Annotated in this window: 47 protein-coding genes (2 of these 47 running past the window's edge); 30 read left to right on the top strand and 17 right to left on the bottom strand. The window is 72.7% G+C overall.

Annotation, left to right across the window (positions count from 1 at the left end):
* Positions 1–1371, top strand: the 3' portion of a protein-coding gene (locus ACQ9ZG_RS12810) for an MMPL family transporter (RefSeq protein WP_109914442.1). 870 nt of this gene lie to the left of the window's left edge; the window shows 1371 of its 2241 coding nt (coding positions 871–2241); the start codon falls outside the window, past its left edge; its stop codon occupies positions 1369–1371.
* Between the two features lie 317 nt (positions 1372–1688).
* Here the strand turns inward: ACQ9ZG_RS12810 and ACQ9ZG_RS12805 are convergent, their stop codons facing one another.
* The gene (locus tag ACQ9ZG_RS12805) at positions 1689–2138 is read right to left on the bottom strand and encodes an SsgA family sporulation/cell division regulator (RefSeq protein WP_109914441.1); all 450 of its coding nucleotides are present in this window, start codon (positions 2136–2138) and stop codon (positions 1689–1691) included.
* A 253-nt stretch (positions 2139–2391) separates the two neighbouring features.
* Here ACQ9ZG_RS12805 and ACQ9ZG_RS12800 point away from each other — a divergent pair, with 253 nt between their 5' ends.
* The 6 genes from ACQ9ZG_RS12800 (at position 2392) to ACQ9ZG_RS12775 (ending at position 7810) form a co-directional block, all read left to right on the top strand.
* Positions 2392–3459: an energy-coupling factor ABC transporter permease gene (locus tag ACQ9ZG_RS12800; RefSeq protein WP_109914440.1), complete on the top strand. Its 1068-nt coding sequence runs from the start codon at positions 2392–2394 to the stop codon at positions 3457–3459.
* A gap of 184 nt (positions 3460–3643) precedes the next feature.
* On the top strand, positions 3644–4408 hold the full coding sequence (cbiQ, locus tag ACQ9ZG_RS12795) for a cobalt ECF transporter T component CbiQ (RefSeq protein WP_109917537.1): 765 nt from the start codon (positions 3644–3646) through the stop codon (positions 4406–4408).
* A complete protein-coding gene (locus ACQ9ZG_RS12790; RefSeq protein ID WP_109917536.1) occupies positions 4396–5184 on the top strand; it encodes an energy-coupling factor ABC transporter ATP-binding protein in 789 nt (262 codons plus the stop codon). The genes cbiQ and ACQ9ZG_RS12790 overlap by 13 nt, the downstream gene beginning before the upstream one ends.
* A 136-nt stretch (positions 5185–5320) precedes the next feature.
* A complete protein-coding gene (locus tag ACQ9ZG_RS12785; protein ID WP_084997135.1) occupies positions 5321–6487 on the top strand; it encodes a serine hydrolase domain-containing protein in 1167 nt (388 codons plus the stop codon).
* Positions 6484–7272: an SDR family NAD(P)-dependent oxidoreductase gene (locus tag ACQ9ZG_RS12780; RefSeq protein WP_109914889.1), complete on the top strand. Its 789-nt coding sequence runs from the start codon at positions 6484–6486 to the stop codon at positions 7270–7272. The genes ACQ9ZG_RS12785 and ACQ9ZG_RS12780 overlap by 4 nt, the downstream gene beginning before the upstream one ends.
* 64 nt (positions 7273–7336) lie before the next feature.
* The gene (locus ACQ9ZG_RS12775; protein ID WP_109914888.1) at positions 7337–7810 is read left to right on the top strand and encodes a GNAT family N-acetyltransferase; all 474 of its coding nucleotides are present in this window, start codon (positions 7337–7339) and stop codon (positions 7808–7810) included.
* A 125-nt stretch (positions 7811–7935) separates the two neighbouring features.
* On the opposite strand, the gene ACQ9ZG_RS12770 is transcribed toward ACQ9ZG_RS12775, so the two are convergent.
* The gene (locus tag ACQ9ZG_RS12770) at positions 7936–9102 is read right to left on the bottom strand and encodes a hypothetical protein (protein ID WP_109914887.1); all 1167 of its coding nucleotides are present in this window, start codon (positions 9100–9102) and stop codon (positions 7936–7938) included.
* A 337-nt stretch (positions 9103–9439) separates the two neighbouring features.
* Positions 9440–9877: an ATP-binding protein gene (locus ACQ9ZG_RS12765; RefSeq protein ID WP_109914886.1), complete on the bottom strand. Its 438-nt coding sequence runs from the start codon at positions 9875–9877 to the stop codon at positions 9440–9442.
* 166 nt (positions 9878–10043) lie between these two features.
* Between ACQ9ZG_RS12765 and ACQ9ZG_RS12760 the strand changes: the two genes are divergently transcribed.
* The 5 genes from ACQ9ZG_RS12760 to ACQ9ZG_RS12740 all read left to right on the top strand — a co-directional run bounded on the left by ACQ9ZG_RS12760 (position 10044) and on the right by ACQ9ZG_RS12740 (position 14673).
* Positions 10044–10922 carry a helix-turn-helix domain-containing protein gene (locus ACQ9ZG_RS12760; protein ID WP_109914885.1) on the top strand — a complete coding sequence of 293 codons (879 nt, stop codon included), beginning with the start codon at positions 10044–10046 and terminating at the stop codon, positions 10920–10922.
* Complete coding sequence (locus ACQ9ZG_RS12755) at positions 10922–11128, top strand: DUF397 domain-containing protein (protein ID WP_109914884.1); 207 nt, start codon at positions 10922–10924, stop codon at positions 11126–11128. Before ACQ9ZG_RS12760 ends, ACQ9ZG_RS12755 begins: the two co-directional genes overlap by 1 nt.
* A gap of 16 nt (positions 11129–11144) precedes the next feature.
* Complete coding sequence (locus tag ACQ9ZG_RS12750) at positions 11145–11360, top strand: DUF397 domain-containing protein (protein ID WP_109914883.1); 216 nt, start codon at positions 11145–11147, stop codon at positions 11358–11360.
* Positions 11361–11673: 313 nt separating this feature from the next.
* Positions 11674–12756 carry a PucR family transcriptional regulator gene (locus tag ACQ9ZG_RS12745; RefSeq protein WP_109914882.1) on the top strand — a complete coding sequence of 361 codons (1083 nt, stop codon included), beginning with the start codon at positions 11674–11676 and terminating at the stop codon, positions 12754–12756.
* 369 nt (positions 12757–13125) lie between these two features.
* The gene (locus ACQ9ZG_RS12740) at positions 13126–14673 is read left to right on the top strand and encodes an alanine/glycine:cation symporter family protein (protein ID WP_109914881.1); all 1548 of its coding nucleotides are present in this window, start codon (positions 13126–13128) and stop codon (positions 14671–14673) included.
* A 189-nt stretch (positions 14674–14862) separates the two neighbouring features.
* Here ACQ9ZG_RS12740 and ACQ9ZG_RS12735 read toward each other — a convergent pair whose 3' ends face one another.
* Both ACQ9ZG_RS12735 and ACQ9ZG_RS12730 read right to left on the bottom strand, forming a co-directional pair.
* Positions 14863–15714, bottom strand: coding sequence for an EamA family transporter (locus tag ACQ9ZG_RS12735; RefSeq protein WP_499280510.1), 852 nt, complete (start codon positions 15712–15714; stop codon positions 14863–14865).
* Positions 15711–16268, bottom strand: a complete 558-nt coding sequence (locus ACQ9ZG_RS12730) for a YbaK/EbsC family protein (RefSeq protein ID WP_109916829.1) — start codon at positions 16266–16268, stop codon at positions 15711–15713. The genes ACQ9ZG_RS12735 and ACQ9ZG_RS12730 overlap by 4 nt, the downstream gene beginning before the upstream one ends.
* A 254-nt stretch (positions 16269–16522) precedes the next feature.
* Between ACQ9ZG_RS12730 and ACQ9ZG_RS12725 the strand changes: the two genes are divergently transcribed.
* Together ACQ9ZG_RS12725 and ACQ9ZG_RS12720 are read left to right on the top strand one after the other, a co-directional pair.
* Complete coding sequence (locus ACQ9ZG_RS12725; protein WP_499280509.1) at positions 16523–20884, top strand: DNRLRE domain-containing protein; 4362 nt, start codon at positions 16523–16525, stop codon at positions 20882–20884.
* Positions 20881–21333, top strand: a complete 453-nt coding sequence (locus ACQ9ZG_RS12720; RefSeq protein ID WP_136015436.1) for a hypothetical protein — start codon at positions 20881–20883, stop codon at positions 21331–21333. Before ACQ9ZG_RS12725 ends, ACQ9ZG_RS12720 begins: the two co-directional genes overlap by 4 nt.
* A gap of 247 nt (positions 21334–21580) precedes the next feature.
* Here ACQ9ZG_RS12720 and ACQ9ZG_RS12715 read toward each other — a convergent pair whose 3' ends face one another.
* The gene (locus ACQ9ZG_RS12715) at positions 21581–23224 is read right to left on the bottom strand and encodes a penicillin-binding transpeptidase domain-containing protein (protein ID WP_499280506.1); all 1644 of its coding nucleotides are present in this window, start codon (positions 23222–23224) and stop codon (positions 21581–21583) included.
* 304 nt (positions 23225–23528) lie between these two features.
* Here ACQ9ZG_RS12715 and ACQ9ZG_RS12710 point away from each other — a divergent pair, with 304 nt between their 5' ends.
* The 3 genes from ACQ9ZG_RS12710 (at position 23529) to ACQ9ZG_RS12700 (ending at position 25007) form a co-directional block, all read left to right on the top strand.
* Positions 23529–24167, top strand: coding sequence for a hypothetical protein (locus ACQ9ZG_RS12710; RefSeq protein WP_258312175.1), 639 nt, complete (start codon positions 23529–23531; stop codon positions 24165–24167).
* A 314-nt stretch (positions 24168–24481) separates the two neighbouring features.
* Entirely contained in the window at positions 24482–24637 is a 156-nt protein-coding gene (locus tag ACQ9ZG_RS12705) for a DUF6131 family protein (protein WP_018492738.1), read from the top strand.
* A gap of 166 nt (positions 24638–24803) precedes the next feature.
* Positions 24804–25007, top strand: coding sequence for a hypothetical protein (locus ACQ9ZG_RS12700; protein ID WP_258312176.1), 204 nt, complete (start codon positions 24804–24806; stop codon positions 25005–25007).
* A gap of 39 nt (positions 25008–25046) precedes the next feature.
* Here the strand turns inward: ACQ9ZG_RS12700 and ACQ9ZG_RS12695 are convergent, their stop codons facing one another.
* Positions 25047–26816: a dolichyl-phosphate-mannose--protein mannosyltransferase gene (locus ACQ9ZG_RS12695; protein ID WP_109915553.1), complete on the bottom strand. Its 1770-nt coding sequence runs from the start codon at positions 26814–26816 to the stop codon at positions 25047–25049.
* A 53-nt stretch (positions 26817–26869) separates the two neighbouring features.
* On the opposite strand from ACQ9ZG_RS12695, the gene rsmI reads away from it, so the two are divergent.
* Positions 26870–27808 carry a 16S rRNA (cytidine(1402)-2'-O)-methyltransferase gene (rsmI, locus tag ACQ9ZG_RS12690; RefSeq protein ID WP_219995612.1) on the top strand — a complete coding sequence of 313 codons (939 nt, stop codon included), beginning with the start codon at positions 26870–26872 and terminating at the stop codon, positions 27806–27808.
* A gap of 47 nt (positions 27809–27855) precedes the next feature.
* Here the strand turns inward: rsmI and ACQ9ZG_RS12685 are convergent, their stop codons facing one another.
* Genes ACQ9ZG_RS12685 through ACQ9ZG_RS12665 form a run of 5 tightly spaced genes read right to left on the bottom strand, consistent with a single transcriptional unit; the run spans position 27856 to position 31789 of the window.
* On the bottom strand, positions 27856–28914 hold the full coding sequence (locus ACQ9ZG_RS12685) for a serine hydrolase domain-containing protein (protein ID WP_386698117.1): 1059 nt from the start codon (positions 28912–28914) through the stop codon (positions 27856–27858).
* Positions 28911–29855 carry a DUF6895 family protein gene (locus ACQ9ZG_RS12680; protein ID WP_028417542.1) on the bottom strand — a complete coding sequence of 315 codons (945 nt, stop codon included), beginning with the start codon at positions 29853–29855 and terminating at the stop codon, positions 28911–28913. The genes ACQ9ZG_RS12685 and ACQ9ZG_RS12680 overlap by 4 nt, the downstream gene beginning before the upstream one ends.
* Positions 29852–30901 carry a DUF6895 family protein gene (locus ACQ9ZG_RS12675; RefSeq protein ID WP_499280500.1) on the bottom strand — a complete coding sequence of 350 codons (1050 nt, stop codon included), beginning with the start codon at positions 30899–30901 and terminating at the stop codon, positions 29852–29854. The genes ACQ9ZG_RS12680 and ACQ9ZG_RS12675 overlap by 4 nt, the downstream gene beginning before the upstream one ends.
* Complete coding sequence (locus ACQ9ZG_RS12670; RefSeq protein WP_028417544.1) at positions 30898–31602, bottom strand: hypothetical protein; 705 nt, start codon at positions 31600–31602, stop codon at positions 30898–30900. Before ACQ9ZG_RS12670 ends, ACQ9ZG_RS12675 begins: the two co-directional genes overlap by 4 nt.
* 10 nt (positions 31603–31612) lie before the next feature.
* Complete coding sequence (locus ACQ9ZG_RS12665) at positions 31613–31789, bottom strand: hypothetical protein (protein WP_018492746.1); 177 nt, start codon at positions 31787–31789, stop codon at positions 31613–31615.
* 476 nt (positions 31790–32265) lie between these two features.
* Here ACQ9ZG_RS12665 and ACQ9ZG_RS12660 point away from each other — a divergent pair, with 476 nt between their 5' ends.
* From ACQ9ZG_RS12660 to ACQ9ZG_RS12640, 5 genes are all read left to right on the top strand, one after another.
* Positions 32266–32634 (top strand): hypothetical protein, encoded by a 369-nt coding sequence (locus ACQ9ZG_RS12660; RefSeq protein WP_109914171.1) that lies wholly within the window; start codon positions 32266–32268, stop codon positions 32632–32634.
* Positions 32635–32865: 231 nt separating this feature from the next.
* Positions 32866–33732, top strand: a complete 867-nt coding sequence (locus ACQ9ZG_RS12655) for a TatD family hydrolase (RefSeq protein ID WP_499280498.1) — start codon at positions 32866–32868, stop codon at positions 33730–33732.
* 559 nt (positions 33733–34291) lie between these two features.
* Positions 34292–35461 (top strand): resuscitation-promoting factor, encoded by a 1170-nt coding sequence (locus ACQ9ZG_RS12650; protein WP_499281596.1) that lies wholly within the window; start codon positions 34292–34294, stop codon positions 35459–35461.
* Positions 35458–36333, top strand: a complete 876-nt coding sequence (gene rsmA / locus ACQ9ZG_RS12645; protein WP_109914188.1) for a 16S rRNA (adenine(1518)-N(6)/adenine(1519)-N(6))-dimethyltransferase RsmA — start codon at positions 35458–35460, stop codon at positions 36331–36333. Before ACQ9ZG_RS12650 ends, rsmA begins: the two co-directional genes overlap by 4 nt.
* A complete protein-coding gene (locus ACQ9ZG_RS12640; protein ID WP_499280497.1) occupies positions 36330–37244 on the top strand; it encodes a 4-(cytidine 5'-diphospho)-2-C-methyl-D-erythritol kinase in 915 nt (304 codons plus the stop codon). Before rsmA ends, ACQ9ZG_RS12640 begins: the two co-directional genes overlap by 4 nt.
* 22 nt (positions 37245–37266) lie before the next feature.
* On the opposite strand, the gene ACQ9ZG_RS12635 is transcribed toward ACQ9ZG_RS12640, so the two are convergent.
* Complete coding sequence (locus tag ACQ9ZG_RS12635) at positions 37267–37767, bottom strand: DinB family protein (RefSeq protein ID WP_499280496.1); 501 nt, start codon at positions 37765–37767, stop codon at positions 37267–37269.
* 39 nt (positions 37768–37806) lie between these two features.
* The gene (locus tag ACQ9ZG_RS12630; protein ID WP_499280495.1) at positions 37807–38511 is read right to left on the bottom strand and encodes a class I SAM-dependent methyltransferase; all 705 of its coding nucleotides are present in this window, start codon (positions 38509–38511) and stop codon (positions 37807–37809) included.
* A gap of 508 nt (positions 38512–39019) precedes the next feature.
* Between ACQ9ZG_RS12630 and ACQ9ZG_RS12625 the strand changes: the two genes are divergently transcribed.
* Positions 39020–39631, top strand: a complete 612-nt coding sequence (locus ACQ9ZG_RS12625) for a helix-turn-helix domain-containing protein (RefSeq protein ID WP_499281595.1) — start codon at positions 39020–39022, stop codon at positions 39629–39631.
* A 108-nt stretch (positions 39632–39739) separates the two neighbouring features.
* Here the strand turns inward: ACQ9ZG_RS12625 and ACQ9ZG_RS12620 are convergent, their stop codons facing one another.
* Positions 39740–40495 carry a hypothetical protein gene (locus ACQ9ZG_RS12620; protein ID WP_109917572.1) on the bottom strand — a complete coding sequence of 252 codons (756 nt, stop codon included), beginning with the start codon at positions 40493–40495 and terminating at the stop codon, positions 39740–39742.
* Between the two features lie 310 nt (positions 40496–40805).
* Between ACQ9ZG_RS12620 and ACQ9ZG_RS12615 the strand changes: the two genes are divergently transcribed.
* The 6 genes from ACQ9ZG_RS12615 to ACQ9ZG_RS12590 all read left to right on the top strand — a co-directional run bounded on the left by ACQ9ZG_RS12615 (position 40806) and on the right by ACQ9ZG_RS12590 (position 55315).
* Positions 40806–41204, top strand: coding sequence for a hypothetical protein (locus ACQ9ZG_RS12615; protein WP_109917573.1), 399 nt, complete (start codon positions 40806–40808; stop codon positions 41202–41204).
* A 311-nt stretch (positions 41205–41515) separates the two neighbouring features.
* Positions 41516–47764 carry a DNRLRE domain-containing protein gene (locus ACQ9ZG_RS12610; RefSeq protein WP_499281594.1) on the top strand — a complete coding sequence of 2083 codons (6249 nt, stop codon included), beginning with the start codon at positions 41516–41518 and terminating at the stop codon, positions 47762–47764.
* Positions 47765–47911: 147 nt separating this feature from the next.
* Positions 47912–49729, top strand: coding sequence for an ABC-F family ATP-binding cassette domain-containing protein (locus ACQ9ZG_RS12605; protein WP_109915012.1), 1818 nt, complete (start codon positions 47912–47914; stop codon positions 49727–49729).
* A 342-nt stretch (positions 49730–50071) separates the two neighbouring features.
* Positions 50072–52072, top strand: a complete 2001-nt coding sequence (locus ACQ9ZG_RS12600) for an outer membrane protein assembly factor BamB family protein (protein ID WP_499280494.1) — start codon at positions 50072–50074, stop codon at positions 52070–52072.
* A gap of 61 nt (positions 52073–52133) precedes the next feature.
* On the top strand, positions 52134–54152 hold the full coding sequence (locus ACQ9ZG_RS12595; RefSeq protein WP_499280492.1) for an outer membrane protein assembly factor BamB family protein: 2019 nt from the start codon (positions 52134–52136) through the stop codon (positions 54150–54152).
* A gap of 410 nt (positions 54153–54562) precedes the next feature.
* On the top strand, positions 54563–55315 hold the full coding sequence (locus tag ACQ9ZG_RS12590) for a helix-turn-helix transcriptional regulator (RefSeq protein ID WP_386698091.1): 753 nt from the start codon (positions 54563–54565) through the stop codon (positions 55313–55315).
* Here ACQ9ZG_RS12590 and ACQ9ZG_RS12585 read toward each other — a convergent pair.
* Entirely contained in the window at positions 55249–55563 is a 315-nt protein-coding gene (locus tag ACQ9ZG_RS12585; RefSeq protein WP_028417560.1) for a hypothetical protein, read from the bottom strand. The genes ACQ9ZG_RS12590 and ACQ9ZG_RS12585 overlap by 67 nt on opposite strands.
* Before the next feature lie 27 nt (positions 55564–55590).
* A protein-coding gene (locus ACQ9ZG_RS12580; protein ID WP_028417561.1) for a sodium:solute symporter family protein crosses the window boundary here: on the bottom strand, positions 55591–56862 show its 3' portion. It continues 399 nt past the right edge of the window; 1272 of the gene's 1671 nt are visible here — the last part of the coding sequence; its start codon lies beyond the right edge, outside the window; it ends in the stop codon at positions 55591–55593.

Here is a 56862-nt window from a genome sequence, read left to right as displayed (position 1 = left end):
GCCGGCCTGGCCGTCGTCAACATCCCGATGCTGACCAAGATGGGTCTCGCCGCCGCCGGTACGGTCTCCATCGCCGTCCTCATCGCGCTCACCCTCGTCCCGGCGGCCCTCGGCTTCGCGGGCAAGCGGATCATGGGCCGCAAGGCGCGCAAGGCCGCCGAGGCGGAGAACAGCCCCGAGGCCAAGCCGAACATGGGCACCCGCTGGGCGCGTTTCGTGCTCCGCAAGCCGGTCTGGGTGATGCTCGTCGGCGTCCTCGGCCTCGGTGTCGTCGCCATCCCGGCGACCTCGCTGGAGATGGGCCTGCCCGACGACGGCGCCCAGCCGAAGTCGACCACGCAGCGCCAGGCGTACGACACGCTCTCCGACGGCTTCGGCCCCGGGTTCAACGGCCCGCTGCTGGTCGTGGTGGACGGCAGCAACAGCTCCGACCCCAAGGCCGCGGCCGACCAGGTCGCCAAGAAGATCGAGTCCCTCGGCGTCGCGGCCGTCGTCCCGCCCGCCTTCAACAAGGCCGGTGACGCCGCGACGATCACGGTCATCCCCAAGGACCGGCCGTCCTCGCACGCCACCGAGGAGGTCGTCCACGACATCCGGGACGCGGGCAAGGACATCAAGGCGGACACCGGGGCCGAGGTCCTGGTCACCGGCGCCACCGCGATGAACATCGACTTCTCGCAGAAGATGAACGACGCGCTGCTGCCCTACCTGGCGCTCGTCGTCGGCCTCGCGTTCCTGCTGCTGATGCTGGTCTTCCGCTCGATCCTGGTCCCGCTGAAGGCGGCCCTCGGCTTCCTGCTCTCGGTCGTCGCGGCCCTCGGCGCGGTCGTCGCGGTCTTCCAGTGGGGCTGGCTCGGCTCGCTCTTCGGTGTCGAGCAGACCGGTCCGATCATGAGCATGATGCCGATCTTCATGATCGGTGTGGTCTTCGGTCTCGCGATGGACTACGAGGTCTTCCTCGTCACCCGGATGCGTGAGGCGTACGTCCACGGCGAGAGCCCCGGCCAGGCCATCGTGACCGGCTTCAAGCACGGCGCACGGGTGGTCACGGCGGCAGCGGTGATCATGATCGCGGTCTTCTCGGGCTTCATCGGCTCCAGCGAGCAGATGGTCAAGATGATCGGCTTCTCGCTCGCGGTCGCGGTCCTCTTCGACGCCTTCGTGGTGCGTATGGCGATCGTGCCGGCCGTCCTGGCCCTGCTGGGCCGGAAGGCCTGGTGGCTGCCGCGCTGGCTGGACCGGGCGCTGCCCAACGTGGACGTGGAGGGCGAGAAGCTGCAGAAGCAGCTGACGGAGGAGCCCGCCGCGTCCGGCTCGGACTCCGACGGCGGGGACGGCCACGGCGGCGAGCGCGAGCTCGTACGCGTCTGATCCCCGGGGCCCTTCACCGGCCCTTCGGACCCCGGGGCCGCGTCTGAGCGGAGCGCGGCCCCGGCAGCGCCGGTTACCTGTGGGGACGGGGGACCGGGGCAGCGGAAAGGCCCCCGTGCGATGAGCACGGGGGCCTTCTCCGTGTGGGGGTGCGCCGGTTTCCTGCTGGTGCTGGTGCCGGCGTCGGTGACGTGTACGCGGGCCGCCTGCGCGCCGGAACGGTGGGCGCCGGATTCCCGCGCGGTGGATTCGGGCGGTGCCGGTGACGTGTACGCCGGACGCCGGACCCCTGCGCGGTGGACTCGGGTGCGTCGGTCTCAACCGCGGGCCGGCTGGGCGCCCTTGGGGTCCGGCTGGGCCTCCTTCGGCCCCGGGCGGGTGCGGGAGGGCCGTTTCTCCGGGCCCCCGCCGGACGACTGCGCGGCGGCTCCCGTCGCCGGGGCCTGGGCGCGAGTGCGGGCCAGGAAGCGGATCAGCGTCCTGATCTCGAACTGGAACACCTCCACCCCGTCCGTCGAGTGCAGTTCCACGATCAGCTGGGTCCGGCCGCAGGGCCAGACGCGGACCGCCCCGCGCTCGATCGGGGTGCGCAGCCCGCGCTCCAGCAGATCGCGGCCGAACGCCCAGTCGGTGCCGTCGGGCAGACCGATGTGGACGGTGCGGGGGTCGTCGGCCGCGTCGTAGCGCAGATCGACGGGGACCGGACGGGTCAGAGGGCCATCGGTGATGAGCCGGGCGCGTGCATGTTCTTCGATCACAGGGGACATGGGCCGGCTCCTCCTATATGTATCGCTCTGCCCTCTAATGTCCCATATTTCACGAATGTGGCACGGTGAGCGTGCGCTCACGTGACGGAGAGTGGCACCCCGGCGGCTGAACGGGATCCTGCTGCCGGGCCTCCGCTCTTGCACAGGGTTCGCAAGAGGGCACTATTATTGATGGGTTCATGACCCCGCCCGCGGAGCCTCGTCCACGCGGACGCGGACACCGTGCGGAACCGCAGGAAGCGGAGCCTCTGTCATGCATGTACCCGATGGATTCATCGATGCACCTGTCTCCGTCGCCGCCGGGGTGTTCGCCGCGGGCGCGGTGGCCGTCAGCCTCCGGGGGGCCCGCCGTGAACTGGACGAGCGCACCGCCCCGCTCGCCGGGCTGGTGGCCGCCTTCATCTTCGCCGTACAGATGCTGAACTTCCCGGTGGCCGCCGGTACCAGCGGCCATCTGATGGGAGGGGCCCTGGCCGCGATCCTGGTCGGGCCCTATACGGCCGTGCTCTGCCTCTCCGTGGTGCTGCTGATGCAGGGCATCTTCTTCGCGGACGGCGGACTCACCGCGCTCGGCGTGAACATCACCGTCATGGGCGTGGTCACCGTCGTGGTGGCGTACGGGGTGTTCCGCCTGCTCACGGGCCTGCTGCCGCGCACGCGCCGGTCCGCGACGGCCTCGGCGTTCGTCGCCGCGCTCGTCTCCGTACCGGCGTCGGCCGCCGCGTTCACGCTGCTCTACTGGATCGGCGGCACCACCGACATCCCGATCGGCAAGGTGTTCACGGCCATGGTCGGCGTGCACGTCCTGATCGGCATCGGGGAGGCGGTGATCACCGCGCTGACGGTGGGCGCGGTCCTCGCCGTCCGCCCCGACCTCGTCCACGGCGTCCGGGGCGCCCGCACCGCCCCCCTCAAGCTCCGGGTCGACGGCGAACTCGTCGACGCCCCGGCCCCCACCCGCGAGCCCGAGCCCGCCACCGCGCACCGCTCCAACCGCGGCTTCCTCATCACCGGCCTGGTCTCGGCCCTCCTCCTCGCCGGCTTCGTCTCCTTCTACGCCTCCGCCAGCCCCGACGGCCTGGAGCGGGTCGCCGCCGACCAGGGCATCGACGAGAAGGCGGAGGAACACGGCGCGGCCGACTCCCCGCTCGCCGACTACGGGGTGGGCGACATCGCGAACGCCCGGCTCTCCGGCGGCCTCGCCGGGGTGATCGGCGTCAGCGCCACGGTGGTCGTGGGCACGGGCGTCTTCTGGGTGGTGCGCCGCCGCCGGGAGGACGAGCGGGGCGGCCCCGCCCGCTCCGACCACGAGAACGTCTGAGGGCCGGGGGCCGGGGCCCGGCGAGGAAGCCGAGCGGCCCGGCCCAGGGGGCGTACGGCCCGACACGGGCGAGCGAGAGGCCCGACTCGGAAGGCCAGCGGCCCGGCCCGGAAGGCGAGCGGCCCGGCCCGGATGAACGAGCCGCCCGACAGCCCGGAACAGTCCGACAGGAAGGGGGCCGGCCATGGCGGCGACGGGCCACGCCCACAAGCTCTACCGGCACGGGGACAGCCCGGTCCACCGGCTGCCCCCGCACTGTAAACTGGCCGCCGTCTTCGGCTTCGTCCTCGTCGTCGTCTCCACCCCGCGCGCGGCGATGTGGGCCTTCGGCCTGTACGCGGCCCTCCTCGCCGCCGTCGCGGCGGTGGCGAGGATCCCGCCCGGCTTCCTCCTGAAGCGTCTGGTCATCGAGGTGCCGTTCGTGGCGTTCGCGCTGCTCATGCCGTTCGTCGTGCCCGGCGAGCAGACGATGGTCCTCGGCGTCTCCGTCAGCGTCCCCGGCCTCTGGGGCGCCTGGAACGTGCTGGCCAAGGCCACCCTGGGCGTCGCCGCCTCGGTCCTCCTCGCCTCCACCACCGAACTGCGCGAGGTCCTGCTCGGCCTCCAGCGGCTGAGGCTGCCGCCGCTGCTGGTCCAGATCGCGTCCTTCATGATCCGGTACGGGGACGTCATCACCGGCGAGATGCGGCGCATGTCCATCGCCCGCCGCTCCCGGGGGTTCGAGGCGCGCGGCGTGCGGCACTGGGGCGTCCTGGCCACCTCGATGGGCGCCCTGTTCATCCGCTCGTACGAACGCGGTGAGCGGGTCCACCTCGCGATGGTGAGCCGGGGGTACGCCGGCACGATGCCGGTGATCGACGAGGTGACGGCGGACCGGACCCAATGGGCGTACGCGGCGACGCTCCCCGCTCTCGCGCTCGTGATCTGTCTGCTGGGATGGACCCTGTGACCTCTTCCTCCGGGCCCCAGGCCCCCGCCCCCTCGCTCGACGTCAGCGGCCTCGCCTACGCCTACCCCGACGGCCACCAGGCCCTCTTCGGCGTCGACCTGACCGTGGGACGCGGCGAACGCGTCGCGGTCCTCGGCCCCAACGGCGCGGGCAAGACCACGCTCGTCCTGCACCTCAACGGCATCCTGGAGGCGGGCTCCGGCACGGTCCGCGTCGCCGGACTCCCGGTGGCGAAGCGGAACCTGGCGGAGATCCGGCGCCGGGTGGGCATCGTCTTCCAGGACCCGGACGACCAGCTCTTCATGCCCACGGTCCGCGAGGACGTCGCCTTCGGCCCGGCCGCCTCCGGGCTGCGCGGCCCCGAACTGGAGGAGCGGGTGGTGCGCGCGCTGGAACAGGTCGGGATGGCGGAGTACGCGGCCCGCCCGCCGCACCACCTCTCCTTCGGCCAGCGCCGCCGCGTCGCCGTGGCGACCGTCCTCGCGATGGAGCCGGAGATCCTCGTCCTGGACGAACCGTCCTCCAACCTGGACCCGGCCTCCCGCCGCGAACTGGCCGACATCCTCCGCTCGTTGGACGTCACCGTGCTGATGGTCACGCACGACCTGCCGTACGCGCTGGAGCTGTGCCCGCGCGCGGTGATCCTCAGCGAGGGGGTGATCGCCGCCGACGGCCGGACGCAGGACCTGCTCTGCGACGAGGAGTTGATGCGCGCGCACCGGCTGGAGCTGCCGTTCGGCTTCGACCCGAGGTCGGTGACGGTTCCGACGCCGTAAACAGCTCGTGACAGTGCGGTGGTGACGGCGACCCGCTCCCCGGGCACCCCGCCGGGCCGTGCACCATGGGGTGATGAGCGGGAGCGCGGGAGCGAGCACGGCGGGTCCGGGAGCGGACATGGGCGGGGACGCGGACGTGGACGTACGGGGCACGGTGGCGCCCGGATTCGAACCGGTCGCGGAGGCCTTCGTCCGCAACTTCGAGCAGCGAGGCGAGCGCGGCGCGGCCGTGGCCGTCTACCGCGACGGGCGCAAGGTCGTGGACCTGTGGGCCGGTACGAGGGACGTGGACGGCACCGAGCCCTGGGCGGTCGACACGGTCCAGATCGTGCGGTCGGCGGGCAAGGGCATCGCCGCCGCCGTCCCCCTCCTGCTCCACCAGCGCGGGCAGGTCGACCTGGACGCCCCGGTCTCCACGTACTGGCCGGAGTTCAAGGCGAACGGCAAGGAACGCGTCCTGGTCCGCGACCTCCTGGCCCACCGGGCGGGCGTCCCCGCCCTGGACCGCCCGCTCACCCCCGCCGAGGCCGCCGACGGGGTCTGTGGACCGGCCGCCGTCGCCGCGCAGCGCCCGCAGTGGGAGCCGGGCACGGACCACGGCTACCACGCCCAGACCTACAGCTGGCTCATCGGCGAACTGGTCCGCCGTGCCACCGGCCGCACCATCGGCCGCTGGATCGCGGAGGAGATCGCGCGCCCGCTGGGCCTGGACTTCTGGTTCGGGCTGCCCGCCGAGGAGGCCCACCGCATCGGCCGCATCGGCCCGGTGGAGCCCCCGGCGCCGGGGGCGGCCTCCGGGGCCCTGCGCGTCCGCCCCAAGCGCTCGGTGGTCGACGCCTACCGCGACCCCGAGTCGCTCACCCGCCGGGCGTTCGGCGCGATCGACCCGCTGCCCGACGAGAACGACGCCGCCTACCGTACGGCGGAACTCCCCGCCTCCAACGGGATCGCGACCGCCCGGGGCCTGGCCCACTGCTACGCGGCGATGATCGGCCCGGTCGACGGCCACCGCCGCCTGTTCGCCCCCGCGACCCTCACGCTGGCCCGCACCGAGGAGTCGGCGGGCCCCGACCGGGTCCTGGTCGTCAGCACCCGGTTCGGCCTCGGCTACATGCTGCACGGCCCGGCGGCCCCGCTGCTGGGCCCCGGCTCGTTCGGCCACCCCGGGCGCGGCGGCTCCCTCGGCTTCGCGGACCCCGAATCCGGCATCGCGTTCGGCTACGTGACCAACGGCCTCCAGAAGGGAGTCACCGCCGACCCCCGTGCCCAGGCATTGGTCAGGGCAGTACGGTCGGCGCTATGACACGACCTCGCTTCGACGGCTACAGCATCCTGATCACCGGCGCCGGCCAGGGTATCGGCGCCGCAACGGCCCACCGCCTGGCGGCGGAAGGCGCCAGAGTCCTCGTCACCGACCTCGACGCGGAGCGTGCCTCCGGCGCGGCGGCGGCGATACGCGAGGCGGGCGGCACCGCCGCGTCCCTGCCCTGCGACGTGGGCGACCGGGCGGCGGTGGAGGCGGCGGTGGCGTACGCCGTCGAGACCTTCGGCGGGCTCGACGTCCTGGTCAACAACGCGTACGCGGCGAGCGAGGACGCCGGACTCTTCGAGGACGAGACGGACGAGGCGTGGGACCGCGACCTGGACATCACCCTCTCCGGCCCCTTCCGCTGCGCCCGCGCCGCCCTGCCCCACCTGGTGGCCTCGGGCCGGGGCGCGATCGTCACCATCGGCTCGGTCAACGGCGAGCAGGACTTCGGCGGTCACGCGTACAGCGCGGCCAAGGCGGGCCTGGCGAGCCTGACCCGTACGCTGGCGGGCCACGCGGGCCCGCGCGGCGTACGGGTCAACCTGGTGGCGCCCGGCACGATCCGCACGGCGGCCTGGTCGGGCCGCGACGCGGAACTCGAACGCGCGGCGGCCCTCTACCCTCTGGGCCGGGTCGGCACCCCCGAGGACATCGCGTCGGCGGTCGCCTTCCTCGCCTCCTCCGACGCCTCGTGGATCACGGGGACGACGCTGCGGGTGGACGGCGGCATCCTGGCGGTGAACACGGGCTTCCGGCGGGCGATGGCGTCCGGGGATTGATTCTCTGGGGCGTCCCGGGAGTAATCCCCTGGCGGGCCGTCACGCCCGCCCCTACCCTCCCCCCATGATCATCACGTACGGCCACACGGACCGCTCGGGCCGCCCGGTCACCCTCCACGAGGTGGACGCGGCCAACTGGCGGGCGGTCGCGGACTGCGCCCCGCACGACGACCAGCGCGCCTGGGTCCCGGCCCTGGCCGCCCGCTACCTCGTCCTGACGGCCCGCGAGGACACCTGGCACTCCCGGGCGGTCCTCGCGGGCGACGAGGTGACCGGCCACATCATGTGGGCCCGGGACGAGGACGGTTCGTACTGGATCGGCGGCATGCTCATCGACGCCGCCCACCAGGGCCGGGGCATCGGCTCCGCCGCCGTACGCACCCTGACCACCTGGCTCACGACCCTGGAGGACTGCCGGGCGGTCCGCCTCTCCTACGCCCCCGCCAACCGGGCCGCCGCCCACCTGTACACCGCACTCGGCTTCCGCCCGACGGGGGCGGAGGAGGACGGGGAGGTGGTGGCGGAGTGGGCGGGGTGAGCGCCCCGGGGTGTGCGGACAGTTCGTGACGCCGGGCGTCCTTCGTAGGGGAGGCTGAGGCACCGGGCCTGCCGGGCTACCGCAGACCGCACCGCCCCGTGCTCGCGGAAAGGTGGCCTGTCCCCTCAGGCGGCGGGCTGTTCGCAGGCGGTCCGGCAGTCGCGGCAGAGGCTGGGGGTGCGCGAGCGGAAGGCGCGTTCGCAGCCTTCGCAGGTCTGCAGGGGGATGACGACGGTACGGGGCCGGGCCGGGGCCAGTTCCTCGGTGCCGGGGAGGGGCGGCGGCAGGAGCACGGTCAGCCGGTGCCTGACGAACTTGGCCGGGTACTTCACCGGCTGCGGGAGGTCGGTGGTGAGGGCCCGGCGGACGGTGTCGGGGTGTGCGTCCCGTTCGAGCCAGGTGGCCGTGACGGGGGCGAGGCGTTCGATGTCGGCCTCGGAGAGCACGAGTTCGGGCGCGTGCCGCCGCAGGTCGGAGAGGAGCGCGACGGCTGACTGTCGGAGCCCGGGGGTCAGCTCGCGGGGTTGCGGGAGCGGCCGGGGCGGGGCTTTGGGCGCGGTCGGGGGCGGTACGAGACGTGGGGCGGGCGGGGCCGGTGGGAAGGGCTCCGCCGGTACGGGCCGGTCGGTTACGGGAGGTGGGGCGGGCGCTTCCCGGGCCTCGGGGGCCGCGAGCGGGACGTGCGGGGTGACCGGGGCGGGGGCGGGGGCTTGAGCCGGGGCATGAACCGGGACCGGGACCGGGGCGGGGACCTGAACCGGGGCTTGAGCCGGGACCGTGACCGGGGCCGCGATCGGGGGTGTATCCCGGGCCGGAGACGGGGTCGCGAGCGGGGCCGTGACCAGGGCCGGCGCCTGTGTCGAGGCTGGGGCCGCACGGGGGTCCGGAACTTGGTGCGGGGGCATCGCCGGACGGGGGCGTAACAGGGCTTCCGGGTGGTTGCAGAAGACCGTGCGGGTGACCATCCGGCCGTTCGGGAGGCGTACGCGGGTGCGGTGCAGGTAGCCGTGGGACTCCAGTTCGCGCAGCGCGGCGGCGATGAGCTTCTCGCCCTCGGGGAAGCGGGCGGCGAGCGCCTTGATGCCGACTTCGGTGCCCTGGGGCAGCGACTGGATGCGTACGGCGAAGCCGACGGCGGCGGTGCTGAGCGCGGCGTTCTGGGCGAGGTGGTTGCCCACGACGGTGAAGCGCTCGGTGTGCGGGAGGGTGATGTGGACGACGCCGGAGGTCGGGAGAGGTCCGGGAACCTCTACCAGGGCGCGCATGAGGGCAGTATTCTGCGGGGTATCCATCGGGAAGCTGCTTTCTTCCTTGGTGGTCAGGCCCTCGTTCGGGATGGCTGTCCCGGCCGGGGGCCGACGTATGTCTGATGTCGGATGTGGTGCTGGCGTGAGCATATGCCTGCCAACCGGCACGAAATCCAGCTCAGTTGGCAAACCTCACCCATGTGGGTGACGGAGCCCGGGGGGGTCGTCAGATGGCTGCCGGGGTGGGTCGGGTGGGGTTGGTTATTTCCCTTGGTTCTTTAGTACTTGACGTCCCGGGTCACCGCGTCGCGGTGGAGCACGATCCGGTGGAGGGTGTTCGCGGTCGACCGGATCGTGCCCGTACACGACCCGGTGGAGGCCGTCACCGTACGAGGTCGATCTCCGCCCACACGGTCTTGCGCGGTACGGGGCCGGGGGCGATGCCCCAGTGGTCGGCCAGGGCCTCCACGATGAGCATGCCGCGCCCGTTCTCCGCGCCGTCGTCCTCGGGCGCCTTCACGGCTCCCGGCCCGGGAGGAACGCTGTCGCCCCGGGTGTCGGTGACCTCGATCCGCAGGGTCTTCTCCCTGACGGTCAGGCTCAGTTGGAAGTCCCGGCCCCGTACCCGGCCGTGCGTGGACGCGTTGGCCGCCAGCTCGGCCACGATGTGCGCCGCCGCCTCCGACGGGAGCCCCCAGGCGTCGAGATGGGCGACGGCCAGCAGCCGGGCGAGGCGGGCGCCCCGGTGGGTGGGGGAGAGCAGGACGGTGAACGTCCGTTTGAAGCTGGCCTGTTGGGTGCGGTGGTTTTCTTCGTTCATGTCACTCAGCGTGGCGGCGTCTGCGTACCGTTCCCAGTGGCAGAGCCCATGCGTACGGTCGCTGTCCAGTGCTTGTCCGGCCTTGTCCCGGCTGTCGGGGGTGACGCCCCGGGAACGTACGCGGTTGAGGAAAGAACGGCACGCACGACGTCGAAGTGGGGCCCGAATGAGCGTGGTTGGCGATGGTACGGAGCGAGGGGATGCCGGGGCGGACGAGCCCGGCTGGGAGGTCGACCCGGACGACGAGTCGGGCGCGGCGGTGGTCGCCGCCGTGGGCCGCCAGATCAAGGCGTGGCGCGAGGCGTCGGGGATGCGGGCGGCGGAGTTCGGGGCCGCGATGGGGTACGGGGAGGACCTCGTCTACAAGGTGGAGGGCGGCCGGCGCATCCCCCGCCCGGAGTTCATGGACGGCGCGGACGTGGTGCTGGGGGCGGCCGGGAAGCTCGCGGCGATGAAGGCGGACATCGCGGAGGTGCGGTACCCGAAGAAGATCCGGGAACTGGCGAAGATGGAGGCCGCGGCGGTGGAGCTGGTGGCCTACAGCAACAGCAGCGTGCACGGTCTGCTGCAGACGGCTGAGTACGCACGCGCACTGTTCGCGATGCGCCAACCCGCTTACCCGCAGGAAGAGATCGAACGGGCGGTGGCCGCACGTCTGGCTCGCCAGGCCATCCTTGAACGGAAGCCCGGCCCGACGCTCGGACTCGTCCTGGAAGAGGTGGTGCTGCGCCGCCCACTCGGAGGCAAGATGGTGTTGCGCCACCAACTCGAACACCTGCTGGCGGTCACCGAATTGCGCAATGTGACAGTCCAAGTGATGCCGATGGACCTCGACGAGCACGCGGGGATCGACGGGGAGATCCAGGTGCTGAAGTTCAAGGACGGAACAGCGGTGGGACGTTCGGACGGGGCGTTCGGCGGGAGGCCGGTCTCGGATCCGAAGCAGGTCCGAATCCTTGATCTGCGGTGTGGCATGATCCGGGCCCAGGCTCTCACCCCTCGGGAGTCGACGGGCTTCATCGAGCGAGTACTGGGAGAGACATGATGCGCAAGCTGCCCGCCGGGGATGCCTCCGAGCTGCGGTGGGTCAAGAGCAGCTACAGCGACAGCAGCAACGGCAGCGAGTGTGTGGAGGTCGCCGCCGTCAGGGACGCCGTCCACGTCCGCGACTCCAAGAACATCCAGGGCCCGCGTCTCACTCTCACCTCCGCCGCTTGGGTCGGCTTCGTTTCGTATGCCGCAGGGCACTGACTCGTCCGGGAGAGCCATGATCAGCGAGGCGTTCGCCGGGGAAGTCTCTGGGCTGCGGTGGTTCAAGAGCAGCTACAGCGACAGCAGTAATCCCAATGACTGCGTCGAGGTCGCGACCTCCCCGGGGACGGTCCACGTCCGCGACTCCAAGAACGTCCACGGCCCCCGCCTCGCCCTCGCCCCCGCCGCCTGGCTCGGCTTTCTCCCGTACGCCGCCGCTGCCGGGAGCTGATCGAGGGCTGATGCGGGCCGCCGCCACTCCTCACCCCTACTGATCGGTACAGGTGAGGGGGCGGGTCTCTGCCCCGGCCGGGAGGGCATCCGCAGTCCGGCGGGCCCTGTGCTCGGCCGCCATCCCCCACTATGCTGCGGGCAACGCGTCGCGAGGCGCGCTGGTGTGCCGGGAAGTCTGGTCGGCGTGGAGGGACAGCCGTCCCTCTGCTTGCCGAGCCCGGAGGGCCGTCCGCCATGGACGTATGTCTGCGCCAGCGCGTGCATTGCCTTGATCTGTCACCGCCGAAGAGGCGTCGGGCCCGTGTCCGCCGGTGACGGCGGTGGAGCCGCCCCGGGAGCGGGCGCCGACGTGGCCCGGGTACGCGGAAGTGCTCGGCCGGGCCGCGGCCACGGGCCGGGGCCCCGACGGGACGGAGCTGGAGCGGCTCAGGTCCTTCGGGGAACAGGTCGCTGCCGAGGGAACCACCCTGCGGGGACTCGTCGTGCACCACCTCTCCCGGGCCCGGGAGACCTGGCCCGCCGGAACGGCGGAGGACGACCGGGTGCTCGTCGCCGTACAGCTGTCCGTCGAGGCGCTCTGCGAGGGGTACGAACGGGCCCAGCGGCTCGCCGTGCGGCAGCAGGAATCGGCGCGACGGGAGTTCGTCGACGATCTGCTGGACGGGCGGGGCGACCCGGTGCGTCTGCCGGAACGTGCGGAGCGCTTCGGGCTGCGTCTGTCCCATGCCCACGCCCATGCCGTCGCCACGGCCGAGGGGCCCACCCCCTATGCCGAGGGCGACTCCGTGCCCCGTCGGGTGGAGCGGGCCGTGACCGGGCGCTTCGGGGAGCGGCACGTCCTCCTGACGACCAAGGGCGGCCGGATGGTCTGCGTCGCGCCCGGGGGCGAGCGCCAGGTCCTCAGGTACTTCGCCCAGCGGGCCCACGCGGCGGCCGGTGGCGGGCGGGTCGCTGTCGGGCGGCCGCACGCCGGGGCGGGCGGTGTCGCCCGCTCGTACGAGGAGGCGCTCCAGATCCTGGATCTGGCGGAGCGGTTCGGACTGGAGGGCCCGGTGCTCCACACGGCGGACCTGCTCGTCTATCCCGTACTGACGCGGGACCGTCAGGCCATGGCGGAGCTGGTCCAGGCCACTCTGGGGCCGCTCCTGGAGGCGCGTGGCGGTCCGGAACCGTACCTGGAGACCCTCACCGCTTACTTCGACGCCGGCTGTGTCACCACCCGGGCCGCCCGGCGGCTCTCCCTGAGCGTCCGCGCACTGACGTACCGGCTGCGGCGTATCCACCAGCTCACCGGTTCGGACCCGACCGACCCCCGGCAGCGCTATCCCCTGCAGACCGCCGTCATAGGAACCCGGCTCCTCAGCCGGCCCGACAGGGCGGAGCACGTCCCTTAGTTGTCCGATAGACGGACTCTCCGCTCCGGTCAACGGCGGTGTCACTTTTTCAGTCAATTCGCCCCTAACTTCCATAAATGTGAAGCTCGTCACTAAAGATCCGGTAAAGACCGTGGTACAAATGCCCAACTTCGCAGCAGGAAGTGGTCGTCGGCCGGAGTGCCGAAACCGATCCGGCAGCAGGCCAGGGCGATCGTCGGCGTAGTCCGCACCGCGCCGCACGCCCGGACCGCCAGCCGGACGACGCCGTCGTCCGGCCGGGAGAAGCGCCCCCCACACGTTCCCCAACGTCCGCAAACGTCCCCCACCGCGCAGCGACCGGCGAGGCACTCCGCTGTCCGCCGCTCGCGCGTCATCGAGGTAGCCAACGTGTCACTCGACTCCATCACGCAGAACATCGACGAATCCGTCAGCGGGTTCTTCGAGCCCATAGCCGGCTGGCTGGGCGACATCGTCTTCTACTCCGTCACCATCGCCGGGGCGGACGTACCGCTCATCGTCACCTGGCTGGGGCTGGCGGGCCTCGTCTTCACCGGCTGGTTCGGCTTCGTGCAGGTGCGGAAGTTCCGGCTCGCCGTGGACGTGGTCCGGGGCAAGTACGACGACAAGGACTCCGCCGGAGAGGTCAACCACTTCCAGGCGCTGACCGCCGCCGTCTCCGGCACGGTGGGTCTCGGGAACATCGCGGGCGTGGCCGTCGCCGTCTCCATCGGCGGCGCCGGGGCCACGTTCTGGATGATCCTCTGCGGCCTGCTCGGCATGGCCACCAAGTTCGTCGAGGTCACCCTCGGTGTGAAGTACCGCGAGGTCCACGCCGACGGCACCGTCTCCGGTGGACCGATGCACTACCTGCCCAAGGGCCTGGCCGAACGCTTCGGGAAGAACGGCAAGAGCCTCGGCAAGGTCCTCGCCGTCCTCGCCTCGATCATGATCCTGTTCTTCGGGCTCTTCGGCGGCAACCTCTTCCAGGTCAACCAGTCCTACGCCCAGCTCGTCTCCGTCACCGGTGGCGAGGACGGGATGATGGGCTCCTCCGGCGGGGCGCTCTTCTTCGGCATCCTCGTCGCCGCGCTCGTCGGCATCGTGCTGCTCGGCGGCATCCGTTCCATCGCAGCCGTGACCAGCCGGCTGGTTCCCGCGATGGCGGGCATCTACATCGTCGCCTGTCTCGTCGTCATCCTCGTCAACGTCACCGCCGTGCCCGCCGCGATCGGCACGATCATCGAGGGCGCGTTCAACCCCGAGGGCGTCGCGGGCGGCATCCTCGGCGCGCTGATCATCGGCTTCCGGCGCGCCGCGTTCTCGAACGAGGCCGGTATCGGCTCGGCCCCCATCGCCCACTCGGCGGTCAAGACCAAGCACCCCGCCAGCGAGGGCCTGGTCGCGTTGCTGGAGCCGTTCATCGACACCGTCATCATCTGCACCATGACCGCGCTGACGATCGTCATCGCCAACCCGGCCAGCTGGGGCGAGGCCCGCGACGGCGAGTCCATCGGCGGCGTGACGATCACCTCGGACGCCTTCGCCACCGTGCTGCCCTGGTTCCCGTACATCCTGACCGTCGCGGTCATGCTCTTCGCGATCTCCACGGTGCTGACCTGGGGCTACTACGGCCTCAAGTCCTGGACGTACCTCTTCGGCCGCAGCCGCACGAGCGAGACCATCTACAAGATCACCTACACGCTCTTCGCGGTCGCCGGGTCCCTGCTCACCCTGCAGACCCTCATCGACCTGGCCGACGCGGTCCTCTTCACCCTGGCCGTCATCAACATCATCGGCCTGTACCTCCTGGCTCCGGTGGTCAAGCGGGAGCTGAACAACTTCCTGGAGTACGTGCGGGTCCGGAAGGTCGGCGGAACGGACGGGGGAGGAGACGGCGGGGACAAGGACGACGAGTCGGCCAAGGCCGCGGTCTGACCGAGTCCCGGGCGTCCGACGCGGTTGAGTGCGTGACCTGATCGCCGCCCCGGCTCCCGGAGGCCCCGACCCTCTCCATGAGGGGGCCGGGGCCTTCGCCGTATCCGGTCCGCGCCCGCCGGCCGTGCTGCGGGAGCGGACGGCGAGCCCCGGTGGCCCCCGAGTGGGCGGCACCGAGAGCGTGAGGCGTCAACTCGTGTGCAGCATCAGCCCGATGCCCACCACCATCAGCCCCGCCGCCGCGATCCTCGGGGCGCCGAAGCGCTCCTTGAAGAACAGGGTGCCGATCGCCGCGCCCACGATGATCGACGACTCGCGCAGTGCCGCGATCGGGGCCAGCGGGGCGCGGGTCTGGGCCCAGAGGACCAGGCCGTACGCGAGGACGGAGAGGGCCGCGCCGAGGAGGCCGCGTACGGCGAACGGGCGGAGCTGGGCAACCAGTCCGGAGCGGCGGCGGTAGTAGGCGTAGGCCGGGATCGCCAGGCCCTCCAGGATCATCAGCCAGGCGACGTAACCGAGCGGGGTGCCGGAGGCCCGTACGCCGACGCCGTCCACCGTCGTGTAGCCCGCGATGGCCAGGCCCGTGCCGAGCGCCGCCACGACGGCGGGCCAGTGGGGGCGGGTGCCGGAGCCGCGGATGCCCCAGAGGGCCAGGCCGACCAGGCCGGCGGAGGCGACCGCGACGCCCGTCGCCGCCCAGGCGTCCGGGCGTTCGCCGACGAAGACCGCCGCCAGGACGGTCACCACCAGCGGGGCCGTCCCCCGGGCGATCGGGTACATCTGGCCGAAGTCCCCGAGCGTGAACGACCGCATCAGCAGCAGCATGTACGCCACGTGCAGCGCGGCCGAGGCGCCGAGGTACGGCCATGCCCCGGCCGCCGGGAACGGGGCGAAGAAGGCCATCGCCGCGCCGATCAGCAGGCCGCCGCCGGAGATCAGCGTGAAGGAGAGCAGCTGGTCCTTGATGGCGTGGGCGATGGCGTTCCAACTGGCGTGCGTGATCGCGGCTATGAGGACCGCCAGGGCGACCAGCGGGGTCACTTGGCGGGCTCGCGCACATCCACCACCGTCGCGCCCGCGTGGGCGATCAGCGTCTTGGGGTCGAGCGGGAAGACCGTGTGCGGGGTGCCCGCCGCCGCCCACACCACGGCGTGGTCCAGGAGGCGGCGGTCCGCCAGGACGCGGGTCTTCGTCGCGTGGCCGAAGGGGGGTACGCCTCCGATCGCGTAGCCGGTCGTCTCCCGGACCAGGGCCGCGTCCGCCCGCCCGACCTTCCGCGCGCCGAGTTCACGCCGTACCAGCTCGACGTCCACCCGCGACGAGCCGTCCATCAGGACCAGCACGGGGACGTCGTCCGCCGTGAAGACCAGGGACTTGACGATCTCGCTCAGCTCGCAGCCGACCGCCGCCGCGGCCTCGGCCGCCGTACGGGTCGCGTCGGGGAAGCGGCGCACCTCCACCTGGAGGCCCAGTCCTGCCAGGGCCTCGGCGAAGCGGGGGTGGGCGGGGGAGGCCTCCGCGGGTGTGGGTGCGGGCGCGGGCGCGGCGGGAGTGGCCTCGGCGGCGGTGGTTTCGGCGGGCTCGGGTGTGCTCATGGCTGCACGCTAGCGGTCGGTGTAGGGGGCATGCGAGGGGGTTGCGGGGGAGCGGCCGCCGGGGGTGGGGAGTTGGGCGGGGTCCATGGCGGGGTGAAATCGCTCATGGGGTGAAGAGGTGTGATATGTGGCGAAGTGTGTGAGACATGCCATAGGTGAGATGTACCTTTTGAGCGCTTTACTGATCTTCGGTCTGTGAATTTATGTCTACTTTATTCCCTCCTGAGATTTTCCTTAACTGGGAGGGGATATTGGTGAAGAAGCGTCATACGTCCAGACGTGGCCGGGCACTCACCGCCTGCGCCGTGCTGGCCGGTCTGCTCGCGTTGGAGGTGGCGATACCCGGGGCGACGGTCACCGCGACCGCCGCGCCCGGAACACCGGCCGCCGCACCCGTGGCGGGGACCGGAGCCACATCGGCGACCCTGGCCGCGCGCCTGGAAGGCGAGCGCGTCGAAGTCCTCGACGAGCGCACCGAGACGCGGACCGTGTGGGCCAACCCGGACGGCACGTTCACCGAGGACCGGTCCGCCGGGCCCGTACGGTTCCGGAACGCCGACGGGTCCTGGACCGACGTCGACATCGACCTGGCCGCCGCACCCGGCGGGAAGGTCGTGGCCAAGGCGCACCCGCTCGGCCTGACGCTCGCCGGAGCCACCCCCGTACGCAAGGACACGGCGGCCACGCGTCGCCTGCGGGCGGCCGAACCCGTCGCCGCCGCGACCCCGCTGGTCTCCCTGACGAACGACCAGGGGCAGCGCGTGGAGCTCGGCTGGCGCGGTGCGCTGCCCGCCCCGCGCATCGACGGCACGCGGGCGACCTATCCGTCCGCCCTGCCCCACGCCGACCTCGTCGTGGACGCCACCAGGACCGGGTTCGAGCAGTTCCTGACGCTCCGCTCGAAGCGTGCCGTCTCCGAGGCGGGCACCCTGCGGATGACGCTCACCGCGAAGGGGCTGACCGCGCGCACCGCGCCCGGCGGCGGACTGGCCTTCACCGACAACGCGACCGGGAAGCCCGTGGGGACCCTGCCCGCGCCCGTCATGTGGGACGCCCGCACGGACGAGCGCTCCGGCGACCACACGCACCGGGCGCCCGTCGCCATGGCGTTCGACCAGCACGGCGACGACATCGACCTGACGCTCACCCCCGACGCGGCCTTCCTCGCCGCCCCGGACACCGTCTTCCCCGTCACGGTCGACCCGTCCGTCAACCTGCTGACCACGTTCACCACCTTCGTCCAGGACGGCTACACCACCGACCAGTCCACCGCCAAGGAGCTGAAGCTCGGCAACAACGGCTCCGGCCAGGTGGCCCGTTCCTTCCTCCGCTTCACCAACAGGCCGGTGAAGAAGCAGGAGATCAAGGCCGCCACACTGAAGCTGTGGAACCACCACGCGTGGTCCTGCTCGGCCCGTGCCTGGGAGGTGTGGGACACCGGCAACCCCGGTACGGCCAGCCGCTGGACCGCCCAGCCCAAGTGGAACCGGCTCTGGGCCACCTCCACCGCCACCAAGGGCGGCACCGGCTGCGCGGGCGGCTGGGTGAGCGCGGACGTCAAGGCGCTGACGCAGGCCTGGGCCGACAACCCCAACCCCGAGAACTCCCTCGGCATCCGGGCCGCCGACGAGAAGGACCCGTACGGCTGGAAGCGGTTCAACTCCCGCAACGCCGCGAGCAACGTGCCCGTGCTCTCGGTGACGTACAACAGCCTGCCGGACACCCCGGCCGCCGTGGCCCTCACGCCCTCCGCCCACAACTCCCTCAACAAGCGGACGTACGCCACCTCCGTCACCCCCACCTTCTCCGCCAAGGTCGCCGACCCCGACGGCGGCACGGTGAAGGCGCAGTTCGAGGTGAGCGCCGACCCCGCCTTCAACGACGCGGGCGGCTACAGCTGGACCGGCACGAGCGGTGGCGTCGCCTCCGGCGGTACGGCCAAGCTGGCGCTCCCGGCGGACAAGAAGCTCGGCCCCCACGGATACCGGCTCCGCGCCCGCTCCCACGACGGTTCCGCCTACGGTCCCTGGAGCGGCTACGTCCCCTTCCGGGTCAACACCGCCAAGCCCGCCGCCCCCGCCGTGACCTGCGAAGGCCACCCCGAGGAGCAGTGGAAGGACACGGCGGCAGGCGCCATGACCTGCACCCTGGCCACCACCTCCACCGACGGGCGGGGCTTCCTCTGGGGCCTTGACGACCCGACGACACCGAAGGCGGTCAACGACCCCGCGGGCACCGGCGGCAAGCCGCAGACCGTGAAGTTCACCGCCGGCAAGGGCTGGCACACCCTGCACGCCCGCACCGTCGACTCGGCGGGCCTGCTCTCCGGCACCACCGCGTTCCGGTTCGGCATGGGCCCCGAGCCCGTGGAGGTTCCGGTTCCCGATGTCCCGGTCGCCCTGCAGGAAGGGGCCACGGACACGGCCACCCCGCTGCTCTCGGGTGTGGTGACCTCCGGCGACCAGGAGCGGGTGCGCGGCGAGTTCGCGCTGTTCGACGCCGCCGGAAAGGCGCTGTCCGGAGTGACGCTTCCCACCGCCGGAGCCGACAGCGGCAGCCGGGTGGCCACCGCGGTCCCCGAAGGCACGCTCACCGCGGGCACCCGCTACCAGTGGGCCATGCGCGGCTGCGGAGCCGAGGCGTGCTTTGCCTGGACGGTCAGGCGGTCCTTCACCGCGCAGAAGCCCGGAACCGAGAGGACACCGCCCACCCGGACCGTCGAGATCACCGGCAGCGCGCTCCAGGACGCCACCGTGCCCGTCGGCGCCCAGGACTGCGGCGGCGCACCCTGCGCCCCCGTCCAGGACGGGCTGCTGAAGGTCGGCACCCCGGACTCCACCGCCTGGCGCACCTGGTTCCGGGCCGACCTCTCGGCCGTCCCGGCCGGCGCCCGGATCACCGACGCGCGACTGCGTCTGCACCGCGCGGACTGCCCGGCCGGGGAGCCGGAGGAGGGCTGCGAGGAGCCCGCGGCCACGCTGCGCGAACTCGTCGACCCGTGGTCGCCGGCCGGGACCGGCGAGGAGCTGGCGGCCGCCGCGAGCGACGAGGCGTACGAGGCGGACGACGAACTGCCCGCCCCTCTCGGCGATCTCAACCTCGGATACCTCGTCGCCGACTGGCTCCAGCAGGGCGAGAACCACGGGGTGAGCCTCCAGCTCGGCGACGAGAAGACCGCCGCCGCCGGTGTGGCCTACCACTCCGCCCGAGCCGCGAACCCCGCCGACCGCCCGAAGCTCGTCGTCAGCTACGTCCCGGCTGCCGCCCCGGGCGCCCCGGAGAACGTCAAGGCGGTCCCGGCCGACGCCGGCCTCCTGGCGACATGGAACGCCCCGGCGGACCCCGGCAGCGTCCCGGCGGATCCCGGTGCGGAGGCCGAAGCGCTGACGTACACGGTGGTCGTCCGCAAGGGCGCCGCCGAGGTCGCCCGCACCACGACCGAGGAGACCCGGGCCCTGTTCCCCGGTCTGGCCAACGGCGCCGACCACACGGTCCAGGTCACCGCCCGGTCCGCGTACGGAACCTCCGACGCGGCCCTGTCGGACGCGGTGAAGCCCGCCGCCGTCCCCGACGCGGCCCGGTACGTCCAGGCGGTGCGCGACTACGCCGCGGCCCGCGCGGCCGTGCTCCAGGGCAGGCACACCACGGCGGACAAGGCCGCCGCTGCCTCCCCGCACGGGGCGATGTTCCGCGACCTGCTCGCCGAGCAGGTGCCCGAACTGAACCGCAGGCGCGAGGCGTACGCCCGTCACGACCGCCACTACTCCTCCGTCGTCAGCGCGTTCGACGACGTACTGACCGGGGCGGGTCCCGGCGGTGACGTCGTCGTCCGCGGCCGGCTCCAGGAGCGTACGGTCCTCACCCACAAGGACGGCACCGAGGAGCCGGAGGAGGGCGAGCTGCCCGGCCGGTTCGTCTTCACCGGCGGTGTCCTGCGCATGGAGGCCGACGACGCGGACGTGGAGGTGACCCTGCCCGCCACCGCCGCCGCGGCCGGAGCCGTCAACCTGGCGCCGCCCGCCGAGGACAGCCTCGACGAGGTGGCCGAGGGGGAGCAGGAGAGCCTGCCGATCCAGCTGGACGCCGACGGGATGCTGGCCGACGAGCCCGACCCGTTCGGTGGCCTGGCCCTCCGGGCGGCCGCGCCCAACGGCAGCGGGACCGCGACCTGGGCCAAGCGCAACGTCAAGATCAAGCGCGAGTACCGCAACGACTGCACCAACTTCGTCTCCAAGGCCGCCTACCACGGAGGCAAGATGAAGCAGCGCAAGGGCGGCAGGAAGAACCCGTCACGGTGGTTCCGCAACCGCATCGGCCCCAAGCTTCTCGACAGCTACACCTGGGCCGGCGCGACCAACTTCCGCAACCACCTCAAGGACTACCGGGGAGGGCGGGAGATCTCCCGGTACGACGCCAAGCCGGGCGATGTCATCTTCGCGTTCTACCGTAGTGACAAGCGCTGGGACCACGCGGGCATCATCACGGCCCGGAACAAGGGCAACGTCAACATCAGCCAGCACGGCGGCCGTGGCAAGGACCACACCACGCTCAACAACTGGCTGAAGAACAAGGACATCACCGCCGTGAGCATCATCCGTCCGGGGAGGCGCAGTTGAGGAACGTACGCGCAGTGGCCGCGGCGCTGGCCGCCGTGCTGGCGCTCGGCGGATGCGGGGTCTTCGACACCGACAAGACACCGCAGCGGGCGAAGGACGGCATCACCGGGCTCCAGCTGAGCGTCACCGGGATGCCGACCCCCGGCTCGCTCTCCGCCGTCGAGCACGTCCTCGCCCGGATCCAGTCGCGCGACGCGGACGGACTCGCGGAGCTGGCGGAGGGCGGCGACAGGAACGGCGGCACGGTGAAGGAGACGGCCCGCTCCTGGGTGAAGACCTGGGGCGACGCGGCCCAGAAGCCCATGACCGCCGACTTCAGCGAACCTGACCGGTCCGTCTCGGTCGAGGTCACCTTCGAGGGCGGACCGGGCACGCTGTCCATGACCCTGCGCGGCAAGGGGGACGACAACGAGGACGCGTACGGGGTCGTCCTGGACGAGGGGAAGTAGGCGATACCGGCACGGAGCGGCGCCCCGGTCCACCCGAACCTCCGGGTGGACCGGGGCGCCGTCGTGCGTGGCGTGCGTGACGGGGCGCTGTCGTACGGGGTGGGGTGGCCGGCCGTACGTTGCCCGGCCCGGGCGCGGGGTGGGCCTGGTGGCCCGGTGGCGAGGGGCCGCTGGAGTCGGCCCGGTTCGAGCACGCGGTCCAGGTGCCCGGTCCGGCGACGCCGTCGGCCCGGCCCCGGCCTCCGGCTCACCGCCCCGCGCGCAGCACCTCCGCCACCACCGGGCCCGCCGCGTCGCCGCCGTGGCCGCCCTCCTGGACGACCGCCGCCGCGGCGAGGTCGTTGCTGAAGCCGGTGAACCAGCTGTTCGACGTCTGCCCGTCGACTTCCGCCGAACCGGTCTTGGCGCCCTTGTCGCCGCCGACGGTCGCCATGGACCTGGTGCCGGTGCCGGTGGGGCTGGTCGCGGTGTAGCGCATCATCTGCCGCAGCTGCTCGGCCACGTCGCCCGGCAGCGGACTTGCCGTGGCGAACGGCCGGTCGTCCACGTCACGGGCGATCAGGTACGGCTGCTTGAAGCCGCCGTTCTTCACCGTGGCGGTGACCGACGCCATGTTCAGGGGGCTCATCAGGACCTTGCCCTGCCCGATGTACGAGGCCGCGGTCTCGGCCCCCGAGGACTCCGGGACGCTGCCGTCGAAGGAGGGCACGCCGGTCTGCCAGTCGTCCCGGCCGAGGCCGAAGTAGTCACGGGCCTCCTGGCCCAGGGCCGTGCCCGCCCGGGCGCCGAGCGGCTTGACCGGCTTGATGAAGGTGCTGTTGCAGGACCGGGCGAACGCCTCGCGCAGGGTGCCGCCGTCGACGGAGAAGCGGTTGAGGTTCTGGAAGGTCACCCCTTTCCACGTCACCGTGGCCGGGCACTCGACCGGTGCGTCGATACGGCCCAGACCGTTCCGGATCATCATCGCCGCCGTCACGATCTTCATCGTGGAGCCCGGCGCCAACTGGCCGCTCATGGCCGCGTTGTAGCCGTCGGCGCGGTGGTTGGCGATGGCCAGGATCGCGCCGGTGGACGGCTGGACGGCCGCCACCGAGGACTCCCCGTACCGCTTCACCGCCCGCTCGGCCGCCGCCTGGACCCCCGCGTCGATCGTGGTCCGCACCTTGCCGGGCTTGCCCTTTGCGAGGGTCAGCAGGTTGATGTCCGGCTGCCCGTCCTCGGCGGGGTCGATCCAGGTCTCGATGCCGGGCGAACCGCCCGCCGTGGCACCGTACTTCTGGCGCAGGGTGTCCAGGACCGTCCCGAGCGAGGGGTACTTCTCCTTGGTGAGCACCGTCCCGTTGCGGTCGACGGCCTCGATCGCCGCCGTCGACGACTCACCCGTCCTGAGCGTCGCACCCGCGGCCAACTGCGGGTGGACGACGGTGGGTTCCCAGTCGACGAGCGCCTTCCCGGTGGTCAGGCCGCGGACGACGGTCAGCTCGGAGGCGTACGAGAGGGGCTTGGACGTCCCGCTGTAGGTGACGGTGGCCGCGACCGTGTAGGGCACCTTCGTGCCGACGGCCGGTCCCGGGGTGATCTTCACGTCGCCGATGTGGGCGTCCTCGCCGTACGAGCTGAGTACGGGCTCCGCCTCGGCCTCGTTGTTGGTGAGCAGCGCCGCGCCCGCCGCGTCCCCCGCCGCCCAGGCGTCGAAGAACCCCTTCGACGTCTCGGCTATCTCCTCCGCGCTCGGCGGCCCGGTCTTCACCTCGGGCGTGGCGTTGCGGGAGGCGACGTTGTTGCTGCCGCCCCCGTCGCCCCCGAGCGTGTCGTACGCCGCGTAGCCGACCCCGCCGGCCACCAGCACGAACACTCCGCCGACCACGGCGACCTTCGCTCCACTGCGCATCTGTGCGGTCCCCCCTCCCCGGAAGCGCCCCCCGAATATGTTCACGGGGCAACAGTGAGGAACCCTAAGGGGCCGTCGCGCCCGGTGAGGGCGTTGTTACCGGACCGGAATGCTTGGCCGGAAAGCGCTCTCCGGTCGCGTTCTCCGGGGTTGTTCCCGGAACCCGGGCCTCCGTCGCCCTCCCCGCCTCCTCCGTTGCCGGGGGCAGGCAGTGGGCCCGTCCCCGGTGTGCCGACATCAGCACATGAAAGGGCCCCGACCGGCCCTTTACGCTGCCCGTCCGACGGCAGGGGGGCAGAAGCGGATGGCGACAGGTCTGGACGGCAGAGGCGGTACGGGCAGCGTGCGCGGTGTGGGCGGTACGACGGTGGCGCGGACCCACGGCACGTACGGACGGAAGCCCGGTGGCCAGGACGGTGTTGGGCAGCGCGCGTCCCTGGTGATGCTGCTGGCGCTCGGCCTGCTGCCGGGCGCGCTGTCGAGCCTGGTCATGCTCCCGGCCGCCCAGCATCTGCGCTCCCTCCGGACCGGCGAACGGGTCCAGGCGACGCTGCACACGGACGGTTCGTGCATGATCGGCCACTGCCGGGTCGCCTTCGAGGCCGACGGCCGGGCGGTGGTCGCGGACCTGCCGGTGGGCAGCGGTGGCGACAAGGAGCCGGCCGGCGCCCCGGTCGCCCTCCGCTACCAGCCGGACGACCCCCGGACCGTCGCCCGCGAAGCGGACACCGGAGGCGGCGGGGCGCTGGTGCTGACCGTCATCTCGGGCGGCGCGGCCCTGCTGGTCCTGGCGCTGTCGGCCGTGGCGGCCTTCTTCATGGCGCGGCAGCGGCGTACGGGTAAGGCCCCGAGCCCGGAGAAGGCCGCGAGTCCGGAGCTGGTCGTGGGTCCGGGGGTGGCCGTGGATCCGGGAACGGCCGTGGGTCCGGGGACGGCCGTGTGAGTCCGGTGGCGGTCGTCGGTCCGGTGGCGGCCGCGTGAGTCCGGTGGTGGCCGTGGGTCCTGAGGCCGCCGGACCGGCCTGACCTGGGCGAAGACCGGGCGACGGTCCCGAAGGCCGAGCCCCGGAGACCGGGACACGAACAAATTTCCGTCGTGGTGAGTGAACCCGAATTTGCCGGGCACTAGGACGGACGCAACGAGATCCTGGCGATTATGTGATCGCAGTCGGGATGTACCGGTGGGGTGCATTGAGGCCGTTGTGAAGTTTTGGGCGCACACGCGTCCGAACCGGACTTGACGATGGGAATGAAAAACATGATCCTCCTTGGACTTCTTCTGCTCATAATCGGCCTGTTCGTCAAGGTGTCGCTGCTGACGACGATCGGCGGCATCCTGATCGTGGTGGGTGCCATCCTGTGGATCCTGGGCGCGACCGGCCGGGCGGTCGGTGGGCGAAAGCATTTCTTCTAGTCTTCCCGTCCACGCGTCCGCGTCCATGTGTCCACCTTCCCCGGTCGGCTTTCCTGGTGTGAATTCCGGGAAGCGGTGAAGGGGTGGTGAGCCGGGCACGGGAATGCGTCGGTAAGACGCTCTCCGCCCTCGGAACCGATCACCGTCCGCCCGCGTCATGGAGTCCATGGAGCAGAGCGGAAGCACGATGGGCGAAGAGCCGACGTGGGCGGAACTGCTGGTCTCGTTCCTCCTCATCGGGGCCGTCCCCGTGGTCGTCGGGGGAGCGGTGATCCTCTCCCTCGTCGGTCTGACGCTCTGGACGCGAGCGATGCTGAGACGAAGGAAACGCGGAAACGCGGTCTGCATGCCCGGAGGGCCCGACACCTGATGGTGTCGGGCCCTCCGGGCATGCAGACCGGGCGCTCGGCTACACCCAGGTGTCCAGCCACATCCGGTCCCGCCACAGGTCCTCCGGGATCGACGTGCCCGTGTACAGCGGCCAGAAATAAATGAAGTTCCAGATGATCAGGAGCACCAGGACGCCCGCCGCGATGGCGCCCAGGGTGCGGCGGCGTTCGCCGGTCGGGTCGGCTGTCGTCAGGCCCAGTTCGGCGCGGGTGCCCCGGCCCGCGGCCGGGCCGATGACCGCGCCCAGGAGCATGGTGACGGCCAGGCAGAGGAACGGGACGAAGACCACCGCGTAGAAGAGGAAGATCGTGCGCTCCTGGTAGAAGAACCAGGGGAGCCAGCCCGCCGCCACGCCGCACGCGATCGCGCCCGCCCGCCAGTCGCGGCGGAAGAGCCAGCGCCAGACCACGTACGCGAGGGCGACGCAGGCCAGCCACCAGAGCAGCGGGGTGCCGATGGCCAGGACCTCGGCGGCGCACTTGCCCGTGGCCGACTCCTGACAGCCCGTCTGCTCCTCGTAGAAGTACGAGACGGGGCGGCCGAGCACCAGCCAGCTCCAGGGGTTCGACTCGTACGTGTGGCCCGAGGTGAGGCCGACGTGGAAGTCGTACACCTGGGTCTCGTAGTGCCACAGGCTCCGCAGCCAGTCGGGCAGCAGCCAGCTCCAGCCGGAGTCCTTGCCCTCCGTGGCCGCCCAGTTCCGGTAGTACCCCTTGTCCGTGACGATCCAGCCGGTCCAGGAGACCAGGTACGTGACGATCGCCACCGGGACCGTGGAGACGAACGCGGGGACCAAGTCCCGTCGCAGCACCGCGAGATGCGGCTTGGCCGCGCCTGCCGTGCGGCGGGCGCCCACGTCCCACAACACCGTCATCAGGCCGAACGCGGCCAGCACGTACAGCCCGTTCCACTTCGTGGCGAACGCCAGGCCCAGCATCACGCCCGCCGCCAGCCGCCACGGCCGCCACCCCAGGCGCAGGGTCTCCGCGATCCGGGCGTCCGGCCGCAGCACCCCCTCCTCGTCCACCGGCAGCGCGGCGGCCAGCCGGCGGCGGGCATGGTCCCGGTCCACCACCAGGCACCCGAACGCGGCCAGCACGAAGAACATGACGATCAGGTCGAGCAGCGCCGTCCGGCTCATCACGAAGTGCAGGCCGTCCACCGCGAGCAGCAGCCCGGCCAGGCAGCCCAGGAACGTCGAGCGGAAGAGCCGTCGGCCGATCCGGCACAGCATGAGGACGGAGAGGGTGCCGAGCACCGCCACCATGAACCGCCAGCCGAACGGCGTGAAGCCGAAGAGCTGCTCGCCGAAGCCGATGACCCACTTGCCGACCGGCGGGTGCACCACATACCCCGGGTCGGTCGGGATCGGCACCGAGGACGGGTCCTTCAGGATCAGCTTGTCGACGTCCTTGGGCCAGGACCCCTCGTACCCCTGGTTGACCAGCGCCCACGCGTCCTTCGCGTAGTACGTCTCGTCGAATATCACCGCGTGCGGCTGGTCCAGCTTCCAGAAGCGGAGCACGCCCGCCACCAGCGCCACCAGGAGCGGACCGCCCCAGCCCGACCACCGCACCAGCCGGTCGGCCAGCGCCGGGGAGATCGCGAAGACCGACCACACCTGGCGGCCCGGCCGGGTGTACGGCGGGTCCAGCCGGTCGCGGAGCGGCGTCTCCGGGCGGGGGACATGGCCGAAACGGCGCAGCCGCCGTTGCCAGGAGGTCGGCTCTTCGCCGAGCGGGTCCCCGGCGTCCTGGCCCCGCTGGGTCTCGGGTGCGGTACTCGTCACCGCGCCATCGTAGGGAACGCATCTGTGCGAAGGGCGCTGCCCGTGCTGCGAGGATGGCTGATGTGACTGGAACGACTGGAACGCTCGTGCTCGCAGGGACCCCCATCGGCGACGTGGCGGACGCCCCGCCCCGCCTGGCCGCCGAACTGGAGAAGGCCGACGTCGTCGCCGCCGAGGACACCCGGCGGCTGCGCCGGCTCACCCAGGCCCTCGGCGTCCACACCTCGGGGCGTGTCGTCTCCTACTTCGAGGGCAACGAGTCCGCCCGCACCCCCGAGCTGGTCGAAGCCCTCGCCGGTGGCGCCCGGGTGCTCCTCGTCACGGACGCCGGAATGCCCTCCGTCTCCGACCCCGGCTACCGGCTCGTCGCCGCCGCCGTGGAGCGGGACATCCGGGTCACCGCCGTGCCGGGGCCGTCGGCCGTCCTCACCGCGCTGGCCCTCTCCGGGCTGCCCGTCGACCGGTTCTGCTTCGAGGGGTTCCTGCCGCGCAAGGCCGGTGAGCGGCTCTCCCGGCTCCGCGAGAACGCCGACGAGCGGCGCACCATGGTCTTCTTCGAGGCCCCCCACCGGCTGGACGACACCCTCGCCGCCATGGCCGAGGTCTTCGGCGCCGAGCGCCGCGCCGCGGTCTGCCGCGAGCTGACCAAGACGTACGAGGAGGTCAAGCGCGGTCCGCTCGGCGAGCTGGCCGAGTGGGCCGCCGACGGTGTACGGGGGGAGATCACCGTCGTCGTCGAGGGCGCCGCCGACTCCGGGCCGGAGGAGCTGGACGCCGAGGAGCTGGTGCGGCGCGTGCGGGTGCGGGAGGAGGCGGGGGAGCGGCGCAAGGAAGCCATCGCCGCCGTCGCCGCCGCGGCCGGACTGCCCAAGCGGGAGGTGTTCGACGCGGTGGTCGCCGCCAAGAACGCGGAGAAGGGCGGGAAGGGCGAGAAGGGCGAGAAGGGCGGGATGGAGGCCGGGGGCGCCTCCCCGCAGGCGCCCCGGTCGTAGGAGGCCCAACCGAGGCCCTCAAGCCGTACGGGTACCCGTACCCGTGCTTACGGCGTCTCCGTCAGCAGTTCGTACGCCGTCGCCACGAACGTGTCCTTCCGGTGCACCCGCCGCGTCGCCGTCGCCGCCACCGCGAGACCCGTCCCCGGGCGGAAGCCCAGGAACGCCTGCTGGCCCAGGGTCGCCCCGGCGTGGAAGAGGACCGGACCGTACGGGGACGGGTGGTGGAACCACGTCAGCGTGTGGGTGTGCGCGTGGCGCCAGCCGCGCCGCAGCAGCGGGCGGACCACCTCGGTGAGCGCGGCGGCCAGCGAGGGGTCCCGGGGCTCGCCGCCCCCCAGGTGCGCCTCCAGGAACGTCAGCAGGTCCAGCGGGGTCGCGCGCAGCGCCCCCGCCGCCGTGAAGCCCCCTGTGTCCAGCGCGGGCAGCGGCGTGCCGTCACGGCGGTGGCCGGTCGCGTCGGTGCCGTCCGGGCCCGGGCGCAGCAGCGTCGCCCCCAGGCCCAGCGGGGCCAGCACCTGCTGGTGCAGCAGCACCTCCCACGGGGTTCCGGTGGCGGCCGCGAGGGTGTGGCCGAGGACGGAGACCGCGAAGTTCGAGTAGTGCCAGCGGGTGCCGGGGCGGTGGCGCGGGCGGGCGCGGAGGAAGGCCCGCACCACCCGGTCCGCCGGATAGTTCCCGTACGGGTCCGTCGACCAGCGGGGCACGGCCTGCGGGTAGAAGTCGGCGGGCAGCCCCGGCAGCCCCGAGGTGTGGGTGAGCAGCTGGCGCAGCGTGATCCGGCGCACCGCCGGGTGCACCGGGAGGCCCGGGGCCAGCAGGTCCGCCGCCCGGTCCTCGTACCGCACCCGCCCCTGCGCCACCAGCCGGGCCAGCAGCAGTCCCGCGTACGGCTTCGAGGCCGACCCCAGCTCGTGGTGCAGCCGCTCCCGGGGGACCGGGCCGGGCTCCGCGCTGCCGCCCGTGTGGACCGTACGGACCCCGTCCCGGCTCAGCGCGAGCACCACGTCCGGGGCGTCGATCCGCCCGGCCGCCCCGGCCAGGAGGCGTGCGGTGGCGGAGGGGGTGCCGGGGGCGTCGGCACGGGGCACGGCGACGTCCGTCATGCCGGGGCCGGTTCCGTGCTCAGGTCGGACAGGGCCCGGCTCATCGCCAGCGCCGAGGCGAAGGCCGCCACCAGCGTCGGGTGGTAGACGAGGTCGAACACCGCCTCCTCGTCCCCCTCCGGCATCCCGTCCACCACCGGCATCGCCCCGTCCGGCTGCTGCGCCTGGGCGAACCCCTGCCAGGCCGCCGGGTCCAGCGTCGGTTCCGGCAGGCAGGCGTCCACGACCAGCAGCTCGCCCAGCAGGTCCCAGCGCTTCAGGTCCAGCCAGTCGTCCAGCCAGGCCGGCAGCCACAGCGCCAGGTACTCCGCGATGTCGGCGGGCAGCCCGGCCGGCTTCTCGCCCCAGTCCGTGAGGTGGAAGACCGTGTGCGTGATGTCGTAGCCGATGTGGCCCTCCACCGTCCACGGCTCGGCCCGCCGCGCCAGCCAGGTGTGGGCCAGCGCCGCCGTCTCCGGGACGCTCGGCTCCACCCCGAACCGCCGCTCGATCGCGCTCAGCCCGAGCCGCCGCACCGGCAGCACCTCCAGCCCCGCCCAGCTGGCCAGCCGGTGGTTGAGCCGGATCGCGGACTCCAGGTCCGGCTGCCGGTAGCCCAGCTCCCGGAACGGTACGTAGACCTCCAGCGGCACCGGCGAGAGCGGTTCGCGCCGCTGGCCCTCCAGCAGCCGCGCCCCCGAACCCAGCAGCTCGTGCCAGGCGTGGTCCAGCAGCTTGTGCGCGAGCGCCGACTGCTGCGAACCCGCCACGCCCTCGCGGAAGATGACCTTCCCGATCAGCGCCAGCTCGCCCAGCGGCTTGAACCGGTCCAGCATCCCCGCCTCCGGGGACGGGTCCGCCTCCAGCCGGAAGCCCTCGCGGTGTTCGTACAGCCAGCCCAGGGCCTTCGCCCCCACGTCGTGGATCTGCTGGATGCCGGTCGTGGTGCTGCCGCTGCTCATGGGATGTGCCTTTCCCGGCCGGGAGTCGTCTCGTCCGTCCGGTCGCCCGTCCGCTCGCCCGTGCGCCGCAGCGACCCGAGGGACAGGGCCGCCGCGAAGGCCGTGACCAGCGTGGAGTGGTAGCAGTCGATGAAGGGGTACGGGTCCGGGGCGGGGTCCTGGACCGGCACGCCCGTCTCCGGGACGCAGCCGGTCGGGTGCTGGACACCGGCCAGCACCGGCCAGACCGCGTCCAGCAGCTCCCCGGGCGCCGGGCCCGGCAGCGAGGCCGCCACCGCCAGCAGCTCGCCGGTCAGGTCCCACTGGCCGCTCTCCAGACAGCCGTCGGCCCAGGCCGGCAGCCAGGTCCGCAGATAGCCGTCGACCTTCTCCGGCACCCGGTCGGGCATCCGGCCCCAGTCGGTGAGGTGGAAGACGGTGTGGGTCAGCGCGTATCCCGACGGGCCCTCGAACATCCACGGCTCCGAGAGCCCGCCCAGCCATGTCCGGGCGAGCACCCCGCCCGCGTCCGTGTGGGTCAGCACCCCCACCCGCCGCTCCGAGTTGACCAGCCCCAGCTGCCGGTTGGCGTGCTGCTCGGTGTGGGCCCAGGCGCGGGTCGCGGTGAGCGGGCGGGCCAGCGCCTCGAACCCCTCGTGGCGCAGCCCGTGCCCGGCGAAGGCGGCGTAGATCTCGTACGGGTAGGCCGCGAAGGGTTCGAGGCGGAGCAGCTCCAGGAGCAGGCCGCCCGCCTCGACCTGTTCCCAGGCGTACGTGACGAGGTCCCCGGCCACCTCGTGCTCCGGGGTGCCGGGGGCGGTGGCGGCGGTGACCGTGGAGCAGAGCTGGGCCAGTTCGCCGAGGGGTTTGAGCGTGGCGTTGACCTGGGTGTGGGGTTCCAGGACGTCGTCGGTGAGCGCGAACCGGGTGCGGTGCGCGTCGGTCCAGGCGAGGGCCCCGCGCAGGACGTGCGGGAGGACGGCGAGCGCGGCGCCGGGGGAGGGGCGCTCCCGGGAGGCGTGGCCCGGGTGGGGTCCGGGGTGCTGGGGCGTCGCGGTCGTCGTCATCGTGTCCTCGCCTCGGCCATCAGCCGGGCGGCCCGCACATGGAGGGTGACGCGGGGGTCGTGGCCGCCCATCAGCTCGACGAAGTCGAGACCGCGCTCCAGGCCCAGGGTGGCCGGTTCGCCGCCGGTCGCCGCGAGCCAGCGGCCCGCGCCCGCCGCTTGGAGCCAGTCGCGCCGCCGGACCGCGCGGACGAATCCGCGCGCGAGGTCGACCGCCCTGGCGGAGGCGGCCTGCCGCACGGCCGAGGGGGCGGCCGGCACGGCGAGCGGGGCGAGGACCGAGAGCTGGTGGGTGAAGGACTGCCAGGGCGCCCGCTCCAGCCAGGCCGCGTCCGGCTCCTCGTAGGTGACCGCCGGGGCGCCCGGGGGCGGCGGGGCGATCCGCCGGAGCGTGGAGATCATGTGCCAGTGGCTCCAGGCCGTCGCGGCCGGGGCGTCGGGCTTGGGCGGGAACTCCCGTACCGCCCGGTCGAGCACGGCGACGTCCCCGGGATGCGGGTCGCGTCCGTACAGCACGCTCGGCAGCAGCACGTCGGCGCCGATGACCCGCGCCGCCGCGATTCCGGTCCGGTTCTCCTCGTCGATTCCCGCCGCGCCGCACACCGTGGCGAGGTGGTCCCCGCTCCGAAGAGCGAGAACCACCTCTGTTGCCAGGTCATGCACGGCACCCGCTAGCGGGGACGGAGCATGTGTCTGGTCCATGTTCCGACGTTCAGCCCTTCTTCGGGCGCGGGGTCGGAGGCGAAAGCAGCAGGGCGCCGCCGCCCGCGAGAAGCGCGAGGTAGGCGCATTCGCGGGTGTCGCGGTACACGCCGTCGATCTCGCCCGGGTTGAGTGCGGCGTCGAGGTCGAACTCGACGTCGGTGGCAGTGGTGTCCGTGGTGTACATGAGGTTGTTCCCCGTCCTGTGGGAAATGGGGTGGACGTAACGAGTGAAAAGCAGGAATGGAGGCTCCGCAAATCGGGAGCGGAAAGCTGTGGAAATCGACTATTCAATTGAATAGTGAATTCATGGGCCGAACGGGTGAGGGGGTGGCGGTAATTCGGGGAATTTCCGGGGGTGGTGCGGGGGTGGTGCGCGGGCGCATTCATGCCGGAGGGCGGGGCGTGTACGGGGGCGCTCGCCCGGCCGCCGGTCACGGCTGTTCCGTCCGCCGGTCACGGGCTGTCCGGCGGGAGCCCTCAGGCGGGCCATGCGGCGGCAAAGGGCGGCAAAAGGAGGCCAAGAACGCATCAATAACGGCTCTGAGCTGGTGCGTCCGCCCCCGCACGGGTGTCCACTGGAGGGGACGGGCCACCTGTTCGAACCCCTCGGGCGGGGAGGCCGTCCCCGGAGTGCCTGACCGGCGGACAAGAGGAGCGGGTATGAGCGAGATCGCAGCGACCACCGTCCACGAGGCCTACGCCTTCGCCTGCATGCGGTGCGGGTACGGCTGGGAGCAGTCCTACGAGATAGAGCACCACGTGGACATCCACGGCCATGAGTTCGTCACCTACACGGCCGACGGCGAGCGCGTGCCGTCCCCGCTCTCCACCCCCACCTGCACCAACTGCGGCGGGCACGTGGTCCGCATCATGCGGGCCGGGCGCGTGGCCGACGTACAGAAGCTGCTCCAACGTCAGCACGGCCCGGCGCGTCCGCCGGAGACGGACGCGCCGGGCGGGAGCGCCGGTGCCGACGCCGGACCGGAGCGCCACCACTGGCGGCTGTCGGACCTGTTCCACCGCAGGTGAGACCCGGGCCCGAGCCGGTCGTCCGGGGACCGCGACCGGCACGGGCCCGACCCCCCTCGTGGTCCGGGTCCGCTCCGGTCCCGGGCCGGGGCCCGGCGTACGTGAACCGGGCCCGGTGCCGCCGGTGACGCGCCTCCCCGCGTGAGGACCGTGGGAGCCGTTGCCCCCGGTCCTCGTACGCCGGCGGACCGGGCCCCTCGTCCAGTCGTGGCCCCTCGTAGAGTCGTGCGCATGAGCCGTACCGAAGCCCCGCCGCTGCCCGAACCCCTCCGGGTCCCGGTCGCCGACTCCCACACCCACCTGGACATGCAGGACTCCACCGTCGAGGAGGCCCTCGCCCGGGCCGCCGCGGTGAACGTGACGACGGTGGTCCAGGTGGGCTGCGACGTGGCGGGCTCCCGCTGGGCCGCCGAGACCGCGGCCGCCCACGCCGCCGTCCACGCCTCGGTCGCCCTGCACCCCAACGAGGCCCCGCGCATCGTCCACGGCGACCCGGACGGCACCGCGCGGCAGGGGGCCCGGGAGCCCGGCGGCAAGGCCGCGCTGGACGACGCCCTCGCGGAGATCGACGCGCTGGCCGCCCTCGACCACGTGCGCGGGGTCGGGGAGACGGGCCTGGACTTCTTCCGTACGGGCCCCGGGGGCATCGCCGCCCAGGAGGAGTCCTTCCGGGCCCACATCGAGATCGCCAAGCGGCACGGCAAGGCCCTGGTCATCCACGACCGGGACGCCCACGCCGACGTCCTGCGGGTCCTCGCGGACGCGGGCGCGCCCGAGCGGACCGTGTTCCACTGCTACTCCGGCGACGCGGAGATGGCCGGGGTCTGCGCGCGGGCCGGGTACTTCATGTCGTTCGCGGGCAACGTCACCTTCAAGAACGCCCAGCCGCTGCGCGACGCCCTCGCCGTCGCCCCCATGGAACTGGTGCTCGTCGAGACGGACGCGCCCTTCCTCACCCCCGCTCCGTACCGGGGGCGGCCCAACGCCCCCTACCTCATCCCCGTCACGCTCCGCGCGATGGCCGGGGTCAAGGGGGTCGACGAGGACACGCTGGCCGCCGCGGTCTACGACAACACGGCACGCGCGTTCGACTTCTGAGGCCAGGAGCGCCCTGCTGCGACTCTCCGTAGCCGTGTCGTTTTGATGCGTCACCGAAGCTCCGCTATCGTCCCCGCGCACGACGGGGACAAGGGCGGAACGTGGGAGCGGCGTGAGAACTTCGCAGGGCAGTCACCGGGCAGCGCGCGGCGGCGGTGGCCGGGGCACGGTGATGGCGCCGCCGCCTCCCGCGCCCGTGGCGGCGCCGCTCCCCGGTGCGCTCCCCGGCGAGCCGGGCGGCGCGCTCCACGACCCGTTCCGCGCCCCCTTCCACGACCGGCCGACCGTGGCCCAGGGACTCTCCGCGGCAGCGCCCGCCACCCCCGTGCCCGCCACCCCCGTCCCCGGCGCCCACGCCCCGACGGCCGCCCAGGCCCACGCCCCGACCGTCGTCGACCTCCCGCTCGCCGGGCCGCTCCTCGCCGGGCCTCCGCCCCTCGCCGGCCCTCCGTCGGCCGCCGACTCCCCGCCCTTCGCTGGGCCGCCCTGTGCCGGGCCGCTCTCCGCCGGGCCCCCGCCCGCCGCCGACTCTCCGCTCTCCGCCGGGCCGCCGTCCGGCGTGCCCGGGCAGGGTCCCACCCGCGCCGAGGTGCGGCGGGCCGCCAAGCGCCGCCGGTCGCCCGCCCCGAACCCCGGGACTCCCGGGCTCGCCCGCCTCGTCCCCCGGGCCCTCGTCGTCGCCTTCCTGGCCGGGGGCACCGCCGCGTTCGTCGCCCACGACAAGGCGGTCCGGCTGGACGTCGACGGCACGCCCCGCACCCTGCACACCTTCGCCGACGACGTCACCGAGCTGCTGGCCGACGAGGGCGTGACCGTCGGCGCCCACGACCGCGTCCTCCCGGCCCCCGGCACCGGCCTGGCCCATGGCGACGAGGTCACGGTCCGCTACGGCCGGCCCCTCGACCTCACCCTCGACGGTCACCACCGCCGGGTCTGGACGACCGCCGGAACCGTGGAGGAGGCCCTGCGCGCCCTCGGGGTCCGTACCGAGGGCGCGTACCTCTCCGTCGCCCGTTCTGCCCCCGTCGCCCGCACCGGCCTCACCCTCACCGTCCGCACCGAACGCACCGTGACCTTCATGGCCGACGGCCAGGAACGCACCCTGCGCACCAACGTCGCCACCGTCCGGGAAGCCCTCGCCCAGGCGGGCATCACCCTGGAAGGGCCGGACACCACCTCCGTCGCCGCCACGAGCTTCCCGCGCGACGGGCAGACGGTCTCCGTCCTGCGGATCACCGACACCCACGAGGTGCGCGAGGAGAGCGTCCCGTACGCCGTCGAGCGGAGCGAGGACCCCGAGCTGTTCCGGGGCATCGAACGGGTGGAGCGCGCGGGGCGCAACGGCGTGCGCCGGGTCACGTACGCCGTCCGGACCGTCAACGGCGTACGGCAGAAGCCCCGCCGCACCGCCGAGGAGCTGGTCCACCGGCCGGTCAGCCGCGTCGTGCGCACCGGCACCCGGCAGCGCCCCGCGTCCGTCGCCGGGGCGGACGGGCTGAACTGGGCCGCGCTCGCCGCCTGCGAGTCCGGCGGGCGGCCGGGGGCGGTCGACCCGAGCGGGACGTACGGCGGGCTCTACCAGTTCGACACCCGGACCTGGCACTCCCTCGGCGGCGGCGGCCGCCCCCAGGACGCGCCCGCCGCCGAGCAGACGTACCGGGCGAAGAAGCTCTACGTACAGCGGGGGGCGAGTCCGTGGCCGCACTGCGGCCGTAGGCTTACCGGGTGAGCAGCACAGAGCCCGACGCCCTCCTGGGCCCCGCAGACATCCGCGACCTGGCCGCGAAGCTGGGCGTACGCCCGACCAAGCAGCGCGGTCAGAACTTCGTCATCGACGCCAACACCGTCCGCCGCATCGTGCGCACCGCCGAGGTCCGCCCGGACGACGTGGTCGTCGAGGTCGGCCCCGGGCTCGGCTCGCTGACCCTGGCGCTGCTGGAGGCGGCGGACCGGGTGGTCGCGGTCGAGATCGACGACACCCTCGCCGCCGCGCTGCCCGCCACGGTCCAGGCCCGGATGCCGGAGCGCGCCGACCGCTTCGCCCTCGTCCACTCGGACGCGATGCTGGTCACCGAGCTGCCGGGCCCCGCGCCCACCGCGCTCGTCGCGAACCTCCCGTACAACGTGGCCGTGCCCGTCCTGCTCACCATGCTGGAGCGGTTCCCGAGCATCGAGCGGACCCTCGTCATGGTCCAGTCCGAGGTGGCCGACCGGCTCGCCGCCCGGCCGGGGAACAAGGTCTACGGGGTGCCGTCGGTGAAGGCCAACTGGTACGCGGAGGTCAAGCGCGCCGGGGCCATCGGCCGCAACGTCTTCTGGCCCGCCCCGAACGTCGACTCCGGTCTCGTCTCGCTGGTCCGCCGCACCGAACCGCTCGCCACCAAGGCCTCCCGCGCCGAGGTCTTCGCCGTGGTGGACGCGGCCTTCGCCCAGCGCCGCAAGACGCTCCGGGCCGCCCTCTCCGGCTGGGCCGGGTCCGCGCCCGCCGCCGAGGCCGCGCTGACCGCCGCCGGGATCTCGCCGCAGGCGCGCGGGGAGTCCCTGACGGTGGAGGAGTTCGCGGCGATCGCGGAGCACAAGCCGGAGGTGGCGTCCCGGTGAGCACGGTCCGTACGGGCGTCACCGTCCGCGTCCCCGCCAAGGTCAACGTGCAGCTCGCCGTGGGCGCCGCCCGCGCGGACGGCTTCCACGACCTGGCCAACGTCTTCCTCGCCGTCGGCCTGTACGACGAGGTCACCGCCACCCCCGCCGACGAGCTGCGCATCACCTGCTCGGGCCCGGACGCCGCCCAGATCCCGCTGGACGCCACCAACCTCGCCGCCCGCGCCGCCGTGGCCCTGGCCGAGCGGTACGGGATCGAGCCCGCCGTCCACCTCCACATCGCCAAGGACATCCCGGTCGCGGGCGGCATGGCGGGCGGCAGCGCCGACGGGGCCGCCGCCCTGGTCGCCTGCGACGCCCTGTGGGGGACGGGCGCGAGCCGCGACGAGCTGCTGGCCATCTGCGCCGAGCTGGGCAGCGATGTGCCGTTCAGCCTGGTCGGCGGGGCCGCGCTCGGTACCGGACGCGGCGAGAAGCTGACCCCGATCGAGGTGGGCGGCACCTTCCACTGGGTCTTCGCGGTGGCGGACGGAGGGCTGTCGACGCCCGCCGTGTACGGGGAGTTCGACCGGCTCACGGCGGGGGCGGAGGTCCCCGAGCCGACCGCCTCGCCCGCGCTGCTGGCCGCCCTGCGCTCCGGCGACTCCGGCGCACTCGCGGGCGCCCTGAGCAACGACCTCCAGCCCGCCGCGCTCTCCCTGCGCCCCTCCCTCGCCGACACGCTGGCGGCGGGCACGGAGGCGGGGGCGCTGGCCGCCCTGGTCTCCGGTTCCGGGCCGACGACGGCGTTCCTGGTGGCGGACGGGCCGGCGGCCCGGAAGGTGGCCGACGCGCTGCTGGCCTCCGGGACCTGCCGCGACGCACGGGTGGCTCCGGCGCCCGCGCGGGGCGCGCACGTGGTGACGGCCTGACCCCTGAGCGGGGACGACCGGCTCAGCGCCCCGTCGTACCGTCGATCAGCTCGCGCAGGATGTCCGCGTGGCCCGCGTGCCGGCCGGTCTCCTCGATCATGTGGGTGAGCGCCCAGCGGACGCTGGGGGCGGGCTTCCCCGGGCGGGCGCGGGGGAGCGGGGCGGCCGGGTCGGCGCACCCGTCGAGGACGGCGTTCGCGCGCTCGACCGCCGTACGGTAGCGGCCGACGACCTCGTCCACGGTGTCCTGCGGCGGGGCCCGGAACGTCCCCGGCCAGTCGGTGACCTCCTCCCCGAGGAAGAGCGCCCGCTCGACGTGCGTCAGGTGGTGGAGCAGGCCGAGCAGGTTGGTCCCCGAGGGCACGGCGGCCGTGCGGACCGCCGGTTCCGGTGCGCCCTCCACCTTCGCGGCGACGGAGGTACGGAGGTAGTCGAGGAAGCCGCGCAGCGTCTCGGCCTCGGTGGTGCCGGTGCGGGGCGGCGGGGTGTCGCGACGGCGGTGGGTGCGGGGGCCGGTGGCCATGGTGGGCCTCCTTCGCGGGATCGGCGGCGGTCGGGTGCGTCAGGCGCGTCCGGCGGGACGGTGGACGACGATCAGGACGTGGTCGGTGACCTCGGCGGTGGTGCCGTCCGGCCCGGTCGCGGTGCGGCGCGGGGCGTCGGCCCGCTCGACCGTCCAGCCGGCGGGGTCGAGCGCCAGGCCCTCCGCGACCTCCCGCGGGGACGGGAAGCGGACGTCGGGGTCCTGGTTCCACGACCACGGCGCGGTCGAACCGTGGTCGACGACCAGCAGCCGCCCGCCCGGCCGCAGCGCCTGGGCGGCCCGGCGCAGGACGGCGGACCGGTCCAGGTCGAACGGGGTGTGCAGGTAGTGCGCGGTGACCAGGTCGAACCCGCCCGTGAGACCTTGGGGTCCCTCGGGCGCCTTGGGACCCTCGGGCCCATCGGGATCCTCGGGCGCTTCGGGGAAGGACGCGCCCAGGTCGTGCTGTTCGGCGGTGACCCGGTCGGCCAGCCCGTGCGAGCGGGCCAGGGCGTTCAGCCGCTCGACCGCCACGGCCGAGAGGTCGACGGCGGTGACGCGCCACCCCCGCCGGGCCAGCCACAGTGTGTCGCCGCCCTCCCCGCAGCCCAGCTCCAGCGCGTCACCGGGCGGCAGCTCCGCGACCGTCTCGGTGAGGCGGACGTTCGGCCGCGGATCGGTGGCGGTGGGCCGGGACGCGTAGATGCCGTCCCAGGCGGTGCGGGCGTCGGCGGTGGTGTCCATGGGCGGGCTCCTCGGGGGTGGGGCGGGAACGAACGGGGTACGCGCCCAGTCTTGCCAGGCCCGCCGCAGACCGCACGGGATCTTGCCGTTCTGGCAAGATGCGGGCATGAGCGGAGACGCGGGCGGCGGCCGGGACAGCGGCACTGAGGGCACCGGCACTGCAGGCACCGGCGCTCAGGGCACCGGCAGTCAGGGCGCCGACGGCACCGGCAGCCGGGACACCGGAAGCAGCGGCAGTCAGGGCGCCGACAGCACCGGCAGCCGGGACACCGGGGGCGGCGGCAGTCAGGGCGCCGACAGCACCGGCAGCCGGGGCGCCGGGGGCGGCGGCAGTCAGGGCGCCGACAGCACCGGCAGCCGGGAGAGCGGGAACACCGGCAGCCGGGAGAGCGGGAGCACCGGCAGCCGGGACACCGGGAGCGAGGGCGGCCGGGTGAGTGGCCGAGGCGGCGGCCGGGAGAGCGGCCGAGGCCAGGGGCGGGACAGCGGCAGCCGCGCGACGGACGACGTGCTCGGCGTGCTCGACGCGGTCGGGCCCCGGTTGCGCGCGCTGCGCCGCCGACGCGGCATCACCCTCGCGGACCTCGCGGCGGAGACCGGGATCTCGGAGAGCACCCTCTCCCGGCTGGAGAGCGGCCGCCGCCGGGCCACCCTGGAGCTGCTGCTGCCGCTGGCCCGCCGTTACGACGTCCCGCTGGACGACCTCGTCGGCGCCCCGCGCACGGGCGATCCCCGGATCCATCTGAAGCCGGTCCACCGGTTCGGCATGATCTTCGTCCCGCTCTCCCGGCGGCCGGGTGGGATCCACGCGTTCAAGATGATCATCCCGGCCCGCCCGGAGCCGCTCGAACCGACCCCGCAGACCCACGAGGGCCATGAGTGGGTCTACGTACTGGGCGGCCGCCTCAGGCTGGTCCTCGGCGACCGCGACCTGGTCCTGCCGCCCGGGGAGGCGGCCGAGTTCGACACGTCCCTGCCGCACTGGCTGGGCAGCGCGGACGGGGGCGCGGTCGAACTGCTCATCCTGTTCGGCCCGCACGGGATGCGGGCGCACGTACGGGCCGACCCGACCGGGCCTGACGTCGACCCCGACGCCGGCCCTGATCCCGACCGGACCTGACGCCGGCTCCGACCCCGACCGGACCTGACGCCGACCCCGATCCCGACCGGACCCGATCCCGACCTGACGCCGACCGGACCTGATCACCGCACCCGGCCGGGGGCGCTCCTACTGCCAGCGGTACGGCCGGACGCTCGGGTCGTACGAGCAGGTGACCGTCGTCCCGTTGGTGGCCTTGAGGGTGCGGCCGCGGTCGGCCTTCGGGCAGAACTGGCCGTCGACGACGGGGTGGCCGTTGGACGTGCAGGCGTACCCCTGCTTGCCGTCGGAGCAGGTGACCATCGAGCCGCCGACGGGCTTGGGAGCGGGCTTCGGTGCGGCCTTCTCGGGGGCCGGGGCTGCGGCGGGGGCCTGCGTGGTGGGCGCCGACTTCGGCTTCGGCGCGGGCGGGGTGTAGGCCGGGTCGTTCTTCTGGTGCAGATAGCCGTTGAAGCTGGTCGTGCAGTCGCTGAAGTCCTGCGCGAGCCTGACGGTGACCGTGGTGGTGGCGGTGACCTCGGTGCCGATCCGGGGGCTCACGTCGCAGACGTACCAACTGCCGTGGTCCGGCGGGAGGGTGACGTCCTTGTGCTGGGCGGCGGCCTTCAGGAGCGCGGTGGATATGTCCTGGCGGACCAGCTCCGCCCGTGCCTGCTCGTAGGTCCGGCTGTGCAGGGCGGGCATGACGGGGTCGGGCGTGGGAGTGGGACTCGGGCTGGGACCGGCTGTCTCCGTGGCCGTCGCCGTGGCCGTGGCCGTGGTGGCGGACGGGGACGGGGTCGCCGGGGCGCCGCTCTCGGCCTGGCTGGTGGAGCCGCCCGAGCAGCCGGCCAGGGCGAGCAGGCCGGCGAGGGCGACGGGGGCGAGGCGGCGAGGGATCCGCACGATGGTGGTACTCCGATTCAGGAGAACGGCGAACAGGACGTACGCGTACGGGTGTTGCCCCCGGCGTCCGTCCGGCCGAGCAGTGGCTTTTGGCCCTGTTTACGCCTCGCGTGGCAGCCTGTCCAGATCTACTCCCCGGTACGGGGAAAGCCCGTGGTGCCCCGGAATCCCGGAGCGGCTCCCGGGGCCCGGACCCCGGTCCGCCGCGAACCGGAGGAGGGTCCGGAGGTCCGCCGGTCCCGATGGCCGTTCCCGCCGTCGGCCGGGGTAGTCTGAACGCGTTCAAGAAACCGAGTTCCGGGGGACGGTCATGCAGGTCACCACACGCGAGCGCATCCATCCGTGGCAGATCGGCCTGGCCGTGTGCGCCGTGGTCACCCCACTGGTGCCGGTCATCGCCTCCGGGGAGTCCTTCTTCGTCCTTCCCCTGGTGGTCGCGACCGCGGCGCTGGCCGCTGTGCCGCTGTTCTTTTACGCCCGGCCTTCCGCCTTCCGCCCGGCGGCCGGAATCGTCTCGGCGGTTCTGCTGCCGTGGTCGCTGATCGGCTCCTGGTTCGGGATGCTCGTCTTCTTCCCGTCGGTCCCCCTCCTTGTCCTCTCGGTCTTCTCGGACCCGCGGCGGTACCCGGGCGCCGCCAGGTTCCTGGCGGGGGCCGGCTTCCTGCTGGCGGTGGCGGTGACGCTGTTCTGGTGGGGTCGCGGGTGGTGAACCCGCGCAACGTGGGGCCCGGCAGGGGGAGTCCGGTCGCCCTTCGCGGTTCTGTCGGGTATGTCCGGCTATAGCTCGCTCATTCCGAACAAGCGGAACATAACCTTTCAAGCGCTGAACAGTAAAGATCGCTTAACGATGATCAAGATATGACCGTTTGGTGAAGATCCGTTCGAATATCGCGGGTTCGCCCCTCTAGCTTCACGTGGTCAGATCACTCTCGGTTAAGGATCCACCACGTGAGACCACCCGCACGCCATCGCGCCGGCCGCCGGCGCGTGCGCGCTGTCGCCGCAGGGCTCGCCGCCCTGATGGTCGCGTCGGCCACCGACGCGACCGCGGTGACCCGGCCGGCCGCCGACAGACCGGCCGCCCCCGCGTCCCCGCAGAAGAACATCACCGAGGCCGCCGACCTGGCCTCCGCCCAACTGGCCGCCAAGCTCCAGGACCGGCGTGTCGAGGCGCTCTCGGAGCGCACCGAGTCCACCACGACCTGGGCCAACCCGGACGGCAGCACCACCCTGGAGGCCAACTCCGGTCCGCTGCGCTTCCGTGACGCCGCCGGTGCCTGGAAGTCGGTGGACATCACGCTCGCCAAGCACCGCGACGGCTCCGTCACCTCCAAGGCGCACCCGCTCGGCCTGCGCCTGGCCGGTGAGACGGACCGCCCCGGGAAGGCCCAGCCGAAGTCCGCACCGCGCAGCGGCCGGGCGATCGCCGGTGCCGCCGCGCCGTCGTCCGTGCCGCTGGTCACCCTCGGGGACGGGCAGGACCGCGGCGTGACCCTGCACTGGCGCGGAGACCTGCCCGAGCCGGTCCTGCACGGCACGGAGGCCCGTTACCCGGACGCCCTCACGGACACCGACCTGATCGTCGAGGCCACCCGTACCGGTTTCGAGCAGTTCCTGGAGCTCAAGAGCCCCCGGGCCGTCGCGGCCACCGGCTCGGTCACCATGACGCTGGACGCCAAGGGTCTGCGGGTCCGCGCCAACGACGACCGCTCGGTCTCCTTCCTGGATCCGAAGACCGGCAAGGAGGCGGGCGTCCTGCCTGCCCCGGTCATGTGGGACGCCACCGTCGACCCGCGCAGCGGCGACCACACCCGCCGCGCCGACGTGGCGATATCCGTCGCCCAGCGCGGCGACGACGTCGACCTCACGCTGACCCCGGACGCCGGGTTCCTCAAGGACCCGAAGACCGCGTTCCCGGTCACCGTCGACCCGGCCGTCAGCCTCGGGGCGAGCTTCGACACCTTCGTCCAGCAGGGGTACGGCACCGACCAGTCGGCCGTCACCGAGCTGAAGCTCGGCAACAACGGCTCCGGTCAGACGGCCCGGTCCTTCCTGACCTTCCCGATGTCCAGGATCACCGGGAAGCAGATCCTCGGCGCCAAGCTCGGCCTGTGGAACTTCCACTCGTGGTCGTGCACGGCCAGGTCCTGGGAGATCTGGGACACCGGCACACCCTCCACCGCCAGCCGCTGGACCGCCCAGCCCGGCTGGGGCAAGAAGTGGGCCGCCACCACCGCCACCAAGGGGTACTCCTCCGGCTGCGCCGACGGCTGGGTCACCACCGACGTGACGGCCCTCGCCACGGCCTGGGCCGGCAACGGCAACAGCACCAACTCCCTGGGCCTGCGCGCCACGGACGAGAGCGATCCGTACGGCTGGAAGAAGTTCAACTCCGGCAACGCGGCCTCCAACACCCCCTACCTCTCGGTCACCTACAACACCAAGCCCGGCCAGGCGGTCCCGCAGTCCCCGCTCACCGGGGCGCAGACCAACGACACGAAGCCCACCGTGACGGCCAAGGCGACCGACGCCGACGGCAACACCGTCCAGCTCACCTACGAGATCTGGGCCGCCAACGGCACCGCCGCACTGCAGACGGGCAAGTCGGCCTTCGTGGCCTCCGGCGCGGCAGCCCCCTGGACCCCCGGCACCGCCCTGGCCCAGGGCTCGTACAAGTGGCGTGCCGCGGTCTACGACGGCAGTACCTGGAACGGCACCTGGTCGCCCTGGCAGACCTTCACCGTCGACACCACCGCCCCGGGCAAGCCGTCCGTCTCCTCGACGGACTTCCCGGCGGGCACGTGGTCCGGCGTCCCCGACGCCCAGGGCCGCTTCACCGGCACCTTCACCCTGACCCCGCCCGCGTCCGGAGCGACGTCCGTCCAGTACCGCCTCGACGGCGGAAGCTGGGTCTCCGTCGCCACCACCGGCTCCCCGGTCACCATCAAGCCCACGTTCGCCGCGGGTGAGCACACCCTGGCGGTCCGGGCCCGGGACGCCGCGGGCAACATCTCCGCGGAGACGGCGTACTCCTTCCTCGCGGGCGGCGGCGCGGCCCTGCTCGCGCCGAACGAGGGCGACCGGCCGGCCCGGCGCACCGTCCTGCACGCCGAGGGCCAGGGCAGCATCTCCAAGGTCACCTACCAGTACCGGCGCGGGGAGGCGGACACCTGGAAGGACGTCCCCACCGCCGACGTCCGCACCGCGGACGGCTCCGCCGTCACCTCCTGGCCGATGGCCGCTCCGAGCGGCAAGCCGGCCCCGCTGACCTGGAACATCACCGACACCCTCGCCGAGGACGGTCCGATCGAGGTCCGGGCGGTGTTCCTCGTGGGCACCTCGCCCCTGTACTCCCCGCACCGCCGGATCACCATCGACCGCAACGCGGGTACGGCGCCGACCCAGCAGTTCGGGCCGGGCGTGCTCAACATGCTCACCGGTGACTTCGTCCTGTCCGCGACCGACGCGTCGGCCTTCGGCCTGAGCGTCGGACGCACCTCGACCTCGCGCGGCCGCGACGACGAGCCGTCCGGCACCGTGCCCATCTTCGGGCCCGGCTGGCGCTCCGACACCAATCTCGACGACGACTCGGACTCCAACTCCTTCTCCCTGCTCAAGAAGACGTCCGGCACCTCCGTGTCGCTGGTCGGCCCCAACGGCCTGGAGCTCGGCTTCACCGCCACCACGGGCGGCGGCTGGCGTCCCGAGCCGGGCGCCGAGGAACTGACCCTGACGGGCTCGCTCACCGGCACCTTCACCCTGACGGACACCGCGGGCCAGGTCACCACCTTCGCCAAGTCCGACCCGGCACTGACCTCCTGGCAGGCCACCGAGGTCAAGCGCAGCGGCCTCGCCGGCAGCACCAAGGTGGTCTCCGAGACGGTGACCGTGGGCGGGAAGAAGCTGGTCCGCCCGAAGCGGATCATCGCCTGGAGCTCCGCGGTCTCCCCGGAGACCTGCCAGAGCGCCCCCACGACCAAGGGCTGCCGCGCCCTGGAGTTCGTGTACGCCACCACGACCACCGCCACCGGCCACAGCACGGCCGCCGACTTCGGTGACTTCTCCGGGCAGGTCAAGGAGATCAAGCAGTGGTCCACCGAGCCCGGTGCCGCCGCTGCCGGCTCCCGTCCGGCCGCCGCCTACCGCTACGACGCGGCAGGCCGGCTCCGCCAGGTCTGGAACCCCCATCTGTCCCAGGGCACCCAGAACCAGTACTCCTACGACAGCGCCAACCGCGTCAACTGGCTGCACCCGCAGAACCAGCTCCCGTGGACCTTCGCGTACGGCAAGGCCGGCAACGCCGCCACCGCCGGTGAGGGCATGCTCCTGAAGCTGTCCCGCGAGGGCCTCAAGCAGGGCACCACGAACGTGGCCGAGGGCGACGTCACCCAGTACGTCGTCTACGACGTCCCGCTGACCGGCGCCACCGCCCCGTACCGGCTGGGCCGTTCGGACACCGCCGCCTGGGGCCAGACCGACGCTCCCACGGACGCCACGGCCGTCCTGCCCCCGGACACCCCCGTCACCTCCCACGACGGCCGGACCCTGACCGCCACCGCCTACCGCAGGGCCTCCGTGCACTACACGAACGCCTCAGGCCGTGAGGTCAACACGGCGGCCCCCGGCGGGCACCTCACCACCACCGAGTACGACCGGCTGGGCAACATCGTCCGCTCCCTGTCGCCCGGGAACCGCACCCTGGCCCTCGGCGCCACCGCGGCCGACCGCGCCGAACTCGCCGACCTCGGCATCGCCGGTCTCACCACGGCCGAGCGGGCCGACCTGCTGTCCGCCCGCACGGTCTACGACGACGAGGGCGTGGTCGCGCTGGAGACCTTCGGTCCCCTGCGCCGGGTGTCCCTCACCAAGAACCTGGCGCAGGGCGGCCAGGTGCTGGTTCCGGCCGGGACCTCGGTCGCCGCCCGCAACTGGACCCGCACCGCCTACGACCAGGGCCGCCCCACCGACGGGACGGCGAGCGTCGAGAACCAGGTCACCAGCACCGTCTCCGGTGCCCAGCTCCTGGCCCACCCGACGCTGATGGCCGACGCCCGCAGCACCGAGCAGAGCTACGACTGGAAGAAGGGCCTGCCGGTCAGGACGGTCGAGGACGCGGGCGGGGAGGCCCTGACCTCCCTCATCGAGTACGACGACCAGGGCCGTGCCGTCAAGGAGACCCAGCCCGGCAGCAACGGTGCCGACGCCGCCACCCAGCTGACCACGTACTGGTCGGCCACCGGCACCGGGGCCTGCTCCGGCCGCCCGGAGTGGGCGGACTGGGCCTGCTCCACCACCCCGGCCGGCTCCGCCTCCGGCGGCGCCGACCAGCGGCCCGTGGTCACCTCCGAGTACAACTGGTGGGGTCACGACACCAAGGTGTCCGAGACCAGCGGCGGTGTCACCCGCACCACCACGACCACGTACGACAACGCCGGCCGCCCCGAGAAGGTGAAGGTCACCGGCGGCCTGGGCGAGGAACTGCCCGAGACCCGGACCGAGTACGACCCCGAGACCGGCCTCCCGGTCAAGAGCATCTCCACCACCGGCGGGACCATCGCCATGGGCTACGACAAGCTCGGCCGCCTGGTCTCGTACACGGACGCCGACGGCGCCACCACCCGCACCGAGTACGACCGGTTCGACCGGCCGGTGCGCATCAGCGACTCCCTCCCGTCCGAGGTGACGTACGCCTACGACCACACCGTCGAGCCGCGCGGCATGGCCGTCTCGGCGACCGACTCGGTGGCCGGCACCTTCCGGGTCGGCTACGACGCGGACGGCTCGGTGGCCACGGAGAAGCTGCCCGGCGGCTACACGCTCACCCAGCGGGAGGACGCGGCGGGCGCCGTCATGGCCCGTACCTACACCCGCGACAGCGACGGCATGGTCGTCATGTCCGACACGGTCGACCGCTCGGTCCACGGCGAGATCACCCAGCGCTCCGGCTGGAGCGGTCAGTCCTACGGGTACGACGACCTGGGCCGGCTCAGGACCGTCACCGACCAGGTGGGCGACGTGTGCACCACACGCGGCTACACCCACGACAAGCGCGCCAACCGGCTCTCGGCCTCGACCGTGACCGGCGCCGCCGGGGCCGACTGCCCCGCGGCCGGCGGCACGGGCGCCACGGTGACCAGCCACACGTACGACAGCGCCGACCGGCTGACCAGCCCCGGCTACCGGTACGACGCCTTCGGCCGGACCACCGAGGTGCCGGGCAGCACGTTCGGCTACTACGCCAACGACCTGGTGCGCCGTCAGACCACGGCCGACCAGCGGCAGACGTGGGCCCTGGACGCCGACCACCGCATCCGCTCCTGGACGGTGGAGGCGTCCGACGGGTCCGGTGCCTGGACCCAGGTCGAGTCCAAGCGCAACCACTACGACGGCGAGGGCGACAGCCCGCGCTGGATCGTGGAGGACACCACGACCGGCGAGACCACCCGCATCGTCGACTCCGTGACCGGTGACTTCTCCGCCACCACCTCGGCCACCGGGGACGTCGTCCTGCAGATGTCCGGAATCCACGGGGACATCGGCCTCCAGCTGCCCCTGGACCCGGCCGAGGCCCCGCTGGTCCTGGACTCCGACGAGTTCGGCAACCCGCGGGCCGGGCAGCCGTCCGTCCGGTACGGCTGGCTGGGCGCCAAGCAGCGCTCCGCCGAGACCCTCACCGGGGTCACCCTGATGGGCGTCCGCCTCTACGACCCGGCCACCGGCCGGTTCCTGAGCACCGACCCCGACCCGGCCGGCGGCAGCAACCCGTACGTCTACTGCTCCGCGGACCCGGTCAACTGCCGGGACACCACGGGCCTGCTGGACTACACGTTCAAGTACCAGCTGGGCATGGGCCGGGCGTACCTGTCGGACTACTTCAAACACTTCATGAAGAACTTCGGCAAGATCTTCCCGCTCAAGGGCCGTGCGAAGAAGATCACCCACGTGGGCCAGAAGATGGACCTCCGGGACTCCATCGCCGGATTCGGGTCGATCAACTTCAACGTCCGGGTCGGCTACATCGGATCCACCTCGCTCCGGCTGGACGCCCGCAAGGGCAGCATCGTCTACGGCAAGAACTCGTACATCAACTTCTCGCTGAGCAAGCCCAAGTCGGACAGCAAGAGGTACGGGCAGTACTACCTGATCGTCCACGGCCACACGAACGGCAAGACATGGGCGGACCGGTGGATACCGGGCTGGATGTACAAGAAGGGTGCCAACAGCACCTGGAGCAAGCTGGCCGCCAACCTGCGCCGCCACCTGTGGTGACGGACGGACCCGGCTGACACTCCGACCGCGGGGCGGTACGCGTACGCGTACCGCCCCGCTCCCTTCGGGGGACCCTCGCCCGGCCACCGGCCCCCTCCGCCGCGCCGTACCCTGGGAGGGTCGATCAACCCCCTGGGCAGGAGTGAAATGGCCGTCAATCTGGTCAATGTCGAGCAGGTCAGCAAGGTGTACGGCACCCGTGCCCTGCTCGACGGCGTATCCCTCGGGGTCTCCGAGGGCGACCGGATCGGTGTCGTGGGCCGGAACGGGGACGGCAAGACCACCCTCATCCGGATGCTCGCCAGGCTGGAGGAGGCGGACAGCGGCCGGGTCACCCACAACGGGGGGCTGCGGCTCGGCGTGCTCACCCAGCACGACTCGCTGGACCCGCAGGCCACCATCCGCCAGGAGGTCATCGGGGACCTGGCCGACCACGAGTGGGCCGGCAGCGCCAAGATCCGGGACGTGCTCACCGGGCTCTTCGGCGGCCTCGCCCTCCCCGGCTTCGAGCACGGGCTCGACACCGTCATCGCCCCACTCTCCGGCGGCGAGCGCCGCCGGATCGCTCTGGCCAAGCTCCTCATCGAGGAGCAGGACCTGATCGTCCTGGACGAGCCCACCAACCACCTCGACGTCGAGGGCATCTCCTGGCTCGCCGGCCATCTGCGCGCCCGCCGCTCCGCCCTCGTCTGCGTCACCCACGACCGGTGGTTCCTGGACCAGGTCTGCACCCGCATGTGGGACGTCCAGCGCGGCACCGTCCACGAGTACGAGGGCGGCTACAGCGACTACGTCTTCGCCCGCGCCGAGCGGGAGCGCATCGCCGCCACCGAGGAGGCCAAGCGGCAGAACCTCATGCGCAAGGAGCTGGCCTGGCTGCGCCGCGGCGCCCCCGCCCGTACCTCCAAGCCGCGCTACCGCATCGAGGCCGCCAACGAGCTGATCGCCGACGTGCCGCCGCCGCGCGACACCAGCGAGCTGATGCGGTTCGCCAACGCCCGCCTCGGCAAGACCGTCTTCGACCTGGAGGACGTGACCGTCCAGGCCGGGCCCAAGACCCTCCTCACCCACCTCACCTGGCAGCTCGGCCCCGGCGACCGGATCGGCCTCGTCGGCGTCAACGGCGCGGGCAAGACCTCGCTGCTCCGCGCCCTCGCCGAGGCCGCCCGCAGCCAGGGAGAGGAGCAGCCCGCCGCCGGGAAGATCGTCGTCGGCAAGACCGTCAGGCTCGCCTACCTCTCCCAGGAGGTCTCCGAGCTGAACCCGAACCTCCGGGTCCTGGAGGCCGTCCAGCAGGTCCGCGACCGGGTCGACCTCGGCAAGGGCCGGGAGATGACGGCCGGGCAGCTCTGCGAGCAGTTCGGCTTCACCAAGGAGAAGCAGTGGACGCCCGTCGGGGACCTCTCCGGCGGTGAGCGCCGCCGCCTCCAGATCCTGCGGCTCCTGATGGACGAGCCCAACGTCCTCTTCCTCGACGAGCCCACCAACGACCTGGACATCGAGACCCTCACGCAGCTGGAGGACCTCCTCGACGGCTGGCCCGGGTCGATGATCGTGATCTCCCACGACCGGTTCTTCATCGAGCGCACCACCGACCGGGTCATGGCCCTCCTCGGTGACCGCGCCCTGCGGATGCTGCCGCGCGGCATCGACGAGTACCTGGAGCGCAGGCAGCGCATGGAGGAGGCCGCCACCCCCTCCGCCGCCCCCGCGCCCCGTACGTCCGGAGCCCCGGCCGCCCCCGCCGTCTCCGCGCAGGAGGCCCGCGCCGCGAAGAAGGAGCTCCAGAAGGTCGAGCGCCAGCTCGACAAGCTTTCGACCCGGGAGACCGCGCTGCACAAGCAGATCGCGGAGAACGCCACCGACTTCGAGAAGGTGGCCAAGCTCGACGCCGAGCTCCGCGAACTCGTCACCGAGCGCGACGAGCTGGAGATGCGCTGGCTGGAACTGGCCGAGGACGCCTGAGGGCCCGCCCGCTCCGGCGGACGCACCGTGCTCATGCGGTCGTCCGTCGGCGGGGCGACGGCCGGTGGCCGAAGGCGATGGGGCCGGAGCTTCGTCCTCGGTGACTGGCCGTCATCTTCCGCCGGTCGTAACGAGGGCATCACGACCCGGTTCTCCCTTGGGAACAGGGCATGGACCGATCCGGTGTTCGACGCCGGGCGGGTGGTACAAAGAAGCCCCGCCCGACTGTCGTAACACCGCGGAAGCCATGCCCGATTCGCTCCTTTCCGAGGGGAATTGACCTCTTCGGAATCGCGGGGGAGACCGGATCGGACACCGGCCCGCACGAAGGGGGACGTGCTGATGAGCCAGCCGCCCAGCCAGCAACCGCCGCAGGGGGGCTTCGGGGCTCCGCAGGAGCCGCCGCAGGGGACTCCTCAGCCGCCGCAGCCGCAGGACCAGCCGTCGGCCCCGGCCCAGCCGCCGGCCGCCCCGGCCGGTCCGCCCGCCCAGGCCCCGTCCGCCCCGCAGCCTCCGGCCGGGCAGCCCGCCCAGCCGCCGCAGGCCCCGGCGGGCCCGCCGCAGACGCCGCCCCCGGGCGACCCGGCGTACGGCTACCCGCAGGCGCCCCCCGCCCAGCCCGGCTACGGCTACCCCGAGGCACCGGGACAGGCGCCCGGTCAGGCTCCGGGCCAGGCCCCCGGCCCGTACGGTCAGGCCCCCGGCCCCTACGGCCAGCCGCCCTCCTCCCCGTACGGCCAGCAGCCCGCCACCGCCTACGGCCAGCAGCCCGGCCCGTACGGTCAGGCCCCCGGCCCCTACAACCAGCCCACACAGCCGGGCTACGGCTATCCGCAGCAGCAGTACCCCGGCGCGCCCGCCCCCGGCGGGCCCGGAGGCTCCGGGCCCTTCAAGGGGAAGACCGGCGTCCTCGCCGCCGCGGCCGTCGCCGTGGTCCTGCTCGTCGGCGCGGGCGCCTGGTACGTGGTGAGCGACAGCGGCGACGACCCCAAGAAGCCGGTCGCGGGCCCGAGCAGCGACCCCAAGGCGCCCGAGACGCCCAGCGCGTCCCCCACCGTGGACGAGGGCGACGGCACCGGAGGCGGCCGGGAGACCGACGACGACCTCAACGCCGGGCGCAAGCCGGGCGAGGCCAAGGTCGCCTGGCTCCAGAAGAACGACGTCGACCTGCCGCGCAACGGCGGCGAGATCTACGGCCCCTGGTACGCCGGTGACACCATGGTCACCGCCCTGTACCGCGGCATCTCCGGCTACTCGGTCGCCGACGGCAAGAAGAAGTGGACCGTCGACCTCCCCGCCGACATCTGCGCCACCCCCAACACGGTCGCTCCCGACGGCAAGATCGTCATCGCCATCAAGAACGGCACCACGGACCGGTCCACCTGCTCCGTGCTGCAGATGGTCGACCTCAACACCGGCAAGGCCGGCTGGAAGTCCGAGGTCAAGAAGGCCGGCGCCTTCGACCTGATCTCCGACATCGGGGTCGCGATCAGCGGGAACACGGTCACCGCCGGGCGGACCAGCTACTCCAGCGCGTACCGGGTCAGCGACGGCAAGGAACTGTTCGGCACCCCGTCGGGCACCTGCAAGACCTTCGCCTTCGCGGGCGGCCCGAAGCTGATCGCCGCCGCCAACTGCCGGACCAGCGACAGCGACAACCCGCAGCACGAACTGCAGGAGCTCGACCCCGCCAGCGGCAAGCCCAAGTGGACCTACAAGCCGCCGCGCGGCTGGGAGATCAAGAAGGTCTACTCGGTCAGCCCGCTCGTGGTCTCGCTCGACAACAAGAAGAAGAAGCAGTGGTCGATCGCCGCGTTCACCGACAGCGGCAAGCTCCGCTCCCAGATGAGCCCGGCCAAGGGTGACACGGTCGTCGCCAACTGCGGCAGTACGTTCGCGATCTTCGGCCAGAAGCTCGAAGGGTGCACCGGGATCGTCGCCGACGGCGACACCTTCTACATGGCCACCAAGGCCGAAGGGTCCGGCTCCGCGCGGACCAACAAGGTCGTCGCCTTCGACCTCAACACGGGCAAGCCCAAGTGGACGGCGCCCGCCCCGTCCGAGCGCGCCGTGACCCCGGTCCGGATGGACGGCGGCAAGCTGGTGCTCTACATGGAGCCGCGGTACGACAAGCCCGGCGCCATGCTCACGCTCCCGCCGTCCGGCGGCTCCACCAGCGTCCTGCTCCAGCACCCGGAGGGGACCAACCGGATCGAGAACAGCCTCTTCGGCGGGCAGACCGTCCGGTACGAGGACGGCCGCTCCTACCTCCTGCCCCGGCGGCTCAGCGGCCGCGACGACGGGGAGATGGAGCAGGCCACGGCTCTGGTGTTCTCCAAGTGACCGCCGCCCCGACTCCGTCCGCAGCCCCCGCACCACTCCCGTCTCCTGAGGTACGTACGCGATGACCCAGCCGCCGCAGCCCCCCAACGAGCCCCCCAACTCCGACGAGCCCCGGGGCCAGTCCGAGGGCGGGCCCTCGGACCCGTCCCCGGCGGGCCCCCCGGCCGGTCCGCCCGCCGGCGGGTTCGGGGCCCCGCAGGACCCGCCGCCCGGTGGGTTCGGTGAGCCGACCCCGCCGCCCGCGGACCCCTTCGCCAAGCAGCCGCCGCCCGCGGCCCCGCCCACCCCGCAGCCCGGCGGCTACGGCTCCCCGCCCACCCCGCCCGCAGGCGGCTACGGCACCCCGCAGCCCGGCTACCCCACCCCGCCGGCCCCGCAGCCCAACGGCTACGGCTACCCGCAGGGCGCCCAGCCCGGGTACGGCTACCCGCAGGGCGCCCCCGGCCAGCCGGGCGGCTACCCGGGGCAGCCCGGTCAGCCCGGCTACCCGGCCCAGCAGGGCCAGCCGGGGTACCCGGGCGGCCAGCCCGGCTACGGCTACCCCACCCAGCCGATGTACGGCGCCCCGCAGCCCGGCCCGGGCGGCGACGGCAACGGCGGCAAGAAGTTCTCCACCCAGATGCAGATCATCGTCGCCGCGGCCGTCGCCGTGGTGCTGATCATCGGCGCGGCGGTCGTCTACAGCGTCACCAAGGACGACGGGGACCAGGGCAACCAGGCCTCCACCTCGTCCGGCTCCACCGGTGGCGAGGGCAAGGACGGCGAAGGCAAGGACAGCAAGGGCGGCGAGGGCGGTCTGGCCGGCGGCACCGAGAAGGCGCCCGGCAACACCGGTGCCAAGGTCGCCTTCCAGGTCCTCCAGCCGGAGGTCACCCAGGTCACCTCGGTCAAGGGCTCCTGGCTCACCGACAAGGCGTACGTGAAGTCCGGCGCCTCCGAGGTCGTCGGCTACGACCGGGACAAGGGCACCAAGCTCTGGTCCGTGCCGGTGGCCGGCGAGGTCTGCGGCGCCACCCGCCACCTGACCAAGGACCACCGGACGGCGATCCTCTTCAAGGAGGGCAAGCCGACCGCGGAGAAGAAGTACCCGGCGTGCAACCAGGTCGGCGTGGTCGACCTGGCGGCGGGCAAGCTGCTGTGGAGCAAGTCCGTCACCTCCGCCACCGGCGGCGACCGGCCCGTCCAGTTCGACGAGGTCACCATCAGCGGGACCACCGTCGCCGCGGGCGGCACGTCGGGCGGCGCGGCCTTCAAGCTGGAGGACGGCGCCGAGCTGTGGAAGCCGAAGGTCGACGGCAACCGCTGCTACGACACGGGGTACGCCGGTGGCGAGGCCCTCGCCGTGGTGCGCAAGTGCGGCTCGTACGACAGCCCGCAGCTCTCCGTCCAGATGCTGAACCCGGCGACCGGCGCACCGCTCTCCTCGTTCGACATGCCCGCGGGCGTCGACTACGCCTCGGTCGTCTCCACCAAGCCGCTGGTCGTCGCGGCCAACGTCGGTGACACCGCGGGCGACGGCAGCGGCATCTCCGACTTCTTCTCGATCGACGCGGCCACCGGCAAGCTGATCGTGCGGATCTCCGCCGACGCGGAGAAGTACGCGGCGCGCTGCCGCACCACGGACGTCGAGAGCTGCCAGGGGCTGGCCGTCGGCAACAACCGGCTCTACCTGCCGACCGAGGACCACGACGGAACCGGCGAGTACGGCAAGACCAACGAGATCGTCGCCTTCGACCTGGCCACCGGCAAGCTGCTGGGCGGACGGGCGGACGCGGGCGACCGCTACTCGCTGACCCCGCTGCGGATGGACGGCACCAGCGTCATCGCGTACAAGCGGCCCCCGTACGACAAGGGCGGCCAGATCGTCTCCATCGACGGCGAGACCTTCAAGCAGACGCTGCTGATGGAGAACCCGGCCGACGAGACGGTCCGGCGCGCGGAGACCAGCTTCTCCATCGACCACTCCGAGGTCCTCTACGGCGAGGGCCGGTTCTACCTGGCGAAGCAGCTCATCAGCGAGCGCCGCGACAGCCAGGCGGACGAGAAGCTCTACCTCTCGCTGGCCTTCCGCACCGAGTGACGCACCCCGCCGGGTGACACACCCGGCCTCTCCCGATCAGCCCTGCCGGACGGTCACCGTCCGGCAGGGCTGATCGTTTTCTGCCTTTCTCCTGCTCAAGTGGGCCTGAACGGCGCAGAATCCGGCAGGCCGGGGGCGTTCTCCCCCGTACGGGGCACAGAGCGTCGAACAAGCGTGTAGCTTGCCGGGTCAAGAGAGCCCGGGGGGCCGGTATCCAGGGCGCACGAGGGGCACTTGGGGTGAGGACCTTTCGTTCGGACCAGGCCGGGCTCGCGTGCCCCGGCACGCACACCTGCGGCGTTCCCGTCGGTCGCCGACGCTCCGCGTCGACTCCCTCCTCCGCCTTGCAGCTGCACGCACCGGACCCCGCTCCCCGACCCGACCTGATCCAGACGAAAGGCCCTTGATCGATGAGCGTGCGGCTCATGGTGGTCGACGATCACCGCCTGCTCGCCGAGGCACTCGCCTCGGCGCTGAAACTGCGCGGGCACCGGGTGCTCGCGGCGGCCGCCCCGACGGCCGGGTCGGCGGAGCCGGTGGTCAGCAGGGCCCCGGAGGTCTGCCTCTTCGGTACGGCGTCGCCCGCCGCCCCCGGGGTCTTCGACCCGATCGTGCGCATCGTCCAGGAGCGCCCCCAGGTGGCGGTGGTGGTGCTGGGGCCGGTGCCCAGCCCGCGCGGGATAGCCGCGGCCTTCGCGGCCGGGGCGGTCGGGTACGTCCGGCACGACGAGCGCATCGAGGGCGTGGAGCGGGCGATGCTGAAGGCGCGGGCGGGGGAGAGCGCCATCGCCCCGCAGCTCCTGCGCGGCGCCTTCGCGGAGCTGCTCAACCCGGCGGCCCAGCCGGACGACGAGGGCCGCCGGCTGCTGCGGATGCTGACCCCGCGCGAGGCGGAGGTCCTGGTCCGGGTGGCCGAGGGCGAGGACACCCGGCTGATCGCCGCCGGGATGCGGATCGCGCCGAGCACCGCCCGTACGCACGTCCAGCGGGTCCTGATGAAGCTGGGCGTCGGCTCCCGGCTGGAGGCGGCCGCCCTCGCCGCCCGCACCGGCCTGCTGGACCGGGCCGCGGGCGACGGGGGCACCGCCCGCGGCGGCTACGCCCCGGAACCCGGCCCCTCCTCCGGCCCCTCAGCCTCCGGGGCGGGCGCGGCCGGTGCCTGAGCCGGGCGCAGCTTCATCCAGGCCAGGAAGAACAGGCCGAGCGCCAGCATCGCCAGCCCGGTCCAGAGGTTGATGTGGACGCCCTCGGCCTTCTCCAGGTCGGCGTCGGACGGGCTGATCCCGGCGAGCGTGACGATCACGCCGTAGACGACGAACAGGCCGCCGATGATCCGCCGGATGTCGAAGAGCCGGGCCGCGGTGGCGGACCTGCGCTCCAGCTCGGAGACTTCCTTCTGCAGGTCGGACATGGTGGGTTCCTCCGATCGGAACGCGTATCAGAACGAGTACGGGACGTAGCAGAGCGCGGCGAGCACGATCGCGCCCCAGCCGAGCAGCGCGGGCTTGCGGTACCAGGCCCGGTCCGCCTCCTCCAGCGCCTCGTCGGGGCTCGGGGACTCGGTCCCGTACACCAGACCGGCCAGCTCGGCCTCGGGCTTCGGGGCGGTGAAGAGCGTGACGACGACCATGACGACGGCCCCGGCGACGAAGCCGACGATCGCGGAGACGAAGTTGGCGCCCTGGTCGGACGGGATGTCGATGACCCCGCCCTTGTAGATCCAGAAGTAGTTGACCATCGCGGCGGCGGTACCGGCCACCAGGCCCCAGACGCCGGACTTCATCGAAGCCCGCTTCCAGAACATTCCGATAATAAATACGACAAACATGGGCACATTGAAGAACGAGAACAGCGTCTGCAAGTAGCTCATGATGTTCGAGAAGCTCGCCGCGATGAACGCCGTGCCGATCGAGGCCAGTACGCCGATCGCGGTGATCAACCGCCCGAACTTCAGGTAGTACGTGTCCGGCTTGTCCTTCACCACGTACCGCTGCCAGATGTCCGTCGTGAACACCGTGTTGAACGAGGAGACGTTGGCCGCCATGCCCGCCATGAACGCGGCGAGCAGACCGGTCACGGCGATGCCGAGCACGCCGTTGGGCAGCAGTTCCTGCATGAGCAGCGGGATTGCGTCGTTGTACGTGAGGTCGGAGTCCGGGGTGCCGATCTGCGGGACGATCACGGCGGCGACCAGGCCGGGGATCATCACCGCGAAGACGATGAAGATCTTCGGGAAGGCGGCGATCAGCGGGGTGCGCTTGGCGGCCGAGAGGTTCTTGGCGGAGAGGGCGCGCTGCACCTCGGCGAAGTTCGTCGTCCAGTAGCCGAAGGAGAGCACGAAGCCGAGGCCGAGGATGATCGTCAGCCAGTTGGCGCCCAGCGGGTTGGCGTCACCGATGCCGGTGCCGCCCCAGGCGGTCATGAAGTCGCCGCCGTGCTGCTTGGTCAGCGACTCGCTCATGGCGTCCCAGCCGCCGACCCGCTTGAGGCCGAGCACGGTGATCGGGATCAGCGCGGCGAGGATGACGAAGAACTGGAGCACCTCGTTGTAGATCGCCGAGGAGAGGCCGCCGATGGTGATGTAGACCAGCACGAACAGGCCCGCGACGACGATCGCGACCCACTGCGGCCAGCCGAGCAGCGCCTCCACGACGATCGACAGGGCGTAGAGGTTGACGCCCGCGATGAGGATCGCCGCGAAGGCGAAGAG

The sequence above is a fragment of the Streptomyces araujoniae genome, from assembly GCF_050871195.1.
GTDB classification, from domain to species: domain Bacteria; phylum Actinomycetota; class Actinomycetes; order Streptomycetales; family Streptomycetaceae; genus Streptomyces; species Streptomyces bacillaris.
The sequence above is the reverse complement of the archived record's forward strand: the minus strand, read 5'-3'. Positions and strand labels throughout refer to the sequence as shown.

What these genes read in the sequence shown, in the direction of transcription:
- ACQ9ZG_RS12805 (WP_109914441.1), bottom strand. Translation starts at nt 2,138, where the DNA reads ATGTCCCCTGTGATCGAAGAACATGCACGCGCCCGGCTCATCACCGAT.
- ACQ9ZG_RS12800 (WP_109914440.1), top strand. Translation starts at nt 2,392, where the DNA reads ATGCATGTACCCGATGGATTCATCGATGCACCTGTCTCCGTCGCCGCC.
- cbiQ (WP_109917537.1), top strand. Translation starts at nt 3,644, where the DNA reads ATGGCGGCGACGGGCCACGCCCACAAGCTCTACCGGCACGGGGACAGC.
- ACQ9ZG_RS12790 (WP_109917536.1), top strand. Translation starts at nt 4,396, where the DNA reads ATGGACCCTGTGACCTCTTCCTCCGGGCCCCAGGCCCCCGCCCCCTCG.
- ACQ9ZG_RS12780 (WP_109914889.1), top strand. Translation starts at nt 6,484, where the DNA reads ATGACACGACCTCGCTTCGACGGCTACAGCATCCTGATCACCGGCGCC.
- ACQ9ZG_RS12775 (WP_109914888.1), top strand. Translation starts at nt 7,337, where the DNA reads ATGATCATCACGTACGGCCACACGGACCGCTCGGGCCGCCCGGTCACC.
- ACQ9ZG_RS12770 (WP_109914887.1), bottom strand. Translation starts at nt 9,102, where the DNA reads ATGGATACCCCGCAGAATACTGCCCTCATGCGCGCCCTGGTAGAGGTT.
- ACQ9ZG_RS12765 (WP_109914886.1), bottom strand. Translation starts at nt 9,877, where the DNA reads ATGAACGAAGAAAACCACCGCACCCAACAGGCCAGCTTCAAACGGACG.
- ACQ9ZG_RS12760 (WP_109914885.1), top strand. Translation starts at nt 10,044, where the DNA reads ATGAGCGTGGTTGGCGATGGTACGGAGCGAGGGGATGCCGGGGCGGAC.
- ACQ9ZG_RS12755 (WP_109914884.1), top strand. Translation starts at nt 10,922, where the DNA reads ATGCGCAAGCTGCCCGCCGGGGATGCCTCCGAGCTGCGGTGGGTCAAG.
- ACQ9ZG_RS12750 (WP_109914883.1), top strand. Translation starts at nt 11,145, where the DNA reads ATGATCAGCGAGGCGTTCGCCGGGGAAGTCTCTGGGCTGCGGTGGTTC.
- ACQ9ZG_RS12730 (WP_109916829.1), bottom strand. Translation starts at nt 16,268, where the DNA reads ATGAGCACACCCGAGCCCGCCGAAACCACCGCCGCCGAGGCCACTCCC.
- ACQ9ZG_RS12715 (WP_499280506.1), bottom strand. Translation starts at nt 23,224, where the DNA reads ATGCGCAGTGGAGCGAAGGTCGCCGTGGTCGGCGGAGTGTTCGTGCTG.
- ACQ9ZG_RS12710 (WP_258312175.1), top strand. Translation starts at nt 23,529, where the DNA reads ATGGCGACAGGTCTGGACGGCAGAGGCGGTACGGGCAGCGTGCGCGGT.
- ACQ9ZG_RS12705 (WP_018492738.1), top strand. Translation starts at nt 24,482, where the DNA reads ATGATCCTCCTTGGACTTCTTCTGCTCATAATCGGCCTGTTCGTCAAG.
- ACQ9ZG_RS12700 (WP_258312176.1), top strand. Translation starts at nt 24,804, where the DNA reads ATGGAGCAGAGCGGAAGCACGATGGGCGAAGAGCCGACGTGGGCGGAA.
- rsmI (WP_219995612.1), top strand. Translation starts at nt 26,870, where the DNA reads ATGGCTGATGTGACTGGAACGACTGGAACGCTCGTGCTCGCAGGGACC.
- ACQ9ZG_RS12685 (WP_386698117.1), bottom strand. Translation starts at nt 28,914, where the DNA reads ATGACGGACGTCGCCGTGCCCCGTGCCGACGCCCCCGGCACCCCCTCC.
- ACQ9ZG_RS12680 (WP_028417542.1), bottom strand. Translation starts at nt 29,855, where the DNA reads ATGAGCAGCGGCAGCACCACGACCGGCATCCAGCAGATCCACGACGTG.
- ACQ9ZG_RS12675 (WP_499280500.1), bottom strand. Translation starts at nt 30,901, where the DNA reads ATGACGACGACCGCGACGCCCCAGCACCCCGGACCCCACCCGGGCCAC.
- ACQ9ZG_RS12670 (WP_028417544.1), bottom strand. Translation starts at nt 31,602, where the DNA reads ATGGACCAGACACATGCTCCGTCCCCGCTAGCGGGTGCCGTGCATGAC.
- ACQ9ZG_RS12665 (WP_018492746.1), bottom strand. Translation starts at nt 31,789, where the DNA reads ATGTACACCACGGACACCACTGCCACCGACGTCGAGTTCGACCTCGAC.
- ACQ9ZG_RS12660 (WP_109914171.1), top strand. Translation starts at nt 32,266, where the DNA reads ATGAGCGAGATCGCAGCGACCACCGTCCACGAGGCCTACGCCTTCGCC.
- ACQ9ZG_RS12655 (WP_499280498.1), top strand. Translation starts at nt 32,866, where the DNA reads ATGAGCCGTACCGAAGCCCCGCCGCTGCCCGAACCCCTCCGGGTCCCG.
- ACQ9ZG_RS12635 (WP_499280496.1), bottom strand. Translation starts at nt 37,767, where the DNA reads ATGGCCACCGGCCCCCGCACCCACCGCCGTCGCGACACCCCGCCGCCC.
- ACQ9ZG_RS12630 (WP_499280495.1), bottom strand. Translation starts at nt 38,511, where the DNA reads ATGGACACCACCGCCGACGCCCGCACCGCCTGGGACGGCATCTACGCG.
- ACQ9ZG_RS12615 (WP_109917573.1), top strand. Translation starts at nt 40,806, where the DNA reads ATGCAGGTCACCACACGCGAGCGCATCCATCCGTGGCAGATCGGCCTG.
- ACQ9ZG_RS12610 (WP_499281594.1), top strand. Translation starts at nt 41,516, where the DNA reads ATGGTCGCGTCGGCCACCGACGCGACCGCGGTGACCCGGCCGGCCGCC.
- ACQ9ZG_RS12605 (WP_109915012.1), top strand. Translation starts at nt 47,912, where the DNA reads ATGGCCGTCAATCTGGTCAATGTCGAGCAGGTCAGCAAGGTGTACGGC.
- ACQ9ZG_RS12600 (WP_499280494.1), top strand. Translation starts at nt 50,072, where the DNA reads ATGAGCCAGCCGCCCAGCCAGCAACCGCCGCAGGGGGGCTTCGGGGCT.
- ACQ9ZG_RS12595 (WP_499280492.1), top strand. Translation starts at nt 52,134, where the DNA reads ATGACCCAGCCGCCGCAGCCCCCCAACGAGCCCCCCAACTCCGACGAG.
- ACQ9ZG_RS12590 (WP_386698091.1), top strand. Translation starts at nt 54,563, where the DNA reads ATGAGCGTGCGGCTCATGGTGGTCGACGATCACCGCCTGCTCGCCGAG.
- ACQ9ZG_RS12585 (WP_028417560.1), bottom strand. Translation starts at nt 55,563, where the DNA reads ATGTCCGACCTGCAGAAGGAAGTCTCCGAGCTGGAGCGCAGGTCCGCC.